Annotated in this window: 59 protein-coding genes (1 of these 59 running past the window's edge); 22 read left to right on the forward strand and 37 right to left on the reverse strand. The window is 72.7% G+C overall.

Going from position 1 to position 55061, the window contains the following annotated elements:
• Positions 1-146: 146 nt before the first annotated feature.
• Positions 147-1682: a UxaA family hydrolase gene (locus Aut01nite_RS21970; RefSeq protein WP_043529418.1), complete on the reverse strand. Its 1536-nt coding sequence runs from the start codon at positions 1680-1682 to the stop codon at positions 147-149.
• Positions 1683-1853: 171 nt separating this feature from the next.
• Between Aut01nite_RS21970 and Aut01nite_RS21975 the strand changes: the two genes are divergently transcribed.
• The 6 genes from Aut01nite_RS21975 to Aut01nite_RS22000 all read left to right on the forward strand — a co-directional run bounded on the left by Aut01nite_RS21975 (position 1854) and on the right by Aut01nite_RS22000 (position 7473).
• Positions 1854-2936 carry a Gfo/Idh/MocA family protein gene (locus tag Aut01nite_RS21975; RefSeq protein ID WP_043529420.1) on the forward strand — a complete coding sequence of 361 codons (1083 nt, stop codon included), beginning with the start codon at positions 1854-1856 and terminating at the stop codon, positions 2934-2936.
• A complete protein-coding gene (locus Aut01nite_RS21980; protein WP_043529422.1) occupies positions 2921-3826 on the forward strand; it encodes a DUF6807 domain-containing protein in 906 nt (301 codons plus the stop codon). The genes Aut01nite_RS21975 and Aut01nite_RS21980 overlap by 16 nt, the downstream gene beginning before the upstream one ends.
• A complete protein-coding gene (locus Aut01nite_RS21985) occupies positions 3823-4485 on the forward strand; it encodes a cupin domain-containing protein (RefSeq protein ID WP_043529500.1) in 663 nt (220 codons plus the stop codon). The genes Aut01nite_RS21980 and Aut01nite_RS21985 overlap by 4 nt, the downstream gene beginning before the upstream one ends.
• The gene (locus Aut01nite_RS21990) at positions 4485-5723 is read left to right on the forward strand and encodes a Gfo/Idh/MocA family protein (protein WP_043529424.1); all 1239 of its coding nucleotides are present in this window, start codon (positions 4485-4487) and stop codon (positions 5721-5723) included. The genes Aut01nite_RS21985 and Aut01nite_RS21990 overlap by 1 nt, the downstream gene beginning before the upstream one ends.
• A 62-nt stretch (positions 5724-5785) precedes the next feature.
• Positions 5786-6742 (forward strand): nucleotide-binding protein, encoded by a 957-nt coding sequence (locus Aut01nite_RS21995; RefSeq protein ID WP_043529426.1) that lies wholly within the window; start codon positions 5786-5788, stop codon positions 6740-6742.
• 44 nt (positions 6743-6786) lie between these two features.
• Positions 6787-7473, forward strand: a complete 687-nt coding sequence (locus Aut01nite_RS22000) for a hypothetical protein (protein ID WP_043529428.1) — start codon at positions 6787-6789, stop codon at positions 7471-7473.
• Between the two features lie 8 nt (positions 7474-7481).
• On the opposite strand, the gene Aut01nite_RS22005 is transcribed toward Aut01nite_RS22000, so the two are convergent.
• Positions 7482-8372: an NAD(+)/NADH kinase gene (locus Aut01nite_RS22005; protein WP_043529429.1), complete on the reverse strand. Its 891-nt coding sequence runs from the start codon at positions 8370-8372 to the stop codon at positions 7482-7484.
• Positions 8369-9427 carry an SPFH domain-containing protein gene (locus tag Aut01nite_RS22010; protein ID WP_043529431.1) on the reverse strand — a complete coding sequence of 353 codons (1059 nt, stop codon included), beginning with the start codon at positions 9425-9427 and terminating at the stop codon, positions 8369-8371. The genes Aut01nite_RS22005 and Aut01nite_RS22010 overlap by 4 nt, the downstream gene beginning before the upstream one ends.
• A 62-nt stretch (positions 9428-9489) precedes the next feature.
• On the opposite strand from Aut01nite_RS22010, the gene Aut01nite_RS22015 reads away from it, so the two are divergent.
• Positions 9490-10182, forward strand: a complete 693-nt coding sequence (locus tag Aut01nite_RS22015) for an NUDIX hydrolase (RefSeq protein ID WP_043529433.1) — start codon at positions 9490-9492, stop codon at positions 10180-10182.
• Between the two features lie 24 nt (positions 10183-10206).
• Here the strand turns inward: Aut01nite_RS22015 and Aut01nite_RS22020 are convergent, their stop codons facing one another.
• Positions 10207-11145 carry an LLM class F420-dependent oxidoreductase gene (locus tag Aut01nite_RS22020; RefSeq protein WP_043529435.1) on the reverse strand — a complete coding sequence of 313 codons (939 nt, stop codon included), beginning with the start codon at positions 11143-11145 and terminating at the stop codon, positions 10207-10209.
• A gap of 65 nt (positions 11146-11210) precedes the next feature.
• Between Aut01nite_RS22020 and Aut01nite_RS22025 the strand changes: the two genes are divergently transcribed.
• The 3 genes from Aut01nite_RS22025 (at position 11211) to Aut01nite_RS22035 (ending at position 12533) form a co-directional block, all read left to right on the forward strand.
• Positions 11211-11813 carry a TetR/AcrR family transcriptional regulator gene (locus Aut01nite_RS22025; RefSeq protein WP_043529437.1) on the forward strand — a complete coding sequence of 201 codons (603 nt, stop codon included), beginning with the start codon at positions 11211-11213 and terminating at the stop codon, positions 11811-11813.
• 63 nt (positions 11814-11876) lie between these two features.
• Positions 11877-12059, forward strand: coding sequence for a hypothetical protein (locus tag Aut01nite_RS22030; RefSeq protein ID WP_043529439.1), 183 nt, complete (start codon positions 11877-11879; stop codon positions 12057-12059).
• Between the two features lie 27 nt (positions 12060-12086).
• Positions 12087-12533 carry a hypothetical protein gene (locus Aut01nite_RS22035; protein ID WP_052164244.1) on the forward strand — a complete coding sequence of 149 codons (447 nt, stop codon included), beginning with the start codon at positions 12087-12089 and terminating at the stop codon, positions 12531-12533.
• Positions 12534-12557: 24 nt separating this feature from the next.
• Here Aut01nite_RS22035 and Aut01nite_RS22040 read toward each other — a convergent pair whose 3' ends face one another.
• The 5 genes from Aut01nite_RS22040 to Aut01nite_RS22060 form a co-directional block, all read right to left on the reverse strand.
• A complete protein-coding gene (locus Aut01nite_RS22040; RefSeq protein ID WP_236642986.1) occupies positions 12558-13295 on the reverse strand; it encodes a class I SAM-dependent methyltransferase in 738 nt (245 codons plus the stop codon).
• Between the two features lie 109 nt (positions 13296-13404).
• On the reverse strand, positions 13405-13908 hold the full coding sequence (locus Aut01nite_RS22045; RefSeq protein ID WP_043529443.1) for a flavin reductase family protein: 504 nt from the start codon (positions 13906-13908) through the stop codon (positions 13405-13407).
• The gene (locus tag Aut01nite_RS22050; RefSeq protein WP_043529445.1) at positions 13905-15074 is read right to left on the reverse strand and encodes an LLM class flavin-dependent oxidoreductase; all 1170 of its coding nucleotides are present in this window, start codon (positions 15072-15074) and stop codon (positions 13905-13907) included. Before Aut01nite_RS22050 ends, Aut01nite_RS22045 begins: the two co-directional genes overlap by 4 nt.
• A 96-nt stretch (positions 15075-15170) precedes the next feature.
• Complete coding sequence (locus tag Aut01nite_RS22055; RefSeq protein WP_043529447.1) at positions 15171-16661, reverse strand: IMP dehydrogenase; 1491 nt, start codon at positions 16659-16661, stop codon at positions 15171-15173.
• A 48-nt stretch (positions 16662-16709) separates the two neighbouring features.
• Positions 16710-17567: a hypothetical protein gene (locus Aut01nite_RS22060; protein WP_052164245.1), complete on the reverse strand. Its 858-nt coding sequence runs from the start codon at positions 17565-17567 to the stop codon at positions 16710-16712.
• A 69-nt stretch (positions 17568-17636) separates the two neighbouring features.
• Here Aut01nite_RS22060 and Aut01nite_RS22065 point away from each other — a divergent pair, with 69 nt between their 5' ends.
• Positions 17637-18362: a helix-turn-helix domain-containing protein gene (locus tag Aut01nite_RS22065; RefSeq protein WP_043529504.1), complete on the forward strand. Its 726-nt coding sequence runs from the start codon at positions 17637-17639 to the stop codon at positions 18360-18362.
• On the opposite strand, the gene Aut01nite_RS22070 is transcribed toward Aut01nite_RS22065, so the two are convergent.
• Both Aut01nite_RS22070 and Aut01nite_RS22075 read right to left on the reverse strand, forming a co-directional pair.
• A complete protein-coding gene (locus Aut01nite_RS22070) occupies positions 18353-19159 on the reverse strand; it encodes a tyrosinase family protein (protein WP_204037629.1) in 807 nt (268 codons plus the stop codon). The genes Aut01nite_RS22065 and Aut01nite_RS22070 overlap by 10 nt on opposite strands.
• 27 nt (positions 19160-19186) lie before the next feature.
• Entirely contained in the window at positions 19187-19624 is a 438-nt protein-coding gene (locus tag Aut01nite_RS22075) for a tyrosinase family oxidase copper chaperone (protein ID WP_043529452.1), read from the reverse strand.
• A 146-nt stretch (positions 19625-19770) separates the two neighbouring features.
• On the opposite strand from Aut01nite_RS22075, the gene Aut01nite_RS22080 reads away from it, so the two are divergent.
• Entirely contained in the window at positions 19771-20124 is a 354-nt protein-coding gene (locus Aut01nite_RS22080; RefSeq protein WP_043529454.1) for a tyrosinase family oxidase copper chaperone, read from the forward strand.
• Between the two features lie 42 nt (positions 20125-20166).
• On the opposite strand, the gene Aut01nite_RS22085 is transcribed toward Aut01nite_RS22080, so the two are convergent.
• The 7 genes from Aut01nite_RS22085 to Aut01nite_RS22115 all read right to left on the reverse strand — a co-directional run bounded on the left by Aut01nite_RS22085 (position 20167) and on the right by Aut01nite_RS22115 (position 27837).
• On the reverse strand, positions 20167-21501 hold the full coding sequence (locus Aut01nite_RS22085) for an LLM class flavin-dependent oxidoreductase (protein ID WP_043529456.1): 1335 nt from the start codon (positions 21499-21501) through the stop codon (positions 20167-20169).
• Positions 21498-22235 carry an ABC transporter ATP-binding protein gene (locus Aut01nite_RS22090; protein WP_043529459.1) on the reverse strand — a complete coding sequence of 246 codons (738 nt, stop codon included), beginning with the start codon at positions 22233-22235 and terminating at the stop codon, positions 21498-21500. Before Aut01nite_RS22090 ends, Aut01nite_RS22085 begins: the two co-directional genes overlap by 4 nt.
• Positions 22211-23053, reverse strand: a complete 843-nt coding sequence (locus Aut01nite_RS22095; protein WP_043529461.1) for an ABC transporter permease — start codon at positions 23051-23053, stop codon at positions 22211-22213. Before Aut01nite_RS22095 ends, Aut01nite_RS22090 begins: the two co-directional genes overlap by 25 nt.
• Positions 23050-24114, reverse strand: coding sequence for an ABC transporter substrate-binding protein (locus tag Aut01nite_RS22100; RefSeq protein ID WP_043529463.1), 1065 nt, complete (start codon positions 24112-24114; stop codon positions 23050-23052). The genes Aut01nite_RS22095 and Aut01nite_RS22100 overlap by 4 nt, the downstream gene beginning before the upstream one ends.
• Before the next feature lie 18 nt (positions 24115-24132).
• Positions 24133-24630 (reverse strand): flavin reductase family protein, encoded by a 498-nt coding sequence (locus Aut01nite_RS22105; protein ID WP_043529506.1) that lies wholly within the window; start codon positions 24628-24630, stop codon positions 24133-24135.
• A 170-nt stretch (positions 24631-24800) separates the two neighbouring features.
• Positions 24801-26006: an ROK family transcriptional regulator gene (locus Aut01nite_RS22110; RefSeq protein ID WP_052164246.1), complete on the reverse strand. Its 1206-nt coding sequence runs from the start codon at positions 26004-26006 to the stop codon at positions 24801-24803.
• Between the two features lie 244 nt (positions 26007-26250).
• Complete coding sequence (locus Aut01nite_RS22115) at positions 26251-27837, reverse strand: methyl-accepting chemotaxis protein (RefSeq protein WP_236642988.1); 1587 nt, start codon at positions 27835-27837, stop codon at positions 26251-26253.
• A 221-nt stretch (positions 27838-28058) separates the two neighbouring features.
• On the opposite strand from Aut01nite_RS22115, the gene Aut01nite_RS22120 reads away from it, so the two are divergent.
• Positions 28059-28694, forward strand: a complete 636-nt coding sequence (locus tag Aut01nite_RS22120) for a YitT family protein (RefSeq protein ID WP_043529467.1) — start codon at positions 28059-28061, stop codon at positions 28692-28694.
• On the opposite strand, the gene Aut01nite_RS22125 is transcribed toward Aut01nite_RS22120, so the two are convergent.
• Together Aut01nite_RS22125 and Aut01nite_RS22130 are read right to left on the reverse strand one after the other, a co-directional pair.
• A complete protein-coding gene (locus tag Aut01nite_RS22125; protein WP_043529469.1) occupies positions 28695-29051 on the reverse strand; it encodes a transcriptional regulator in 357 nt (118 codons plus the stop codon).
• Complete coding sequence (locus Aut01nite_RS22130) at positions 29048-29734, reverse strand: hypothetical protein (RefSeq protein WP_043529471.1); 687 nt, start codon at positions 29732-29734, stop codon at positions 29048-29050. Before Aut01nite_RS22130 ends, Aut01nite_RS22125 begins: the two co-directional genes overlap by 4 nt.
• A gap of 161 nt (positions 29735-29895) precedes the next feature.
• On the opposite strand from Aut01nite_RS22130, the gene Aut01nite_RS22135 reads away from it, so the two are divergent.
• Both Aut01nite_RS22135 and Aut01nite_RS22140 read left to right on the forward strand, forming a co-directional pair.
• Entirely contained in the window at positions 29896-30162 is a 267-nt protein-coding gene (locus Aut01nite_RS22135) for a hypothetical protein (protein WP_043529473.1), read from the forward strand.
• 10 nt (positions 30163-30172) lie between these two features.
• Positions 30173-30667 (forward strand): GAF domain-containing protein, encoded by a 495-nt coding sequence (locus tag Aut01nite_RS22140; RefSeq protein WP_043529510.1) that lies wholly within the window; start codon positions 30173-30175, stop codon positions 30665-30667.
• Between the two features lie 8 nt (positions 30668-30675).
• On the opposite strand, the gene Aut01nite_RS22145 is transcribed toward Aut01nite_RS22140, so the two are convergent.
• Positions 30676-31440: an IclR family transcriptional regulator gene (locus Aut01nite_RS22145; RefSeq protein WP_043529475.1), complete on the reverse strand. Its 765-nt coding sequence runs from the start codon at positions 31438-31440 to the stop codon at positions 30676-30678.
• An 89-nt stretch (positions 31441-31529) separates the two neighbouring features.
• Between Aut01nite_RS22145 and Aut01nite_RS22150 the strand changes: the two genes are divergently transcribed.
• The 3 genes from Aut01nite_RS22150 to Aut01nite_RS22160 are packed head-to-tail and all read left to right on the forward strand — an operon-like array spanning position 31530 to position 34058.
• Positions 31530-32234 carry a CoA transferase subunit A gene (locus Aut01nite_RS22150; protein WP_043529477.1) on the forward strand — a complete coding sequence of 235 codons (705 nt, stop codon included), beginning with the start codon at positions 31530-31532 and terminating at the stop codon, positions 32232-32234.
• The gene (locus Aut01nite_RS22155; protein ID WP_236642990.1) at positions 32221-32919 is read left to right on the forward strand and encodes a CoA transferase subunit B; all 699 of its coding nucleotides are present in this window, start codon (positions 32221-32223) and stop codon (positions 32917-32919) included. The genes Aut01nite_RS22150 and Aut01nite_RS22155 overlap by 14 nt, the downstream gene beginning before the upstream one ends.
• Positions 32916-34058, forward strand: coding sequence for an acetyl-CoA C-acyltransferase (locus Aut01nite_RS22160; protein WP_043529479.1), 1143 nt, complete (start codon positions 32916-32918; stop codon positions 34056-34058). Before Aut01nite_RS22155 ends, Aut01nite_RS22160 begins: the two co-directional genes overlap by 4 nt.
• A gap of 90 nt (positions 34059-34148) precedes the next feature.
• On the opposite strand, the gene Aut01nite_RS22165 is transcribed toward Aut01nite_RS22160, so the two are convergent.
• On the reverse strand, positions 34149-34868 hold the full coding sequence (locus Aut01nite_RS22165; RefSeq protein WP_043529481.1) for a hypothetical protein: 720 nt from the start codon (positions 34866-34868) through the stop codon (positions 34149-34151).
• 75 nt (positions 34869-34943) lie between these two features.
• On the reverse strand, positions 34944-36035 hold the full coding sequence (locus tag Aut01nite_RS22170) for a flavin-containing monooxygenase (protein ID WP_043529483.1): 1092 nt from the start codon (positions 36033-36035) through the stop codon (positions 34944-34946).
• 104 nt (positions 36036-36139) lie between these two features.
• On the opposite strand from Aut01nite_RS22170, the gene rph reads away from it, so the two are divergent.
• Positions 36140-38614: a rifamycin-inactivating phosphotransferase gene (rph, locus tag Aut01nite_RS22175; RefSeq protein WP_043529514.1), complete on the forward strand. Its 2475-nt coding sequence runs from the start codon at positions 36140-36142 to the stop codon at positions 38612-38614.
• A gap of 91 nt (positions 38615-38705) precedes the next feature.
• Entirely contained in the window at positions 38706-40268 is a 1563-nt protein-coding gene (murJ, locus tag Aut01nite_RS22180; RefSeq protein WP_043529516.1) for a murein biosynthesis integral membrane protein MurJ, read from the forward strand.
• A 103-nt stretch (positions 40269-40371) separates the two neighbouring features.
• On the opposite strand, the gene Aut01nite_RS22185 is transcribed toward murJ, so the two are convergent.
• Positions 40372-41697, reverse strand: a complete 1326-nt coding sequence (locus Aut01nite_RS22185; RefSeq protein ID WP_201775589.1) for a dicarboxylate/amino acid:cation symporter — start codon at positions 41695-41697, stop codon at positions 40372-40374.
• A 219-nt stretch (positions 41698-41916) separates the two neighbouring features.
• On the opposite strand from Aut01nite_RS22185, the gene def reads away from it, so the two are divergent.
• Positions 41917-42423, forward strand: a complete 507-nt coding sequence (def, locus tag Aut01nite_RS22190) for a peptide deformylase (protein WP_052164252.1) — start codon at positions 41917-41919, stop codon at positions 42421-42423.
• A 183-nt stretch (positions 42424-42606) separates the two neighbouring features.
• Here the strand turns inward: def and Aut01nite_RS22195 are convergent, their stop codons facing one another.
• The 13 genes from Aut01nite_RS22195 to Aut01nite_RS22250 all read right to left on the reverse strand — a co-directional run bounded on the left by Aut01nite_RS22195 (position 42607) and on the right by Aut01nite_RS22250 (position 54704).
• A complete protein-coding gene (locus Aut01nite_RS22195) occupies positions 42607-42969 on the reverse strand; it encodes a hypothetical protein (protein WP_236642992.1) in 363 nt (120 codons plus the stop codon).
• Positions 42970-42994: 25 nt separating this feature from the next.
• The gene (locus tag Aut01nite_RS22200; RefSeq protein WP_052164249.1) at positions 42995-43582 is read right to left on the reverse strand and encodes a DsbA family protein; all 588 of its coding nucleotides are present in this window, start codon (positions 43580-43582) and stop codon (positions 42995-42997) included.
• Between the two features lie 72 nt (positions 43583-43654).
• Positions 43655-44758, reverse strand: coding sequence for an FUSC family protein (locus Aut01nite_RS22205; RefSeq protein ID WP_152628949.1), 1104 nt, complete (start codon positions 44756-44758; stop codon positions 43655-43657).
• Between the two features lie 60 nt (positions 44759-44818).
• A complete protein-coding gene (locus Aut01nite_RS22210) occupies positions 44819-46873 on the reverse strand; it encodes a xanthine dehydrogenase family protein molybdopterin-binding subunit (protein ID WP_043529489.1) in 2055 nt (684 codons plus the stop codon).
• On the reverse strand, positions 46870-47850 hold the full coding sequence (locus Aut01nite_RS22215) for an FAD binding domain-containing protein (protein WP_043529491.1): 981 nt from the start codon (positions 47848-47850) through the stop codon (positions 46870-46872). Before Aut01nite_RS22215 ends, Aut01nite_RS22210 begins: the two co-directional genes overlap by 4 nt.
• Complete coding sequence (locus Aut01nite_RS22220; protein WP_043529494.1) at positions 47847-48317, reverse strand: 2Fe-2S iron-sulfur cluster-binding protein; 471 nt, start codon at positions 48315-48317, stop codon at positions 47847-47849. Before Aut01nite_RS22220 ends, Aut01nite_RS22215 begins: the two co-directional genes overlap by 4 nt.
• Before the next feature lie 178 nt (positions 48318-48495).
• Positions 48496-48621 (reverse strand): hypothetical protein, encoded by a 126-nt coding sequence (locus Aut01nite_RS44365; RefSeq protein WP_268871726.1) that lies wholly within the window; start codon positions 48619-48621, stop codon positions 48496-48498.
• A 365-nt stretch (positions 48622-48986) separates the two neighbouring features.
• Positions 48987-49856, reverse strand: coding sequence for a sulfotransferase domain-containing protein (locus Aut01nite_RS22225; protein WP_043529496.1), 870 nt, complete (start codon positions 49854-49856; stop codon positions 48987-48989).
• Positions 49857-50139: 283 nt separating this feature from the next.
• Positions 50140-51411, reverse strand: a complete 1272-nt coding sequence (locus tag Aut01nite_RS22230; RefSeq protein ID WP_161790711.1) for an outer membrane protein assembly factor BamB family protein — start codon at positions 51409-51411, stop codon at positions 50140-50142.
• Between the two features lie 75 nt (positions 51412-51486).
• Complete coding sequence (locus tag Aut01nite_RS22235) at positions 51487-51576, reverse strand: LPXTG cell wall anchor domain-containing protein (protein ID WP_204037631.1); 90 nt, start codon at positions 51574-51576, stop codon at positions 51487-51489.
• Positions 51577-51659: 83 nt separating this feature from the next.
• On the reverse strand, positions 51660-52121 hold the full coding sequence (locus Aut01nite_RS22240; protein WP_236643064.1) for a MarR family winged helix-turn-helix transcriptional regulator: 462 nt from the start codon (positions 52119-52121) through the stop codon (positions 51660-51662).
• A gap of 4 nt (positions 52122-52125) precedes the next feature.
• A complete protein-coding gene (locus Aut01nite_RS22245; RefSeq protein ID WP_052164359.1) occupies positions 52126-54207 on the reverse strand; it encodes a xanthine dehydrogenase family protein molybdopterin-binding subunit in 2082 nt (693 codons plus the stop codon).
• The gene (locus tag Aut01nite_RS22250; protein WP_052164360.1) at positions 54204-54704 is read right to left on the reverse strand and encodes a (2Fe-2S)-binding protein; all 501 of its coding nucleotides are present in this window, start codon (positions 54702-54704) and stop codon (positions 54204-54206) included. Before Aut01nite_RS22250 ends, Aut01nite_RS22245 begins: the two co-directional genes overlap by 4 nt.
• A 35-nt stretch (positions 54705-54739) precedes the next feature.
• On the opposite strand from Aut01nite_RS22250, the gene Aut01nite_RS22255 reads away from it, so the two are divergent.
• Positions 54740-55061: the beginning of a hypothetical protein gene (locus Aut01nite_RS22255; protein ID WP_043530595.1), read on the forward strand. Its footprint extends 707 nt past the window's final position; 322 of the gene's 1029 nt are visible here — the first part of the coding sequence; it begins with the start codon at positions 54740-54742; its stop codon lies beyond the right edge, outside the window.

A 55061-nucleotide genomic window follows, 5' to 3' on the forward strand; every position in this document is an offset into this window, starting at 1 on the left:
AACCTCGTCCCGTGGGTGAGAAAGCCGGCACGCCTTCTCTCGCGGGTGAGAAGGTCGGATACCTCGTCCCCTGAGTAACAGAGTCGACGACCTCGTCCCGTGGGTGAGAGAACCGGCTCTCCTCCCCAGTCGGGTGGGGGAGCGGGTCAGGTGACCGCGCCGAGCTGCCATGGGATGAACTCGTCGCGGCCGAGGTCGAGGTCTTCGCTGACGGTGGGGCGGCCGGAGGCTACGGCGAGGATCGCTTCGAAGATCTGTTCGCCGGTGGCGGTGATGGTGGTGGTTCCGGTGACGATTCCGCCGGTGTCGAGGTCCATGTCTTCGCGCATCCGGTTGTAGGTTTCCGAGTTGGTGGCGACCTTGAGCACGGGGGCGGGTTTGCCGCCGAGGACGGAGCCGCGGCCGGTGGTGAACACGACGATGGTGGCGCCGCCGGCGACCAGGCCGGTCACGGACACCGGGTCGTAGCCGGGGGTGTCCATGAAGGTGAATCCGGGGTCGGTGATCGGTTCGGCGTATTCGTAGACGGCGGTCAGTGGGGCGGTGCCGCCTTTCGCGACGGCGCCGAGGGATTTCTCCAGGATGGTGGTGAGGCCGCCGGCTTTGTTGCCGGGGGACGGGTTGTTGTCGAGGGTGCCGCCGCCGGCTTGGACGTACCGGTGCCACCAGGCGATGCGGTCGAGGAGGCGCCGGCCGACTTTCTCGGTGACGGCGCGGCGGGTGAGGAGGTGTTCGGCGCCGAACACTTCGGGTGTCTCGGCGAGGACGGTGGTGGCGCCTTGGGCGACCAGCAGGTCGGAGGCGTGGCCGAGGGCCGGGTTGGCGGTGATGCCGGAGTAGCCGTCGGAGCCGCCGCAGTTGAGGCCGACGACGAGGGCGGAGGCGGGTACGGTTTCGCGGCGGCGTTCGTTGAGGCGGTCGAGGAGGGTGCGTACGGCGGCGGTTCCGGCGCGGACGGTGGCCCGTACGCCGCCGGTGTCCTGGATGGTCAGTTTCTCGACGATCGTGTCGGAGTTCTCGGGCAGGCCGGCGAGCAGCGTGTCGATGCCGATCATCTCGCAGCCGAGGCCGAGGACGAGGATGCCGCCGATGTTGGGGTGGTTGGCGTAGCCGCGCAGGGTGCGCAGCAGGATCTGCCCGCCTTCGCTGGCGGGGACCATGCCGCAGCCGGAGTCGTGGGCGAGGGCGACGACGCCGTCGACGTTCTCGTAGGTGTCCATGATCGGGCCGCGGAACTGGTCGGCGATCATGCGGGCGGTCGATGCGGAGCAGTTGACGGAGGTGACGATGCCGACGAAGTTGCGGGTGCCGACCCGGCCGTCGGCCCGCCGGTAGCCTTCGAACGTGCGGGTCTGCGGGGCGGCGGGGATCGGTGTGATGCCGGTGCCGAACTCGTAGTCGTGGTCGACGGCGGCCATGCCGAGGTTGTGGGCGTGCACGTGGTCGCCGGCCTGGACGTCGGTGGTGGTGCTGCCGATGACCTGCCCGTACTTGTGGACCGGTGTGCCGGCGGCCAGGTCCCGCAGCGCGATCTTGTGCCCGCGCGGGACGGTGGCGCGAACGGGGATCTCGTGGCCGTCGTGGCGCAGCACGTCGCCGGCGGGCAGTTCCCGGGTGGCCACGGCGACGTCGTCGTGTTCGCGCAGCAGCAGCGCCACTTCGCGCAGGTCCAAGTGCGGCATGGGCAATCCTTGACGTGTTGCGGGAACGTTTGCAGTCCCATCCTGACACGTCCGGGGGTGACGGTCGAGAGCCGAGAACCCTTGACCTGGGCGGCGCTCCGGGGCAAGGATGGGAATGCGCTTTCCCCCAGCTAGCGCAATTTTTGGAGACTGCTATGAAACGATCCAAGAATGGCTGATCGCTACCGCGCCGCGATCGTCGGGACCGGCGCCATCGCGGGCGCCCACGCCGAGGCCCTGCGCGCTCACGGCAGCCGGATCGAGGCGGTCGCCGTGCACGACCTCGACCCGACGCGGGCCCGCGACTTCGCCGGCCGGTGGGACATCCCGGACGTGCCCGGCACGCTCGACGGCCTTATCGACGACGGCGTCGACATCGTGCACCTGTGCACCCCGCCCGGCACCCACGTCCCGATCGCCCGGCGCCTGCTGGCCGCCGGTGTGCACGTGCTGGTCGAGAAGCCGCCGACGCTCTCGCTGGCCGAACTGGACGTCCTGGCCGAGGCGTCGGCCGCGTCCGGGGCGCATCTGGCGACGGTCTTCCAGCACCGGTTCGGCGCCGGGGCGAAACGGCTGCGCGGGCTCGTCGCCGCCGGCGACCTCGGCCGGTCGCTGCTCGCCACCTGCCACACGCTGTGGTTCCGCGACGACGAGTACTACGGCGTGCCGTGGCGCGGCAGGTGGGCGACCGAGGGCGGCGGGCCGACCATGGGACACGGCATCCACCAGTTCGACCTGCTGCTGTCGATCCTCGGGCCGTGGGAGCGGGTCAGCGCGGTCGCGGCCCGCCGCAGCCGCCCGGTGGAGACCGAGGACGTGTCGATGGCCCTCGCCGAGTTCGCCGACGGGACCGTGGGGTCGGTGGTCAACTCGGTGGTGTCGCCGCGGCAGACCTCGTCGCTGCGGTTCGACTTCGAGCACGCGACCGTCGAGCTGGACCATCTCTACGGCTACCGCGACGCCGACTGGACCGTCACCGCGGCGCCCGGGCACGAGGACCTCCTGGAGACCTGGCGGGCGGCAGCCGGCGAGACGGCGCGCAGCGGGCACGCCGACCAGGTCGCCGACGTCCTGGACGCCCTCGACGCGGGCGCGGAACCCCCGGTCACGGTCGCGGAGACCCGCCGGACCATGGAGTTCATCGCCGCGATCTACGCCTCGGCGGCCGGGGGACGGCCGGTGCGGCGCGGCGAGATCGGGCCCGGCCACCCCTTCCACAGCGCCATGAACGGGGACTCATGGAACTTCGGGTAGATCATCGGATCGGCCGGTCGGTCACGGTCAGCGCGGGGGAGACCGGCCTCGCCACGTACGTCTACCGGCCGGACACCGTCACGCTGGAGTCGCCGAAGCCGTACCTGCATCCGCTGCGCACCCTGGCCGGGGACGAGGTGTCGCTGTTCCGGCCGCACGACCACGTCTGGCACAAGGGGATCGCCTGGTCGCTGCCGCACGTGGGGGAGCACAACTTCTGGGGCGGGCCGACCTATGTGCACGGCAGCTCCTACGTGCAGAGACCCGACAACGGAAGTGCTTCCCACCGTACGATCGACGGTCTCGAGGTCACCGCGAGCACCGCATCGCTGAGCCATCGCCTGGACTGGACCTCGCAGGGCGGCGCGGCCGTCCTCAGCGAGCGGCGGTCCCTCGGGTTCGCCCTGGTCGACGACGTGAGCTGGGTGCTGACGTTCGAGACGGCGATGACCAACGTGTCGGGGGAGACCCTGGCCTTCGGCTCGCCGACCACCAAGGGCCGGGAGAACGCGGGGTACGGCGGACTGTTCTGGCGGGGGCCGCGGTCGTTCACCGGCGGGGTGCTGCAGTCGCCCGGCGGGATCGGCGGGGACGAGCTGCGGGGTACGCGTGCCGAGTGGTTCGCGTTCCGCGGGCGGCACGACGGCGTGGACCGGTCGTCGACGGTGCTGATCGCCGACCACACCGCGAACCCGCGCCATCCGCCGCAGTGGTTCGCCCGCACCGAGGAGTTCGCCTGCCTCAATCCGGCGCCGTTCTTCAGCGAGGAGCTGGACCTTCCCGACGGGCGGACCGTCACGTTCCGCTACGCGGTGGTCATCGCGTCGGGTGACCACGGGGACGCCGGAACGGCGGCGCTCGCGGCCCATGCATGGGCCGCGCCGGCATGAGCGACTTCCCGGGCGGCACCGCGGTCACCCGACTTCAGGTGTACGGCGACGGCGGCGGGACCCCGCACATGCACACCGTCTCGTCCGAGGCGTACGTGGTGATCGGCGGCACGGGCACCCTGCAGACCCTCGACATGTCCGGCTACCGGGAGACCCCGCTGACGCCGGGCAGCACGGTGTGGTTCACCCCCGGCGTCATCCACCGCGCGATCAACGACGGTGACCTGCAGGTCGTGGTGGTGATGTCGAACGCGGGACTGCCCGAGGCCGGCGATGCGGTCATGACGTTCCCGCCGGAGATCCTCGCCGACCCCGCGCGTTACCGCGTTGCGGCAGGCCTCGGGCCGGATCCCGGCCATGCGGTACGGGTACGCCGTGACCTGGCCGTCGAGGGGTTCCATCGGCTCGTCGAGTCCCCGGCCGCGCTCGCCGGGTTCTACCGGGACGCCGCCGCGCTGGTCCGGCCCCGGGTCGAGGAGTGGCGGCGGATCTGGTCGCACACCGTCGAGGCGCAGACCCGCCGTACCGCCGCCATGCTCGACACCCTCGCCGGCGGCGACTTCCAGCACCTGCACGACGCCGCTGTGCAGTCGTCCGCACCCTCGCCGGCGACGGCCTGGGGGATGTGCGGGCACTTGAGAAGAATGGAAGGACAGTGATGACTCGTCGTTACGGTCTCATCGGGACCGGTCACCGGGCGCAGCTCTACATCGACGCGCTGGCCGGAGAGTGGAGCGACGCGGGACGGCTCGTGGCGCTGTGCGACACGAACGCGACGCGGATGGCGTACTACAACACGTTCGATGCCGCGGTCCACCGGCCGGACCGGTTCGCGGAGATGCTGACCGGGATCGACGCGCTGATCGTCACCACCGTCGACGCCACCCATGCCGGATACGTTCGCGCCGCCCTGGACGCCGGCGTCGACGTGGTCGTGGAGAAGCCGCTGACCGTCGACGAGGACGGCTGCGCCCGGATCGCCGCGGCGGCCGCCCGCAGCGACGCCCGGCTGATCGTCACGTTCAACTACCGGTACTCGCCGCGCAACTCGGCCGTCCGGGAACTGCTGGCCTCCGGCCGGATCGGCGAGGTCACCGCGGTCCACTTCGAATGGCTGCTGGACACCATCCACGGCGCCGACTACTTCCGGCGCTGGCACCGCGAGCACGACAAGTCCGGCGGGCTGCTCGTGCACAAGTCCACCCACCACTTCGATCTGGTCAACTGGTGGCTGGGCAGCAGCCCGGCGACCGTGTTCGCACAGGCCGGGCTGCGGTTCTACGGACCGGACGGCGCCGGGGCCGGGCGCGCCGACGGCGACCTGTTCCGGCCGGACCTGTTCGCGGACCCGCGGTTGAAGGCGCTGTACGCGGATGCCGCGCACGAGGACGGCTATGTGCGGGACCAGGACGTCTTCAGCGCGGGTGTGACCATCGACGACACCATGTCGGTGCTGGTCCGGTACGCGAACCGGGCGGTGCTGACGTACGCGCTGAACGCGTACTCGCCGCGGGAGGGCTACCGGGTGGCGTTCACCGGCACGCGCGGCCGTATCGAGCTGGAGGTCTCCGAGCGGGCGTGGGCGTCACCGGACGCCGCCCTCGATCCGACGGCGGGCAAGAGCGAGGAGGAGACGTACGAGCGCCTCACCGTCCAGGAACACTGGAAGCCCGCCGAGGAGATCGAGATCATGCGGGGCGCCGGTGGCCACGGCGGCGGGGACGCACTGCTGCTCGACGACGTCTTCCGCGGCCCGTCGCGGGACCCGCTGGCCCGTCAGGCCGGCTGGCGCGACGGTATCCGCAGCGTCCTGACCGGGGTCGCCGCCGACCGGTCGGCCCGCACCGGCCGCCCGGTCCACCTCACCGCCGACGGGCTCGGTCTCCAGGACGGGTGAATCGGGAATCGCGGGAGTGGCGGTGCTTGCGCCCGGGCCGTGCCATCCTTAGGTTCGTGCAAATGAAAATCGCTTTCACTGGCAAGGGTGGCAGTGGCAAGAGCACGATGGCCGCGCTGTTCGTGCAGTACCTGCGGACCGCCGGCCACCGTGTCCTCGCCGTCGACGCCGACGTCAACGTGCACCTCGCGCCGCTGCTCGGGGTCACCGCGAGGGCGGCCGGCGCGCTGTCGCACCCGGACAACGTGCGGGACGTGCGCACGCATCTGCTCGGCGGCAACACCCGGATCGCCGGCGTCGAGCACTTCGTCGCGACCACCCCGCCCGGGCCCGGGTCGCGGCTGGTCGGCCTCGACGCGCGCGATCCGCTGGTGGCCCGGCACGCGACGGCGCTGGACGAGCGGACCCACGTCATGCACGTCGGGACCTACGAGGCGAAGGACATCGGGTCCGGCTGCTACCACGGGCACCTGGCGATCCTGGAGAACCTGCTGTCCCATCTGGACCCGGCCGACGACGGCTGGGTGGTCTGCGACATGGTCGCCGGGACGGACGCGTTCGCGAACACGCTGCACGCCCAGTTCGACGTGATCGTGGTGGTGGCCGAGCCGACGCCGGAGTCCGTGTCGGTCGCGCGGCGGTACCGGGAACTGGCCGGGGCGGCCGGCGTCGCGGACGCGGTGGTGATCGTCGGGAACAAGGTGGCCGACCAGATGGACCTGGACTATCTGCGGAGCGCTCTGGGCGTACCCCCGATGGCGTTCCTGGGTCTGCAAGCCGGTCTGCGGCGGGCCCGTCAGGCGGGCGCGCCACCGCGACCGGAGGATCTCGACGACGCCTCCGCGCTGGCGCGCATCGCCGAACACGCGGCGGGCCGGTCACCGTCGGCCGGGCACCGGGAGGAGCTGCTGCGCACGCTCCACCTGCGCATGGCCGGAAAGGGCTGGGTGCGGGCCGCGCACGGCGACGTCACCGCGCAACTCGGCCCCGTTCCTGCCGGAGCCGCGCCCGGCCACTAACATATGCCGCGATCTCTGTAGCGGCATACTTGGGGCGAGGCGACATGCGGTGGTTCCGGTTCGGGTCGGGTAAACGGCGAGCCGAGCAGGATCCCGGGCGGCAGCAGGAGATCTACCGCCAGGTGCGGGACGGGTTCGGCGCGCACGTGCCGGGCCGGTTCGCCGACCAGGCCGCCGGGACGCTCGCGCTGCTCGACGGCGACGACGGGATCGTCGTGGCGGCCGCGATCCTGCGGGACTACGCCGACGCGGTCGCCGGGGCGATGCGGGCGCAGGGCTTCCCGGCCGAGCGGCGCGACTACCGGTGGGCCTGGCGGAGTGCGGGGCCGCGGCTGCGGTCACCGCTGGTCACCGGCCAGGGCGGGCCCTTCCATCCGTACGTCCAGGTGGCCGCGGCCGTGACCGTCGTCGCCACCCGGTCCAAGCAGCTCGTCCGGGTGACCGCCCCGGAGCCGGTCCTCACCCACCTCCTGGAGATCCTCGACGTGATCACCTCCAGCTGGGAGTACGGCGGGGTGGCGGCCGACGTCGACACCGCCACCCTGGCCGGCGGCCTGATCGCGGCGGTCCGTGACCTGCGCGCCGCGATGGCGGAGGAGCCACCCCTGCCCTCCCCGATCCGCGAGCAGATGCGCCGCAACAACACCGTCGACGTGTGGGACCCCGCCACCCACCGGGTCGTCGGCGGCTTCAACCCGGGCCGCTCGATGCGCGAGGCCTTCCTCGCCTGACGGCCGGACTACACACACCGGAGCCCGCGGCCGGCGACCGTGATCCGGACGCGCTGACCCCAGGAGAGCGCCAGCGCGTCGGACTCCAGGCCGTCGGCGAACACCACCAGGCGCTCCGACTCGCAGGTCAATTCCAGCTCGGCGCCCACGGTGAGCAGGCCGGACGTGCGGGTCACGCCGGTGGCGGGAGAGGGCCACGCCTCCCGGACGAACCAGCACAGCGCCGGAGCGTCCGGGGCGGGCAGCGGCGGGCCGCCGGCGCGTTCCCGGGCGATCGAGGCGCACCAGCCGGTCGCCCCGGTGCCGGTGCCGACGATCAGGCCGGACGACGACTGCCGTTCCCGCGCGCCGTCCGGGGTGGTCAGCACGTAACGGGCGGACTGGTGGCCGGCGTGACCCAGGTAGACCTCGTTCAGCCCGGACAGCTCCTGGCCGTCGTCGAGGCGCGCGACCACCATGGTCCGCCGCTCGCCCGCCTCCCCGCCGGCCGCCGCCCGCAGCAGGCCGGGCAGATCGGCGGCCCGGTGCCGGGACAGCACGCCCGGGTTGCGGCCCGGCTCCGGGTCGATGCCGATCACCGGCTGGCCGTCCAGGTACTTCGCCACGTTCGCGACCAGGCCGTCCTGGCCGACGGCGACCACGACGTCCTCCGGCGCGAACAGGAACCGGGGCAGGTCGGCGCGTTCCACGTGACCGCGCCGCCAGTCGGCCGGGACGGCCGCGCCCACCTCGGTCAGCGCGGCCTGCAACGCCTCGTGCCGGGCGGTCACGCCGGCCAGGTCCCCGCCGCGCTGGCGCAGGAAGTAGGCGGCGGCGCCGAGCGTGCCGTGCCGGGCGAGCAGCTCGTCGAGCTCGCTGCGCCGCGACACGACCACGATCCGCGGGGTGAGGGTGCTCACTTGCCGAGCCGCCCGGCCAGGCTGGTCAGCACGTCGGGGGTGATGGTCAGCTCGTTGATCTGCGGCAGCTGACCGGCGATCTCGCGCAGCGCGAGCGCCTGCAGCACCTCCGGCGGCAGATCCCGGTAGGCGGCCATCCGGGCGGCCTCGGCCTCCGCCTCGGCCAGGCCGACCAGGCGGGCGCCGGCCGCGCGGGCCTCGTCACGGACCCGGGTGCCCTCGGCCTCGCCGGCGGCGGTGCGCCGCGCCCGCTCGGCGGCGGCGATGCTCGCCACCTCCTTGCGGTCGGCGTCCGCCTTCGCGGCGACCAGCTGGGTCTCGGCGTCCAGCTCGGCCTCGCGGCGGGTGTTCGCGCCGTGCTGCTCGACCAGCTCCTGCTGGCGGCGGGCCAGCTCGATCCTGCTCTGCAGCTCGTTCTCGGCGATCTGCCGTTCCTGCTGGACGGCGTGGGCGCGGCGGGCGTACGTCGCCTTGTCCGCGTCCTGCTGCACCTGCTCGCGGGTCGGGGTCTGCAGGGCCCGCTCCAGGTCGGGCTCCGGGCGGATCGCGACCACCCGGGCGCTGACCACCGCGACAGCGGTCTCGGTGAGCCGGGGATCGGAGGCGAGCGCGTCCGCGACCGACTGACGGACCGGCGCGATCCCACTGGTCAGCGCCTCGGCCAGGGGGAGCCGGGCGAGCAGGTCGAGGGCCGGCTGCTGAGCCAGCTCGGCGAGCAGCGTGGCCACCTGGTCGAGGGGCTGACCCCGCCACCTGCCCCGGTACGGGTCGATGGAGAAGTCCAGCCGGCTCGCGGCGGACGCCGGGTCGCTGAACCGGTACGTCACGGTGGCCTGCACGGTCACGTCGGCGAAGTCCTCGGTGCGGGCGTGGAACAGCAGCGGCAGCTCCCGGTCGTCCACCGGGACCTCGCTGAGCACGGCGGTCAGTGGCCGATACCAGAACGAGAGCCCGGTGCCGGACCGCTTCACCCGGCCCTTGACGGTGTGGCTGACCCAGCTCGTCGCTGCGCCGCGCAGGTGCCGCAGGTGGAGGCGTCGCGTCACGTCAGCCATGTCGGGGGTCCCTTCGTTTGTCGTCATGGTGACGATAAAGGGTTGCCGCTATTATCGTCAACATGACGCTTAACGTGGTGGCGCTCACCGTCGACCTGGTGCTGCTGACCATCCGGCGGGAGGCGCTCCAGGTGCTGCTGATCCGCCGCGGCATCCCGCCCTATCAGGACCGCTGGGCCCTGCCCGGCGGATTCGTGCTGGACGACGAGGATCTGGATGCCGCCGCCGCCCGTGAGCTGCGCGAGGAGACCGGCCTCGACCCGGAGCGCGGCCATCTCGAGCAGCTGGCGACGTACGGCGGACCCGGCCGTGACCCGCGCGGCCGGGTCGTCACCGTCGCCTACCTGGCGCTGCTGCCCGACCTGCCGGCGCCGGTGCCCGGCAGTGACGCGGCCGTCGCGGCCTGGCGCCCGGTCGGCGAGACCGGTGAGCTGGCCTTCGACCATGACCGGATCCTGGCCGACGGCCTCGAACGGGCGCGGTCCAGACTGGAGTACACGCCGCTGGCGACGAGGTTCTGCGCACCCGAGTTCACCGTCGCCGACCTGCGCACCGTCTACGAGACCGTCTGGCGGACCCGCCTCGACCCCCGCAACTTCCACCGCAAGGTCACCGGCGCCGACGGTTTCATCGAGCCCACCGGCGGCACCGTCATCCGCGACCGGGGACGCCCGGCCCAGCTCTACCGGCGCGGCCCCGCGACCCACCTGCACCCACCCCTGTTACGGCAATCGCCCGGCTCACCATCGCGGTGAGCCGGGCGATCGGCGGGGCTGCCGTCAGGCGGCGACCAGGGGCTTCAGGGCGGCACCGACGGCGGAGACGACGCCGGGGCGGTGACCGTTACGGATCAGGTTGATGGTGAGGCCGTCGATGCCGGCGCCCAGCACCTTCTCGTGCAGCTGCTCGGCCACCTGGCCGGCGGTGCCCAGGAAGGCACGGTTGCGGCGGTCCTCCGGGATCGACTCGCCCAACTCCTTGGCCTCCTGCTCGGTCTCGCCGACCATGCCCATCACCAGGTAGCTGGTGGCCAGGGTGGCCGGGTCGCGGCCGATCTCCTCGCACCTCTGACGCAGCACGGCGACCTTGCGGGCCAGATCGTCGACGTCGCAGATGATGTTCATGTGCTGGGCGAACCGGGCCGCCAGCCGGAACGTCTTCTGCTCGCCGGAACCGCCCAGCATGATCGGAAGGTCGTCCCGGAACCGCGGGTTGTTCATCGCGCCACGGGTCGTGTACCACTTGCCCTCGAAGGCCGACGGCTCGCCCTTGAGCATCGGCGTGATGATGGTGAGCGCCTCCTCGAGCCGCTCGAACCGCTCGGTGAACGTGCCGAACTCGAAGCCCAGGTCGTGATGCTCCCGCTCGAACCAGCCGGCGCCGATGCCCAGGACCGCCCGGCCGTGCGACACCACGTCGAGCGTGGTCACCGTCTTGGCCAGCAGGGCGGGATTGCGGTACGTGTTACCGGTGACCAGCGTGGACAGCTGGATCGTCGAGGTGGCGGTGGCCAGCGCGCCGAGCGTGGTGTACGCCTCGAGCATCGCGTTCTCGGGCGCGCCGATGCCGGGCAGTTGGTAGAAGTGGTCCATGACGAGGACGGTGTCGAAGCCGGACGCCTCGGCCTCGCGCGCCTGCGCGACGACGGTGTCGAAAGTCTGCTCCACCGGGCCGGGATAGGTGAAGTTGGGGATCTGGTAGCCGAGCCGGATCGTCACGATGCCTCCGAAGGCGGAGAGATATGTAAGAGCGCTATCACTTGCTAATGTAAGAGCCTACTCACATGGAGGCAAGGGTGTCGGCGCAACGGGCGTATCACCACGGTGACCTGCGCGCCGCGCTGATCGCTGCCAGCTTCGACCTGCTCGCCGAAGCGGGACTGCAACGGTTCTCGGTCGCGGCGGTGGCCCGGCGGCTCCAGGTGAGCTCCGCCGCGCCGTACCGGCACTTCCCCGGTCGCGGCCACCTGCTCAGCGCGGTGTCGGCCGTCGCCGCCCGGGAACTCGGCGCCGCGATCACCGCCGCCGCCGAAGCTGCCGGCCCGGACCCGTCCGACCGGCTGCCCGCCGCCGCGGGCGCCTACGTGCGGTACGTCGCCCGCACCGGCGCCGGCCTGCCGGTCATCTACGCCGCCGAGCTCTACCAGGTCGAGGACGACGCGCGCCGGGAGCACACCCGCGCCCTGATGACGACCATGCTGGACTTGGCCACCGCCGGCGGCGCCCGCTCCCACCGGGAGGCCGTCCTGCTGGTCGAGGCGACGATCGCGGTCGCCCACGGTTACACGTCCCTGCTGGCCGACGGCTTCTTCGCCCGCAACGCCGGCACCGCCGACGACATCGCCGCCCGCGCCGTCGAGGCCGCCCGCGCCCTGATCCCCGGCTAGGGCCGGACCGTGCGACCGCGTCCCTCTGGTGTGCCACCGGAGGTTTACGGTTACCGTAGTCACATGGATAGCCACACCGAGGCCACCAGCCAGGCGCAGCCCGCGCCGCGGGAGCGCGTCGAGTTGGCCGGTCTGAACCCGCCGGAGCCGACCGACGAGGAACGCGCGTGGTTCGCCCAGTGGTACGCCGACGGCAACGCCCGGCACGCCGAGTGGGCGGCCACACGGACCCCGCACGCCGCCTGACCGTCGGGCATCGGCCATCATCACCGGATGACCGGTTACGGCCCGCCCCGGGTTCTCGACGCTTCCGCGCTCGTCGAACTGTTCCAGGGCCACCCACTGCTGATGCAGTTGCTCGAGCTCGCCGCCGCCGGCAAAGTCGTCATCGCGTTTCCCGACGTCGCGATCGAAGAGGCCGCCGCGGTTCTCGACATCGAACCGGCCCTGTGGGACCACTTCCTGCGGTTCCCCGGGGTGACGGTGCTGTCGATGGGCGCGCACGGCGCGATCGCCGCCGGCAGGTACGCCCGGCCGCGTGTCACGAACCCGATCGTGCACCGCGAACTCGCGAACCCCTTGCAGATCGGTCACGTCGTGCAGGAGGCGATCCACATGTCCGCGATCGTGGTCACGGCCATCCCCGAGGCGTATGCCGGGCACGACCTGGTCGTGCACGAACTCAACCTCCCGCCGGGCGGTCCGGTCTCGAACGGGTGAGACCGCGGGCGCCGGCCGGATATGTCACGGGGTGGGGCGGCGGCGGGCGAGGTGGGTGATGACGTCGGCGCTGATCTCGACGGTCGGGGGGAGGGTCCGCTCGATCCGGGTGAGGGCCTCGGTGCGGGTCGCCGGTGGGAGCTGGAGGTAGGCCGACAGGGTGGAGAGGTGGCCGGTGTAGTCGGCGGCGGTCAGTGTCAGGCGCTGAGGGAACACGAGCTGCCGGACGTCGGTGAACCACTCGGAGACCTGGAGCTCGGTGCCCGGCCACTGCATGTCGTTCTCCGGGGGCGTCCCGTCCGGTGACGGGACGTCGTCACGGTCCAGGAACGGGGCCCGGGCGGCGTGCACGGCCTTCTCCACGGCCGGGTCGGTGAGCTGCACCGGGCCGCCGAACGACGCGAACACTCCGCCGGGCTCGATCAGGGCGGCCATCCGGGGCCATCGGCCGTCGGGGGCGGTCCAGTGCAGCGCCGCGGCCGCGTACACCAGATCGAATCTCTCGTCGAGCGCCAGGTCCTCGAAGGCCGCCCGGATCGTGCGGACCGACGGGGGAACGTGTCTGCGCAGTTCGGCGAGCATCGACGGGTCGGGTTCGGTGGCGGTGACGGTCGGCCCGGCGCGGGCGAACAGGCGGGTCGCCTTGCCGGTCCCCGAGCCGATCTCCAGGGCGGTTCGCACCGGCCGGCCGGCGAACGCCAGAACGGTTCCGGCGAGTTCGGCGGGATAGCCGGGCCGGAACCGTTCGTAGATTTCCGCCACCGCTCCGAAGCTCAACGCGCGCACAGACACGTACGAATCCTGACACGGCGCCGAGGCGGACGGCGACCAGGTCAGGGGGAGGGGCGACGAGAACAGGGGAGAGGCGAGGTCAGGCGGAGAGACGGCCGAAGGTGGAACGGTGGAAGACGAGGGGCCCGCCGTCCTGGTCCGGACTGTGCTCGACGGCGTGCAGGCGCAGCAGCACGATCGTGTGGTCGCCGGCCTCCACCTCGCGGTAGATCGAGCAGTCGAACATGGCCAGCCCGTCGTCCAGGGTGACCGCGCCGGTCTCGGTGACCGACGTCGGTATGCCGTCGAAGCGGTGCGCGACCGGCCCGGCCAGCTGGCGGCACACCTGGCCCTGGTGGGCGGCCAGGACGGTGACCCCGACGTGCGCGGAGCGGCGCAGGTCGGGCCAGGTCTTGGAGGTGTTGGCGATGGAGACCGACACCAGCGGCGGGTCCAGGCTGACCGAGGTGAACGAGCTGGCGGCCAGGCCGACCAGGGCCCCGTCGACTTCGGCGGCGACGGCGACGACCCCGCTGGGGAAGACCCCGAACGCTTGACGGAGGCGTACGGCGTCGAGGTCCTGATTGGTGGTGAAGACGGTCATCGGACGGGTCTTCCGACGGCGGCGAACGGGACGACGGCCCGGTTACGGCGGCGAGGGCGCTCGTCCTTCCAGAGGCCGCGTTCGGCCAGGATCGGCAGGACGCCCTCGCCGAACCAGTACGCGCCTTCCAGGTGCGGGTACGCCGACAGCACGAACTCCTCGATGCCGAGGGCCGCGTATTCGGCGATCCGGTCGGCGACCTGCTCGTGGCTGCCGACCAGCGCGGTCCCGGCGCCGCCGCGGACCAGCCCGACCCCGGCCCACACGTTGGGATAGATCTCCAGCTCGTCGGTGCGGCCGCCGTGCAGGTCGAGCATCCGCCGCTGGCCCTCGGACTCGGACAGCCGCAGGCCGGCCTGCACCTTCTCGATCGTCTCCGGGGAGATCCCGGCGAGCAGGCGCCCGGCCTCGGCCCAGGCCTCCTCGGCGGTGTCGCGGGTGATGGTGTGCATCCGGATGCCGAACCGGATCGGCCGGTTCCCCGGCCCGCGGCCCTCGGCGGCGGCCAGCGAGCGGATCCAGGCGATCTTCTCGGCCACGGCCGCGGGCGGCTCGCCCCACGTCAGGTAGACGTCGGCGTGCTTGGCGGCGACGGTCCCGGCGGCCGGCGACGATCCGCCGAAGTAGATCTCCGGGATCGGGTCGGGGATCTGGCCGAGCTCGGCGGCGGCGACCGACAGGTGCTCGCCCGTGAAGTCGACGGTCTCCCCGGCCCACAGCCGGCGGACGATCTCCAGGAACTCGTCGCAGCGCTGGTAGCGGGCGTCCTTGTCGAGGAAGTCGCCGTACATCCGCTGCTCGTGGCTCTCCCCGCCGGTGACGACGTTGAGCAGCAGGCGGCCGCCGGACATGTTCTGGAAGGTGCCGGCCATCTGCGCGGCCAGGAACGGCGAGACGACGCCGGGCCGGAACGCGACGAGGAACTTGAGCCGGTCGGTGGTCTGGCTGAGCATCGCGGTGCTGAGCCAGGCGTCCTCGCACCAGGCGCCGGTGGGGGTCAGCGCGGCCGCGAAGCCGTTGTCCTCGGCGGCCCGGGCCACCTGGGTCAGGTAGGCGACGTCGGCGGGGCGGCCGGAGCCGCCGGCGGCGACGCCGTGACCGCCGCCGACGACATGCCGTCCGTCGCCGCCGTTGGTCGGCAGGAACCAGTGGAACGTGAGGGACATGCGACGGCCTTTCCGCGAAACCTGTATCGCCTATAGGTTTACCGGAATTACCGACCAGGGCAAGACCTCAGCGGCGCGGGTGTGCCGAACATCCCATCAGACGACGGTGGGCCGCTCGTTGCGCTGCACGTCCTCGGAGTTCTGCACGAACGTCTGCTGGGAGACCTGCACCAGCGTCGCGGTGTCGTGGAACCGCCGCAGGCTGGTGGACCCGCAGCTGATCATCGTGGAGCGCAGTTTGGCGAGGGTGACCTTGACGTTGTCGTAGAGGCTGCCGGCGTACGGCACGTAACCGTCGACGCCCTCCTCGAACACCAGGTCCCTGCCCTGGCCGTACCGGGCGGCGTTGCGGGCCCGGGCGCTGCCCTCGCCCCAGTACTCCTTGAGGATCTGCCCGTTGTGCTTGACCTGCGGCGCCGGGCTCTCGGAGAACCGGGCGAAGTACCGGCCGAGCATGAGGAAGTCGGCGCCGAACGCGAACGCGACGGCCATGTGCGAGTCGTGCAGGACCCCGCCGTCGGAGCACAGCGGCACGTAGATCCCGGTCTCCCGGGCGTACGCGTCACGCTCGGTGACGATCTCGGCGAGTGCGGACGCCTGGCCCCGGCCGATGCCCTTCTGATCGCGGGTGATGCAGATCGATCCGCCGCCGATCCCGACCTTGACGAAGTCGGCGCCCGCGTCGGCGAGGTAGCGGAACCCGGCGCCGTCGACGACGTTGCCGGCGCCGATCCGCACGGTGTCGCCGTACTCGCCGCGGACGAAGTCGAGGACGTGCTTCTGCCACACCGAGTAGCCGTCGGAGGAGTCCAGGCACAGCACGTCCGCCCCGGCCGCGACCAGCGCCGGGATCCGCTCCCGGTAGTCGTGGGTGTTGACGCCGGCGCCGACCCGGAACCGCTTGTCGCCGTCCACGGTCTCGTTGCTGAACTGCTGGTGCAGCTCGTAGTCGCGGCGCTGCACCAGCGCGGTGACCCGGCCGTCGCCGCCGACGATCGGCAGCACGTCCTGCCGGGAGTCCCACAGCACCGAGTTCGCCTCGGCCAGGGACATCCCGGCGGTCCCGGTGGCCAGTTCGGCGACCCGCCGCATCCGGGACTCGACGGCGTCGTCGCGGTGGTGCCGGGCGAAGTTGAAGTCCTGCACACTGATCAGCCCGAGGAACTCCCCCGTCGCGGATCCGTCGTCGGTGACCACGGCCGTCTCCCGGCCGGTGCCGGCGAGCAGGCCGGCAGCCTCGCCGAGGGTGGCCGACGGCTTGATGTTGACGTCGTTGTGCCGGAACCCGGCCTTGTGCCGTTTCACCGCGGCGACCATCGCCGCCTGCTCCTCGATCGGCTGGTTCTGGTGAATGAAGGAGAGGCCGCCCACCTGGGCCAGCGCGATCGCCAGTTGCGGCGACGAGACCGCGCCCATGATCGCGCTGACCAGCGGGGTGGCGATCCGGATCGGCGAGTCCTGCCCGACCGGGTGCCGGACCAGCGGCGCGGACAGGTCGACGTTGCCCGGGGTGCAGCTCTCGTCGGTGAGATTGGGCAGGAGCAGGTATTCACCGAAGGTGCGGGAGATCTCGGGCAGGATCCGCACTGTTGCGCTCCTAGGCGGTCGATATGCCGGGTTTGACGGCTGACGCTATCAGCCCCGGTAGGACCGCAGCGTGCGCAGCGCCTGAAGGGTGACGACGCCCCGCCATTCGAGGCGGGCCGCCTCGCTCGGCGGCTCCCAGGTGACCGGCCAGCCGCCGTCCGGCAGCCGGGCCGCGGCCAGCGCGTCCAGGTGGGCGTCGATCTGCGCCTCGTCGAAGAGCCGCCGCCAGGGCGAGTCGGCGGCCGGGGCGATGTGCAGCGGTGTCAGGCCGTACTCGCCGGGCGCCGGGGTCGCCTGGAACATCGGCGAGGCGGTCAGCCGTTCCAGGACCGCCGGGACGTGCGCGGCCGCCCGGGCCCGGTCCGGAACGTGGGCCAGGAACACGAACACCTCGGACAGCGCGTGCACCTCGTCCGGCAGCGCGCCGCTCTCGATCGCGTCCCAGCAGTACCCGGCGGCCGCCTCCCGCCACGGGTGCTCGAACCCCAGCCGGTACAGGTGACCGGCCAGTCCCGCGGTCGGGTTGAGGCCCGGCTCGTACGTCCACTCGGTCCAGTGCGCGGCCCGCGGGAACCCCTCGATCACCGGGAAGGCGAGCGGCACCGCGCCCGAGGCGGTGGCCACCCCGCTCAGGAAGTCGCAGGCCGGCCCGAGCAGCGCCGGATCGGCGACGGTGAGCGACTGCACGGCCACCTCGACGTCGACCGGCAGGCTGGCCGGGCAGCGTTTGTCCGGTTCCAGGCCGTGCCCGAAGCCGCCGTCGTCGTTGCGGTAGCCGCGCAGCACGTCCGCCACGCTGCCCGGGGCCGCGCCCTGGAAGTGGACGGCGAACAGGCGGCGTTCCAGCAGGCGTCCCTCGCGGGCGAGGAACCGGGCGCCGGCCACGAAGGGATCTTCTTCGGTCATGCCGCCGACCCTAGGGCCGCCCCGGCGGGGCTGTCTTGTCGGAAACGGTCACGCGCGATACTGGAGGACATGGGTGACTACGTCGAGTGGGCGCCACCGGTGGCGCTGCGGGACACGGTGGCGTGCCTGTGGCGGCGCAGCACCGGCGACCACGACAGCGCGGCCCTCGTCCTGCCCGACGGCTGCGCCGACCTGATCTGGGACAGCGGGCGTGGCGTGTTCGTGGCCGGCCCGGACACCGGCCCGATGCCGGGCACCATGCCGGCCGGGCGGACCCTGGTGGGCGTCCGGCTGCGGCCCGCCGCCGGCGGGCCGGTGCTGGGGCTGCCCCTGGACACGCTGCGGGACCTGCGCGTCGACCTGGCGGACCTCGATCCGGCCGCCGCCCGCGGTCTCTCCGCCGACCTGCCGCCGGCCGAGGCGCTGCGCCGGCTGGTCGGCCTGACCGCCGGGCGCGCCGTGCGCCGGCCGCCCGACCCGGCGATGCTCGCCGCCGTCCGGCTCCTGCACGATCCGGGGGTGCGGGTGCACGAGATCGGCGCCCGGGTCGGGATCGGCGACCGGCAGTTGCGGCGCCGGTTCACCGCCGCGGTCGGCTATGGGCCGAAGACCCTGCACCGGGTGCTGCGGTTCCGGCGTTTCCTGGACCTGCTGGAGCGGGAGCGGCCGCCGGGTGGCCTCGGTGAGCTGGCGCTGCGAGCCGGCTATGCCGACCAGGCTCACCTCGGCCGCGAGTCGGTCCAGCTGGCGGGCCTGCCCCCGGGGGTGCTGGCCCGCCGTCGCGGTCAGGCGTAGCTGTACCCGAGCGTGGTGATGTCCCGCAGCGCCGACGGGGTCTTCCCGGTGGCGAACGGGCGCATCCGCTCGGTGTTGTCGATGACGCCGGGCGTGGTGCCGGTACGCGGCTGGTACGTGTCGATGCCGCGGCTCTGCTGCCACAGCCACCACAGCCGGTCGATGTTGCAGTGGTGCAGCCAGAACACCGGGTCGTTGGGGGCCTCGCGGGTGCCCATGTGGCCGCCGACGTAGTTGTGCACCCGGTTGTGCAGCTCGATCTCGTTGCGGTTGCGGTAGCTGTTGGACACCGTCGAGTTCCACGGTGACTGGTCGTAGACGGAGTAGCTCTGCACGTTGTTCACCGTCGTCGCGGTGGGCCGCGAGGCGTTCTGCCCGAGCCGCCGCTGCAGGAAGCTGGTGGCGATGCTGCTGCGGTACACCGACCAGCCCCAGTTCGGGCTGAAGTTGCCGCTGGACACGCTGCCGTTGGTGATCGCGCCGCAGAAGTCGGCGGTGAACGGCGACACCGAGCCGGTCCAGTCCCAGTACGGCAGGAACAGGTTCGGGTTGCCGCTGACCGTCTGCAGGTCGAACTCCAGCAGCCGCAGATATTCGCGGTGCCACGGGAAGAACGACGGCGACTGGTGGGCGTGACTGATGTTGTCGGAGGTACGCGCGAAATAGGTGATGTGCTGGTCGATGTAGGAGTTGTAGCTGCGCCCGTTGACCGGCGTCGTCTTGAACTGCCGGAGCGCATTCGCGAATGCGGTCTTCTCGGCGCTCGTCATGTCGGCGATGCTTTTACGTACGGCCACCGGTCACTCGCCTCTCAAAAAGCGGAATCAATGGAAGTGGCCTTTTCCGGCCTCGGCGCTCAGTTCCAGGCCGTTCAGCCGGTCCACGATCCGGCGGCCCAGCCGCCGCAGCCCGTCCTGGGTCCGTGCGTCGTCGATCTCCACCGGGTCGTAGTGGTTGATCGCGCTGATGTAACCCACCGCCACGTACGGCTCGGAGCCGTCCTCCGGCACGAACAGCGTGCTGACCTCGGTGAGCGCCAGTGGCCGGTCGTTGACGTGCAGCTCGTCGCGGCCGCGGCCGAAGTGGCGCCCGCGGATCCGCTTGCCCCGGTAGTCCTCGTCGAAGTCGCGCGGGTCCCGGCGCGGTTTACCCTCGGCCGGTTCCGATCCGGTCAGCGCCTGCACCCCGTAGAGCGCGGTGGCCGTGGTGACCGCGCCGGCCGCGCTGTATCGCAGAACATCGCGACGTTTCACATCGGTCATGCGAATTCCTTTCCGGCTGACGTCCCTTTCGGCTTGTACCGGGTACAACCGGATCGGCCCGGCGCGGGGAAACGGCATGCGCATGTCCCCGAAAGGATTACCGGCGCCGAACACGGCGGTACGATCGGGGTAAGGGGTGGTACGTGATGAATGCGAAACCGTGGAGAAGAGCAGTCACCCTGCTGGTCGTCGCGGCCGGGTCGTTGAGCGGCGCCGCCGCGGCCGGGCCGCCGGAGCCGGACTTCGCCGAGACCTATCGCGGGCACCGGATCACCGGCTGGGGCAGCGGCGAGCGGGCGTGCGCGTACATCGACGGCAGACGGCTCGTCGTCTTCCCGCAGCCGGACGGCGGTTACACCAGCGCCGTGCAGGGCTTCCAGCCGGCGCCGGACCTGCTGGCCATCACCCGGGCGTCGGTGACGGCGCTCGGCGACCTCGGCCTGGCCACCACCGCCGAGCCGTCGGCGCACTGCCCGCAGACCGTGGCGGCACGGCCCTGAGGACCGTGCCGCCGGCACCGGCGCACCGGGCGCCGGAGACGGTCATCGTGCTGCTGGAGCGGTGAGAAGGCGCCCGGCGGGACGGGGCAGGCCGTAGTGCTCGCGCAGGGTGGCGCCGGTGTACTCGGTGCGGAACAGGCCGCGTTCCTGCAGGATCGGCACGACCTGGTCGACGAACGCGGTCAGTCCGGACGGCAGCACGGCCGGCATGATGTTGAAGCCGTCGGCGGCGCCCGCGCGGAACCACTCCTCGATGGTGTCGGCGACCTGCACCGGCGTGCCGGCGAAGGTGCGGTGCCCGCGGCCACCGCCGAGCCGGCCGATCAGCTGCCGCACGGTCAGGTTCTCCCGGCGGGCCAGGTCGACGATCAGGGTGAAGCGGCTCTTCGCTCCCTCGATCTGGTCCTCGGTCGGCAGGTCGTCGGGCAGCGGCTCGTCCAGCGGCAGGTCGGCCGGGTCCAACCGGAAGCGCTCGGCGAGCTGGAGGCGGGCGTACTCGGGGCTGATCAGCCGTTCCAGCTCGGCGTCCCGTTCCCGGGCCTCCTCGACGGTGTCGCCGATGACCGGCACGATCCCGGGCAGGATCTTGATGCCGTCCGGGTCACGGCCGGCCGCGGCGGTCCGCGCCTTCAGGTCGCGGTAGAAGGTCTGCGCCTCACCGAGGGTCTGCTGGGCGGTGAACACCGCCTCGGCCCACTTGGCGGCGAAGTCCTTGCCGTCCTCCGACGACCCGGCCTGCACCAGCAGCGGCCAGCCCTGCGGCGAGCGGGGCAGGTTGAGCGGCCCGTCCACCCGGAAGAACCGGCCCCGGTGGTTGATCGCCCGGACCTTCGCGGCGTCGGCGTGCACGCCCGCGTCCTTGTCGGCGATCACCGCGTCGTCGGCCCAGCTGTCCCACAGTCTCGTGGCGACCTCGAGGAACTCGTCGGCCCGCGCGTACCGCTCCCGGTGCAGCGGCACGTCGTCGAGGCCGAAGTTGCGGGCCGCGTCGGCGCCGGCGGTGGTGACCACGTTCCACCCGGCGCGGCCCGCGGACACGTGGTCGAGTGAGGCGAATCGGCGGGCCAGGTTGTACGGCTCGTTGTACGTCGTCGACGCCGTCGCGATCAGCCCGATGTGCTCGGTGACCGCCGCGAGGGCGGTGAGCAGCACGGTCGGCTCCAGTTTGCCGGTCGGCCGGCGGCCGGGGTCGCCCTGCTGGACCGGGCTGTCGGCCAGGAACAGCGAGTCGAGGCGGCCGCGTTCGGCGATCCGGGCGAGTTCCTGGTAGTGCTTGACGTCCCAGCCGGCGTACGGGTCGCTCTCCGGCAGCCGCCACGACGCCTCGTGGTGGCCGACGCTCATCAGGAACGCGTTGAGGTGCAGTCTCCGGGTCATGCCGCGGTCACTCCCAGACGGTCGAGCAGCAGGGTGCGGAGTTCGGCGAAGCCGGGGTCGGAGCGGTGCCGGTTCGCCAGCGTCACGCGTACGTCGGTGTCGACGACGCCGGCGTCGAGCAGGATCACCCGGTCGGCGAGCACGATCGCCTCGTCGACGTCGTGGGTGACCAGCAGCACCGCCGGCCGGTGGGTCTCGCACAGGCGGCGCAGCAGGGCGTGCATCCGGATCCGGGTGAGCGCGTCCAGGGCGCCGAACGGCTCGTCGGCCAGCAGCAGTCGCGGTTCGCGGACCAGCGACCGGGCCAGTGACGCCCGCTGCTGCTCGCCGCCGGACAGTTGGTAGGGCCAGGACCGCTCCCGGCCGGCCAGGCCGACCTCGGCGAGCGCCTTCGCGCCGCGTTCGGCCGCGTCGGCGCCCCGCAGGCCGAGGATCACGTTGTCCAGGATCCGTTTCCACGGCAGCAGCCGGGAGTCCTGGAACACCACCGACACCGCGTCCGGGACCTCGATCCGGCCGTGCCCGGTGACGTCCCGGTCCAGCCCCGCCAGGGCGCGCAGCAGGGTGCTCTTGCCGGTGCCGGACCGGCCGATCAGCGCCACGAACTCGCCGGGGGCGATGTCCAGGTCGAGGCCGTTGAGGACGCCGCCGTCCTTGGTGAAACTGCGGTGCAGATTGCGGACGCGTACCGCCGGCTCCGCCGTGGTCGTCAGCCTTCCAGCGTCTGTCGCCATGCCAGCACCCTCCTCGCGGTGAGACGGACGGCGCTGTCGGCGCAGTAGCCGAAGACGCCGTAGAGGACGAGGCCGACCACGATCACGTCGGTCTGGCCGTACTGCTCGGCGAGGGTGATCATGTGGCCGATGCCGGCGACCGCGTTGTACTGCTCGACGACCACCAGGCCCAGCAGCGACGACGTGACCGCGAACCGCATCCCGAGCAGGAACCCCGGCAGCGCGCCGGGCAGCACGATGTGCCGGACGAACTCGCCGCGGCTGATGCCGATGGTCTCGGCCAGCTCGGCGTACCTGCCGTCGATGCCGCGCAGCCCGTTGTGCGTGTGGATGTAGATCGGGACCAGACTGATCAGCGCGATCGTGATGATCTTCATCTCCTGGCCGATGCCGAACCAGGCGATGAACAGCGGGATGATCGCGAGCGTCGGCACCGATCGCTTGATCTGGATCGGCCCGTCGATCAGCGACTCGCCGAGCCGGGACAGACCCGAGATCACCGCCAGGACCGCGCCGGTGACCACGCCCAGGGCCAGGCCGATCACCGACCGTTCCAGCGACGACAGGACGTTGCCGAGCAGGTCGTGATGGACCCACTGGTCCTGGAAGGCGACCACCACGTCCCACGGGGCGGACAGGATCGCCGGTTTGATCACGCCGGTCGCCGAGCCGATCGACCAGACCGCCAGGGCCAGCGCCGGGCCGATCCAGAAGGCGAACCGGATGCGGCGGCCGGGACCCAATCTGCGGCGTACGACCCGTGTGTCGGTGAGATCGTCGACGGCGGCCGGGGGAGGGGTGTGCAGGGTGGCGGTCATGCGGCATCCCCGGTGACCACGTCGGAGCCGGCCGCGTCCGCCTGCACCTTCTCGAACCGGCGGTCGATGAGCGTGGTCACGTCGAGCTTGTCGTGCTTCTGCTCGGTGGACAGGAGGTCCGCGGTCGCCTGGAGCCGCTTGACGGCGTTGTCCCAGGTCGCCGGGATGCCCTTGTCGCCCTGGATCTCCACGACGGCCTTCGCGTCGGCCTCGCTGAGCCCCTGGGTGTCCTGGAAGTAGGCCTTCGCGTACTCGGCCGGGTGCTTGTTGGCCCACAGCCACGCCTTGGTGCGCACGGCCACGTAGACCTTCAGCGCCGCCGCCTTCTTCTCGTCCTCGACGGCCGACGTCAGGCAGTACAGCGTGGACGCGTCGTCGCGGACGCCGGTGCCGATGGTGCGCGCCCCCGGGTACTTCGCCTCGAAGAGTTTCTGGTACTGCGCGCTGATCGGGGCCACGTCGACGGCCTTGGCGCCGAGTGCGGTCACGTACGAGTCGCCGGTGCTGGTCAGCTCGACCAGCTGCACGTCCTTCTGGGAGAGGCCGGCCTTCTGCAGCACCCGCAGCACCAGCGCGCCCTGCGCCTGCCCGGCACTGTAGGCGATCCTCTTGCCGCGCAGGTCGGCCAGTGAGGTGACGTTCACGCCCGGCGCCACTCCCAGCTTGTAGATCGGGTGGTCGAGCGGGTCGACGGTGACCGACTGGAACACGATCTTCGTGGAGGTGCCGGTCCACGCCGCGAACAGCGACGGGATGTCGGCGACCGCGCTGCAGTCCAGCTTGTCGGCGCGGAACGCCTGGATGCTCTGCGGGCCGCCGCTGATGTTCGCCCACTCGACGGTGATGCCGGCGTCCGCCAGCTCCTTGTCCAGGCCGGACACGCCGACGATCGCCTGGATCTGCGGGTCGCCGAGGCGCAGCGTGGCGCCGCTGGGCACCTGATCGGGCAGCGCGGCGGACAGCTCCAGTCGCGCGCCGGCCTCCTCGGTGCCGCAGGCCGTCGCGGTGGCCAGCACCAGGGCCAGCGTGGCGGCCAGGGTTCTATCGGGGTATCTGCTCATGGTTGTTCGGGTCTCCCGTCAGAGGGCGTGGTAGTGGCCGGCGTGGTAGAGCAGCGGAGCGCCGTCCTCGGCGAGCTCCGCCTGCTCGACCCGGCCGATGATCAGGTGCGAGCCGCCCGCCGGATGCCGGTGCTCGATCGAGATCCGCAGCCAGGCGGCCGCGTCCTCGAGCAGGGGCTCGCCGGTGGGCAGGCGGCGCCAGCGGGTCGGCGCGGCGAACCGGTCGATGCCGCTGGTGGCGAAGGTCCGCGCCAGCTCGGTGTGGCCGGCGCCGAGCAGGTGGACGACGGCGGTCTCGGCGTCGCGCAGGTGCGGCCAGGTGGACGCGGTCGCGGTCAGGCTGAACGCCAGCAGGGCCGGCGCGGCGGAGAGCGACGCCAGCGACGTGACGGTGACGCCGGCCGCGCCCCGGCCCGCGTCGGTGGTGACCACGGCCACACCCGCGGCGTGACGCCGGAACGCCTGACGGAACAGCGCGGCGTCGACGGACGCCGGGCGGGAATCGATGACGGTCATGGCGGGGTCTCCGTTCGCCTCACGGCGCGTCAGGCCCGCGCCGTCGCGGGCCCACGTGCGGATGTCGAGGGGAGTCGCCGTGACGGCGGTCCACCGCCCGGCTCGCAATTCATACTATGCCGCTAGGTTTAGGAGGCAAGTATGCGCCGCGATGAATTAAGTCCCCGCAGCTAGATCAGGGGTGAGGCGTACACCTGGTCGAGTGCGACGGCGCCGCCGGCGATCGCCAGGACGTTCGCCGGGAAACTCGACGCATGGATCGTCGTCGTCACGTCGGCGCCCGCCGACGACGCCGCGGCGACCTCGGCGCGCAGTGTCGCCAGGCAGGCCGGCACCCGGTTCGCCCCGGCCTCGGCGACCACCAGGACCTCCGGGTCGAACAGGTCCAGCAGCAGCGCGGCTGCCCGGCCCACCCGGCGGGCCCGCTCCCGCAGCAGGTCCAGGGCCTCGGCCCGGCCGTCCAGGGCGGCGCCGACCAGGGCGTGGATGTCCAGCCGGTCGATCACCCCGGCCGCCAGCGCCCGGCGCACCAGCGCACGCTCGCCGACCGCCGCCTGCAGACAGCCCACCCGGCCGCAGGCACACCGCTCGGCGCAGCCCTCGACCGGCAGGTGCGCGACCGCGCCGGCGGCCGACCGCGGTCCCTGATGGACCACCCCGCCGGTGGAGAACGCGACGTCGACGACGTTCCCCACGAAGATCAGCACGGCGCTCTGCCGGGCCCGGCCGGCGACGTCTCCGAGCAGCTGCTCGGCCCGTAGCAGCGCCCGGGAGTTGTTGTCCACCCAGACCGGCAGGCCGGTGGCCCGGGCCAGGGCGTCCCCGGCGCGGACCTCGCGCCAGCCGAGGACGGGATGCTCGACGACCGTACCGTGGAGGGAGTCGACCCAGCCGCCGGTGGCCAGGCCCAGCCCGAGGATCCGGCGCCGCCTGCCGTGGTCGCGGCGCACGCCCGCGATCCGCTCCGCGACCGCCGCCAGGACGCTCTCCGGGTCCCGGCTGCCGTGCGGGTCCTGGAACCGGGCGATCTCCCGGCCGCGCAGGTCCAGCAGGGCCACCGTGGCGCGGGGGACCGCGATGTGCACGCCGATCACCCCGACCGTGTCCGGATCCACGTCGACGGGCACGTGCGGGCGGCCGATCCCGGGCGGGCCGACCGCCCCCGGAACCTCCCGGACCAGGCCCCGCTCCATCAGGGACGCCGCGACGCCGCTGACCGTCGCCGCGGACAGTCGGGTCACCCGGGCGATCGAGCTGCGGGCGACCGGCCCGTGGTCCAGCACGGCCCGCAGCACCGCCGCCGCCGAATCCGGCGCTCGGCGTGCCGCGGGCAGCGGCAGATCGCTGCGCCGCGTCGTCCGCTGCACGCCGATCACGTGCCACCCTCGGCAGAGTGGATCATCTGACGAGGCTATCCCGGCCGTCGCGGTGAAGTCGCGTCCCGTTACCGGACGTTTCACGGTCAGTAACACCCGGCCGGGGTGGGAACTGCTCCTCGCACCCGGCCGCCCGGCCCGGCTGTGCTGCCGTGATCGGCTTCGATATTCGGCCCGTCGCCGCCACTCACCGCCGTCGGCTGCGGGCAGGCGGGGGCCTCGCCGGCCGGTGACGGTGGGCTGGTCAGTGACGGAAGCCGCTGACCAGCTGGGACAGGTCGCCGGCCATGGCGGTCAGGCCGGCGGCGGCGCGCTGGGTGGCCTGGGCGCTGGCGGCGGTGGCCGAGGCGATCCCGGCGACCGAGGAGACGGTACGGGCGACGTCGCCGCTGTTCGTGGCGGCCTCGGCGACGGAACGGCTCATCTCGGCGGTGGTCGCGGTCTGCTCCTCCACGGCCGAGGCGATCGTGGTGGTGTAGTCGCCGATCCGCGCGATCACCCCGGTGATCTCGGCGATCGCCGTGGCCGCCGCGTCGCTGGAGGTCTGGATGGCGGTGATCCGGGCGGTGATGTCCTCGGTGGCCCGGGCGGTCTGCTGGGCCAGCTCCTTCACCTCGCCGGCCACCACCGCGAAACCCTTGCCCAGCTCACCGGCGCGGGCGGCCTCGATGGTCGCGTTGAGGGCGAGCAGGTTGGTCTGCTCGGCGATGCTGGTGATCAACCGGACCACCTCGCCGATCTCCGCGCTCACCACGCCGAGCTCGGCGACCCGGGCGGTGGTCTGCTGCGCCACCAGCATGCCCTGTTGGGCCACCTCGGCGGCCTGGCCGGCGTTCGAGGCGATCTCGGTGATCGATGCGCTCATCTCCTCGGCGCCGGCGGCGACGCTCTGCACCCCGGCGCTGACCTCGTCGCTGGCCTGTGACGCCGAGCCGACGCGGTCGGACGCCTCGGCGGCGCTGGCCTGGAGCTGCCCGCTGACCCCGGACAGCTGCTCGGCGGCCGCGGACAGGGTGATCGCGACCTGGGCCATCCGGTCGACGCTGGCGGCGATCTCGGTGGTGCCGGCGTCGAGTTCGCCGGCCATCCGGCCCAGCTCGTCGCGGCCGGACACGCCGGCCCGGACCGTCAGGTCGCGGGCGGCCAGTGCCCGGGTGACCCGTCCCACCGACGCCAGGGTCCGCATGATCCCGCGGACCACCAGCGCCGCCATGCCCAGGGCCACGGCCAGCCCGGCCACCAGGAGAACGATCATGAGGGTGCGGGCGGACCGGTACGCTGCCGCCGTCTCCGCCCGTTTGTCCGCGGCGACACCGGTCTCGATCGCGGCGAGCTTCTCGAGGGCGCTCACCGCCGTGGTCAGCGCCGGCCGTCCGGCGTCGTCGCGCACTTTCGCGAAGCCGGTGAGGTCGTCGGCCCGGGCGAGGGGGACGAGGCGCTCGTCGCGGACCGTGCGCAGCTGTTGCAGCGCGGCCCGGAAGTCCGCCACGGCGTCCTCCCGGCCGGTCATGTCGGTCGCGGTGTACTCGGCGAACACCCGGTCCACCCGCTCGTCGGAGGTGGCGCCCGCGTCGGTGTCGGCGGTCTTGCCGGCCGGCTGCCGGCTGATCAGCGTGTCCAGGGCCGCCACCCAGGACCGCTGCACCTCCTGCTGGACCGTGCCGAGCTGCGCCACCGGGACGAGGTTGTCGCGGTACAGGTACTCCGCGGCGTCGGCCATCTGCGACATCTTCTGCAGGCCGACCATGCCGACCGCGGCCGCCGCCGCACCGGCGACCGCGACCGCTGTGTAGATCTTCAGGCGGATCGACAGGTCGGCCAACCAGCTCACGGCGAACCTCCGCGACAACGGTTCCGATGGGATCGAACACCTCACTATGGGCGGGCCGGAGCCCGGGGGTGCGGCGATTCGCCGGATTCGGGGCGGCGCGGGCTCAGAAAGGGGGCACCGGTACCGAACAGGAGGGTTCCGGCCGGGCGGGGACTGTGCAATCTGCCCAGCCGAACGACCGCGTGTTGCGCATGCCGTCCGGCCTTTGGGAGGCTCGCCCCATGATCAACAGTGCCGTCCTGTCGAAGCCCGCGCCGCCGCCGGTGATCCGGCACAGCCGCGCGGAGGACGCCGTCGGTATCGTCACCGGCGCGTTCCTGGCGTCGCTCGGCCTGTTCCTGCTGTCCTCCGCCGGGATCGCCACCGGCGGCACCGCGGGCCTCGGCCTGGTCGTCGAACGAGCCGTCGGCTGGCCGCTGCCGCTGGTGTTCGCACTGGTCAACGTGCCGTTCGTGGTGCTCGCGATCCGCCGCCGCGGATGGGTTTTCACGCTCCGCTCGGCGGTCGCGATCGGCCTGGTGTCGGCGTTCTCCCTGCTGCACCCGGCGATGATGTCGCTGGGCACGCTCACCCCGGTCTACGCCACCGTGGCCGGCAACCTGGCGGCCGGGATCGGCGTTCTGATCATCTTCCGGCACGGCGCCAGCCTCGGCGGTTTCGGGGTGATCGCGCTGATCTGCCAGGACCGGTTCGGCTGGCGGGCGGGATACGTGCAGATGGCCCTGGACGCGGTCGTCATCCTCCTGTCGTTGCTGGTCCTGCCCCCGGCCGCCGCGCTGCTGTCGGCGGGCGGGGCGGTCGTGCTCAACATGGTCCTGGCGATGAACCACCGCCCCGGCCGGTACGCCGCGGCCTAGCTAGCCCGTGTCTCCCGGGGCGGTCTCGACGCGGGCGATGAGCAGTTTCAGCCGGCCGATCTCCGCGGCGAGCGCGGCGCTGCCGGCGTCGGTGAGGGTGATCCAGGTCCGGCCGCGCTTGCCCGCGTACCCCTTCTCCACCGCGACCAGCCCCGCCGTCTCCAGCACGCCGAGATGCTGGGACAGGTTCCCGGCGGTGAGCTGGAGCTGGGTGCGCAGGTAACCGAATTCGACCCGGCGCGCCTCGTGCGCGATGGTGAGGATGCCGAGCCGGACCCGCTGGTGCACCACGTCGTCCAGGCCGGTGACCGGATGGGCCTCGTCCTCGGCCGGCGCGGCGCCGGGCTCGCCGGTCACGGCTGCCGCCGGCGGGCCAGGGCGAAGGCGGCCGCGCCGAGCAGCAGCACGGTCGCGTTGACGACCTGCTGGGGCAGGAAGGTGGTCTCCAGGCCCCAGCCGCGCCCCCAGCCGAAGTCGATCGGGACGACGACCACGGCCAGGTAGGCGAGGGTGAACGCGAGCAGGGCGAGATTGCGTTCCAGCCGGGCCAGGACCAGCAGCGCGACACCGATCGTGCCGGCCGGTGAGACCAGCAGGTCGAGCTTCAGCACCCAGGTGGGGAACGGCTCGGCGGGCGGGTTGTCGTACAGGTAGAGACGGGCGGCCAGCCAGGAGGCGGTGAACACGGCGGTCAGGGTGGCGCCGGTGAGCGCGTACGCCCGGATCCGGGTGCCGAGGCCGCGTTCCCGGGCGGCGCGGGCGTACCCGTACGCGATCGCCGCGTAGGCCAGCAGCAGCGCCGGCGGCCAGTAGAACATCGCACCGCGCCGCCAGTAGCGGCAGGCGGCGGCGTCGCCGGTGCCGCTGCACCGGATCTCCAGGCCCCACCAGTCGAACGGGATCGCCACCAGGGTCACCACGGCCAGGACCAGCAGCGCGAACCAGGTGACCCGCTGGTCCACCCGCACCCGGCGGGCCAGGGCGGTGGTGTCGGACAGCAGCCGGCGCGGATCGCCGGCGGGTACCGAGTCAGTTGTCATGCCAATAGGTTTCCATTACAAACCAATTGGCGCCAGTGCCGAACGGCGATCGGTTCCGGAACGGTGGCGCCGATCGATGTCGCATCGGGGAAATCCCGCCCGCGTTCAGGTGACCGCCGGTTCGTGCCGAACTCTGGTAGTAGGCGGAGCGGGGAGGGCATGTGGCGGGCGTAGCGGGACTGGACGAGCCGACCGAGGCGTCGGTGATCGCCGAACTGGCCGGCACCGTCGGGGCGGAGAACGCCGAGATGCTGTGGGTGATCGTCTGCCGTCGGCTCAAGGTCTCCCGGCCGGTGACCGACCCGCAGCACCTGATCAAGGCGACCGAGACGCTGATGGAGCTGGGTGACGTGCTGCGCGTCTCCGGCCGGTCGGCGAAGGTCCGCCTGATCACCTATCGGGCGCTCGAGGCCGCCCTCCCGGGCTGAGGTGCGGCTCGTGCGCGGCTCGCTCACCGACTGGAACCGCCTCGCCGTGATCGGCGGGATCGACTTCGAGCATCCGGAGGCCGTCCGCGCCCTCGACGCGATCGCCGAGGACACCGCCCGGCGCACCGGGGTGCCGCTCAGCCTGGCCACGCTGGTGCTGAACTCCGCGCAGCTGGTCGCCGGGGCCAGCCGGGCCGTCCGGGAGTGCGTCCCGGTCGACGGCACCCCGAACGAGTGGTCGCTCTGCGCCCGGATCGTGATCAGCGGCGAGCCGTTCGTGGTCACCGACGCGGCCGCCGACCCGCGGACCGCGGACAGTCCCGCCGTCACGATGGCCGGCCTGGGCAGTTACGCCGGTGTCCCGGTCGTCCTGCACGGCGCGACCGTCGGCGCGCACTGCCTGGTCGCCACGGCCCCGCAGGTCTTCACCGACGGCCAGCTGGCGGTGCTGCACCGCGGCGCGGCCGAGATCGCCGTCGTCTTCAGGCGGCACGCCGCCGCCTGACGACCGTCTCACCGCCGGGCGATCCGCTGGGACAGGGTGTGCGCGGCCTCCAGGAGCAGGGCGCCGAGCCGGGCCGTCCGGTCGCCGTCGAACCGCGACTCCACGCCGGTCAGGCTGAGCGCCCAGGCGGCCGAGCCGGCCCGGTCGAACACCACCGCCCCGACGCCCCAGCTGCCGGGGACGAGCATGCCGGGGTTGACCGCGTACCCCCGCCGCCGTGTCGAGGCCACCCGCCGCAACAGCGCCGCCGTGTCGTGCTGCTCGCCGTAGGCGGCCGCCAGGTCGGCGCCGCGCCGCCGGGCATAGGCGGTGGCGTCGTCGGGCGGCAGCAGCGCCAGGATCGCCAGTCCCGCCGACGCGACGCCGAGCGGCAGCCGGATGCCCTCGTGGAGCACGTGCGAGCGGAGCGGGAAGCTGCCCTCCTCGCCGGCCAGGCACACCGTCTCCTCCCCGCGCCGGGCCGAGAAGAAGGCGCTCTCCCCGCTCCGGTCCGCCAGGGTCCGCAGGACGTCCCGGGCGATCGAGGTCACGTCGTAACGCTCCGCCGCGACCGAGCCGAGCAGGAACAACTCCGGGCCGAGGAACCAGCGGCCGCGGCGCGCGTCCCGGTCGACGAACCCCTCCTCGGCCAGCGCGGCGAGGACCCGCTGCGCGGTCGAGCGGGGCAGTCCGGTCGCCGCGGCGACGTCGGCGGTGGTGGCGCCGTCGGAGGCGCTCGAGGAGACCCGGCGCAGCACCGCGCCGACCCGGCTGACCAACTGGGAGCCCTGCATGCTCACATTATGAGCATCGGGCGCCCATGGCGGTCACGGGGTGATCAGCGCGGGCGTCCGCCGCCGGGCTGTGGTTAGCGTGCCCGGCCATGAGCAAACTCGTGGACAGCGCGGCGCGAGCCGTCGCGGCCGTCGCCCGCGACGGCATGACCGTGGCGGTCGGCGGCTTCGGCCTGTCCGGCATCCCGGCGTCACTGATCACGGCGCTGCGGGACACCGGCGTCCGGGATCTCACGATCGTCAGCAACAACATGGGCGTCGACGGCAAGGGCCTCGGCCTGCTGCTGGAGAACAAGCAGGTCCGCAAGGTCCTGGCCTCCTACGTCGGCGAGAACCGGCTGTTCGCCCGGCAGTACCTGGACGGCGACCTGGACGTGGAGTTCGTCCCGCAGGGCACGCTCGCCGAGCGCCTGCGCGCCGGCGGCGCCGGCATCCCGGCCTTCTACACCCCCACCGGCGCCGGCACGCCGGTCGGTGACGGCAAACCCGAGAAGGTCTTCGACGGCGTCCGTACGATCCTCGAGCACGGCATCGTCGCCGACCTGGCCCTGGTCCGCGCCGACCGCGCCGACCCGGCGGGCAACCTGCGGTACCGGCTGACCGCCCGCAACTTCAACCCGCTCGTCGCGACGGCCGGCCGGGTCACCGTCGCCGAGGCCACGACGATCGAGGACGGCTTCCTGCACCCGGACGACGTGCACACCCCCGGCATCCACGTGCACCACCTGATCCGGGCCGAGATCCGCGACAAGGACATCGAGCAGAGGACGGTGCGGCCCCGTGTGGACGCGTGACGACATGGCGCGGATCGCCGCGTCCGAGCTGACCGACGGCCAGTACGTGAACCTGGGCATCGGCATACCCACCCTGGTCGCCAACCACCTGCCGGCCGGTGTCCGGGTGACGTTGCAGAGCGAGAACGGCATCCTCGGGATGGGCCCGTTCCCGTACGAGGGCGAGGAGGACGCCGACCTGATCAACGCGGGCAAGCAGACCGTCACGCTGCTGCCCGGCGCGTCGGTGTTCGACTCGGCGACCTCGTTCGGCATGATCCGCGGCGGCCACGTGCAGACCGCGATCCTCGGCGCGCTCCAGGTCGCGGCGAACGGCGACCTGGCCAACTGGACCATCCCCGGCAAGCTGGTCAAGGGCATGGGCGGCGCGATGGACCTGGTCGCCGGCACCCCGCGGGTCGTGGTGGTGACCGAGCACGTGGCCAAGGACGGCAGCCCGAAGATCGTCGAGAGGTGCACGCTGCCGCTGACCGGCGCCGGCGTCGTCGACCGGATCATCTCGGACCGGGCGGTGTTCGACGTGGTGGACGGCGCCCTGGTGCTGCGGCGTCTCGCCGGCGGCGTGACCGTCGCCGGGCTGCGCGAGCTGACCGGCGCGGACTTCACCGTGAACCTGGTGGACGGCGACATCGCTCCGGGGGCCGACGGTGTGGTGACGGCCGGGGCCGTGGAGGGGGCGGCATGACCGCGGTGATCGCCGGTTACGCACGGACCCCGTTCGCCCGCTACACCGGGGCCCTCGCCCGGATCCCGGCGGCGGAGCTGGGCGCACACGCCGCCCGGGCCGCGCTGGCCCGCGCCGGAGTGCCCGCCGACGCCGTCCAGCGGGTGTTCGCCGGTCAGGTGTTGCAGGCGCTGGCCGGGCAGAACCCGGCCCGGCAGGCCGCCGCCGGCGCCGGCATCCCGCTGACCGCGCCCGCGACCACCCTGAACGCCGTGTGCCTGTCCGGCATCGAAGCCGTCGCCTCCGCCGCCGCGCTGATCGAGTCCGGGCGCGCCGACATCGTCGTCGCGATCGGCATGGAGTCCATGTCCCGCGCCCCGCACGCCGTGCCGGGCTCCCGCGCCGGCACCCGGTACGGCGCGATCGAGCTCTTGGACACCCTCGAGAACGACGGCCTCACCGACGCGTTCGAGAAGACCTCGATGGGCGCGTCCACCGAGGCCGGCAACGCCGCGCTGGGCCTGGACCGGCACCGCCAGGACGCATGGGCGGCCCGCTCCCATCAGCGGGCCGCCGCCTTCGTCGACTTCCTGGCCAGCGAGATCGAGCCGTTCGGGGACGCCACCGCCGACGACGGGGTCCGCCCCGGCACCACACCCGAGGTGCTGGCCGGTCTGCGGCCCGCGTTCGCCCGCGACGGCGGGATCACCGCGGGCAACTCGTCCCCGCTCACCGACGGGGCCGCCGCCCTCGTGCTGATGAGCGCCACGGCGGCGGCCGTGCACAGGGTCACCCCGTTGGCCCGGGTGCTCGCGTCGGCGATGGTCGCCGGCCCGGACGTACGCCTGCACCGGCAGCCCGCCGACGCCGTCCGCGCCGCCCTCGCCCGCCTCGGCACGGCACCCGCCGACCTCACCCGGATCGAGATCAACGAGGCGTTCGCCGCCGTCGCCGTGGCGTCCGCCGACGACCTCGGCGTGGACCCCGGCATCGTCAACGCCCACGGCGGCGCCATCGCCCTCGGCCACCCGATCGGCGCCTCCGGCGCCCGCGTCGTCGGCACCCTGGCCCGCCAGCTCCGGGAGACCGGCGGCCGCGGTGCCGCCGCCGTCTGCGGAGGTGGCGGCCAGGGCTCGGCGGTCATCCTGGAAGCACTCTGACGGATCGGGGCGGCCCACGACGGCCGCCCCGCCCCACAGCGGGTCGTGCCGCCGGCATACGGCCACCGGCGCTCTCGGCGGCGTGCCGGGTCAGGGGCTGATCCGCCGGGCGTGCGTGTTGACCGGCACGACCGCGCGGTGCGCGTCGATGAGGAACAGGCTGACGCCGATCTTGTCCGCGGTGGCCACGGTGATCTTCGTGTATCCGGCCGTCGAGTAGAACAGGTGGGACGCCAGATCGGGAAGGGTGTCGCGCAGTCGCCGTACCATCGGCACGCTGACCTGCTGTTCCTGCGTGGTGACCCGCGCGACTGCCGTTTCGGCGACGATGTCGACGCCCTCGTCGAACCGGGGTTCGGTCAGCCGGGCGTCCGGGAAGCCGTGGGCTCGCATGTGCTGCTCGGCCGCCATTTCCCCGGGTGTCCAGTCGGCCGGCGGATCGTCCGGCCCGGACACGATGGAGAGCAGGCCGATCCCGTCGCCGGTCGAGGCCGCGAGGATGGCGGGGAGCACGCCACCGGCCCGCCGGACGGACCCGAACCGGGGAGACCTGATCTTCCAGCGGGGACGGGGAACCGCGGCCAGCGCCCTCCGCAGCGGCGGCGCGATCACGCCGACGACCTTGCCGGCGAGCCAGGACACCGGCGTGGGCAGAGCGAACGCGACGACCGCCGCAATGCCGAAGAAGACCGCGGCGGTGGCACCGCTGTCGTCGCCCTGGACGGCGGTGACGACGGCATACACGCTGAGGAGCGCGAAGAAGGTGCCCATCGCGCCCAGAACGAGCCGCAGAAACTGCTTCAGGTACATCGCTCTCCCCGGACCGAGTAGATCTCGAAGGCGAGAGTAGGCCGGGTGTCGCCCCGGCCCGGCCCCGGGCCTGCGTCAGTGGGTCAGGGCGCCGGCGGTGGTGAGGTGGCGGGTGATGGCGTGGACGGCGGCGCGGCCGGCCCGGTTGGCGCCGACTGTGGACTGGGAGGGGCCGAAACCGATCAGGTGCACGCGTGGCTCGCCGGCGACCTGGGTGCCGGTGAGGCGGATGCCGCCCCGAGAGTTGCGGAGGTGCAGCGGGGCCAGGTGGTCGATGGCGGCCTGGAAGCCGGTGGCCCAGAGGATCGCGTCGACGGTGGTGCGGGAGCCGTCGGCTTCGCGGACGCCACAGGGTTCGACGGCGGTGAACATGGGGCGGCGTTCGAGGGCGCCGCGCCGCCTGGCGGCGAGAGCGTACGGGGTCCAGATCAGGCCGGTGTAGGACACGACGCTGCCGGTGGGGCGGCCCGCCTCGACGTCGGCGGTCACGGTGGCGATGGTGTCCCGGCCGGCCGTCTCCGGCTCGAAGCCGTCGTCACGGAAGACCGGTTCCCGCCGGGTGTACCAGTACGTCTTGGCGACCCGGGAGATCTCGTCGAGGAGCTGGACCGCGGAGATGCCGCCGCCGACGACCGCGACCCGCATTCCGGCGAACTGCTGCGCCGACACGTAGTCGCGGGTGTGCGCCTGCACGCCGGTGAAGGTGTCTTGACCGGGATAGATCGGCCGTACCGGATTGGTCCAGGTGCCCGTCGCGTTGATGATCGCCGAGGTGGCCCAGTCGCCCCGGTCGGACTCGACGGTCAGACCGCCGCCCGTGCCCTCCCGGACGGCGGTGACCCGGACCGGGCGCAGGATCGGCAGGCCGGTCGCGTCCTCGAACGACGAGAAATAGCGGGGCACCGCCGTCCGGCTCGGCTCGGCCGGATCCTGCGGGGGCTGCGGGAAGCCGGGCAGGTCGAAGATGCCGTTGACGGTCGCCATCCGCAGGGACTCCCAGCGTTCCCGCCAGGCGCCGCCGGGTGCGGGGGAGGCGTCCAGCACGACGAACGTACGCTCACCGGAAGGGTCGTCGACGGCGCTGGCGAAGCCGCGCCGTTTCAGGTGATATCCCGCGGAGAGGCCGGACTGGCCGCCGCCGATGACCACCACTGTCGCCGCGTTCACGCGTCAGGGAACCGCGGTGGCGTGGCGGATATTTCCGCCGCCTTCACCGTATGCCACGACCGGGGGCTTGTGGCAAGGCCCCGGTGGCGGCGCAGAATCTACCGGTGATCAAGCGATATGTGCTGGAATTCCCGGAGATCGACGAGACCCTGGTGGCGCTGGCCGGTGGCAAGGGCGCCAACCTGGGGGCGCTGGCGCGCCTCGGCGACGTGCGGGTCCCGGACGGCTTCTGCGTGACCACCGCCGCCTTCCGGCGCGTCGCGGCAGAGGCGAGGATCGAGGATCTTCTGGTACGCCTGGACGCCGACGTCGCCACGATCAGCGCGGAGATCCGCCGGGCGATCGAGGCGGTCCCGGTGCCGGCCGAGGTCGCGGCGCAGATCACCGGCGCGCTGCGGGACACCGGCGGCGCCTACGCGGTCCGGTCCAGCGCCACCGCCGAGGACCTGCCGTCCGCCTCGTTCGCCGGCCAGCAGGACTCCTATCTGAACGTGACCGGGCCGGCCGAGATCCTGCGGCACGTCAGCAGGTGCTGGGCGTCGCTGTTCACCGAGCGGGCCGTGATCTACCGGCGGCGCCACGGCATCGACCACCGCACCGTCCAGATGGCCGTCGTCGTGCAGCGGATGGCCGCCGCCGAGTCCAGCGGCGTCCTGTTCACCGCCGACCCGGTCACCGGTGACCGCCGGATCGCGTCCGTCGACGCCGTCCACGGGCTCGGCGAGGACCTCGTCTCCGGCCTGGTCACCCCGGACGTGTTCAAGGTCCGCGACGGCGCGGTCGTCGACCGGGCCGTCGCGGCGGAGAAGCCCGCCCTGACCGACGCGCAGGCGATCCGGCTCGCCGCGCTGGGCCGCCGGATCGAGGCGCACTTCGGCCGCCCCCAGGACATCGAGTGGTGCCTGGCCGGCGACGAGATCGCGATCGTGCAGAGCCGCCCGATCACCACCCTGTTCCCGGTTCCCGAGGCGCCCGACGGCGAGAACCGCGTCTACCTCTCGGTCGGCCACCAGCAGATGATGACCGACGCGATGCGGCCCCTCGGGCACTCGATGTGGGCGCTGACCGCGATGGTGCCGATGGTGGAGGCCGGTGGGCGGCTGTGGGTCGACGTCACCCGGCGGCTGGCGGAGCCGCGGGGCCGGACGGCGCTGCTGGACATGATGGGCAAGTCCGATCCGCTGTTCCGCAACGGCCTGGAGGAACTGCTGGAACGCGGGGACTTCCCGCCCGCGTACGCCGCAGGCCCGGAGATGCCGCCGGCAGGCGGAGCACCCCCGCCCATCGCGAGTGACCCGGCGATCGTGACCGGCCTGATCGAGCGCAGCGAGGCCTCCCTCGCCGCGCTGCGCCGGGACATCGCCGGCCGGACCGGCCCGGCGCTGTTCGACTTCCTCCGGGAGGCGTTCGCCGAGCACAGACGCGTCCTCAGCGACCCGCTCAGCATCAGTGCGATCATGGCCGGGATGAACGCCACCTGGTGGCTCAACGAGCACCTCGAGGAGTGGCTCGGCGAGACGAACGCGGCCGACACGCTCGCCCTGTCCGTGCCCGGCAACATCACCGCCGAGATGGGCCTGGACCTGCTCGACGTCGCCGACGTGATCCGCGCGAACCCGGAGGCGGTGGCGGCCCTGCGGGACGGCGGCACGCTCGGCGACCTGCGCGGCACCGAGGCCGGCGACGCCGTCGCGGCCTACCTCGACCGGTACGGGATGCGCTGCGCCGGGGAGATCGACATCACCCGGCCACGGTGGAGCGAACAGCCCGAGACCCTGGTCCCGGCGATCCTCGACAACGTCCGCAACTTCACGCCGGGCGCCGCGCGACATCGTTTCGACCAGGGCCGGCAGCGGGCGGAGGAGAAGGCTCGGGAGATCCTCGAACGGCTGCGGGCACTGCCGGACGGCGACCGCAGGGCCGCCGAGACCGAGGAGACGATCGAGCGGGTCCGGATCTTCACCGGCTACCGCGAATACCCCAAGTACGACATCGTGAACCGCTACTGGATCTACAAGCAGGCGCTGCTGGCCGAAGCCGGGCGGCTCGTGCGGGCGGGCGTCCTCGCCGAACCGGACGACGCCTTCTACCTGACCTTCGACGAGTTCCACGACGCCGTCCGCACGCACACCGTCGACCGGGCGCTCATCCGCCGGCGCAAGGACGACTTCCGCGTGTACCAGGGCCTCACCGTGCCGCGGGTGCTCACCTCCGACGGCGAGGCGATCATGGGCGCGTTCCGGCGCGACGGCCTGCCGGACGGCGCGCTGCCCGGCGTGGCCGTCTCCGCCGGAACCGCCGAGGGCCGGGCCCGAGTCCTCCACGACCTGGCCGACGCCGACCTGGAACCCGGCGACATCCTCGTCACCGCCTACACCGACCCCAGCTGGACGCCCCTGTTCGTCACGGTCGCCGGCCTGGTCACCGAGGTCGGCGGGCAGATGAGCCACGGCGCGGTGATCGCCCGCGAATACGGCCTGCCCGCCGTCGTCAGCGTCCCCGGCGCCACCCGCCGCATCGACGACGGCCGGCGGATCCGCGTCCACGGCACCACCGGTTACGTCGAGCTCCTCGACTGAAGCGGGGTGCGGGCCGGGCACCCGGCCCGCGACATGTAGTAGACAGACTGCCGTGACAGATGGATCTTCGATCAGGCAGGCCGGGCGCAGCCTGGCCATCGCCACGCTCGCGTCGCGGGTCGCGGGGTTCGTGCGCATCCTGGTGCTCGCCGCCGCGCTGGGGCTGGGCACCAGGCTGCTGGACACCTACAACATCGCGAACACCCTGCCGAACCAGGTGTACGAGCTGATCGTCGGCGGCACCATGGCCAGCATCGTGGTGCCGCTGCTGACCCGGGCGACGCTGAGCGAGCCCGACGGCGGGGTGCTGTACGCCCAGCGCCTGCTGTCGCTGATCATCTACGTGCTCAGTGCCGTCACGCTGCTGGCGGTCGCCGGCGCACCGCTGCTGATCGACCTGTACGCCCCCGGCTTCACCGCCGAACAGCGGGACCTGGCGACCGTGTTCAGCCGCTACTTCCTGCCGCAGATCCTGTTCTACGGGATCAGCGCCACCGCCGCCGCCATCCTGCAGATCCGGGGCCGGTTCGGGACGCCGGCGTGGGCGCCGCTGGCCAACAGCCTGATCGTGATCGCGGTCGGGCTGACCTACGCGGCCGTCGGCGGCAGCACCTCGACCACCCTGGAGACCGGCCACCTGCTGCTGCTGTCGCTGGGCACCACCGCCGGGGTGCTCGCCCAGATGGCCCTGATCGTGGCGGCGCTGCGCCGGACCGGCTTCCCGCTGCGGCTGCGCCTGGACCCGCGCGGTATCGGCATCCGGCGGATCGGCAGGCTCGGCGCGTGGGTGCTGCTGGCGGTCGTCACCTCGCAGATCCTGTTCGCGGCGGCGACCCGGGCGGCGTCCTGGGGCGGGCCGGGCGGCATCACCGCGTACCAGAACGCCAACATGATCTTCTACGTCCCGTACGCCGTCTTCGCCGTCTCCATCATGACCGCGATGCTGCCCCGGCTGAGTCAGCACGCGGCCCGCGGCGAGCACAACCGGGTCGTCACCGGGCTGTCCCGCGCGGTCCGCACCGCCCTGGTGGTGACGGCCCCGATCGCTACCGCGTTCCTGCTGCTCGGCCCGCAGATCGCCACGGTGCTGTTCGCCCACGGCAACAGCAGCACGGCGACCGTGCGGGTGCTGGGCCTGGTGCTGGCCGCGTTCGGGCTGACGTTGGTGCCGTTCACCAGCTACATGATCCTGCAGCGCGGCCTGTACGCCCTCCAGGAGACCCGGACCGCGGCGCTGATCACGGTGGCCGTCGCCGCGGTCGGGGTGACCGGCTGCGCGGCGGCCGGGTCCCTGCTGGAACCGGAGGACATCGTGCTCGGCATCCCGGTCGCGTACGCCGCCGCCTACACCACCGGCCTGAGCCTGACCGCGGTCGTGTTGCGCCGGCGCCTCGGCTACATCGACGGGAGACGCCTGCTGCGCACCCATGCCAGGGTGCTGACCGCCGCGGTCGCCGGTGCCGTCTGCGCGGGCCTGGCGCTGTGGGCGGCACGGTCCGCCACCGACCTGTCCGCCTGGACGGACGCGCTGGTCACCGGCCTGATCGCGACCCTCGCCGGGGCGGCCGGCTATCTCGCGGCGGGACGGCTGCTGCGCCTGGCCGAGCTGCGGCACCTGCTGAACGCGGCACTGCCGGGCATCCGCACCTGGTGAGGGTCAGGCACCGGCCGCCACAGCGCCGATTCCGGTGACGGGAATGCCGGCGACCTTCCGGTCGCCGGCATCCACGATCGACTGCGCGCGGGGTACGCCGTCCCTAAGCCGTCGTGGTCTCCTTCTCCTTCTCCACCACCGGCTCCACCGGCTCCTCCGTCCGCTCGGCTGCCTGGCCGAGGATGCCCTCCCGTTTCGCCACGATCGTCGGGACCAGCACCTGACCGGCCACGTTCGTCGCCGTCCGGCCCATGTCGAGGATCGGGTCGACGGCCAGCAGCAGCCCGACACCCTCGAGCGGCAGCCCGAGCGTCGACAGGGTCAGCGTCAGCATCACCGTCGCCCCGGTCGTGCCCGCCGTCGCCGCCGAACCCAGCACCGACACCAGCACGATCAGGAGATGGTCGGAGACGGTCAGCGGAATGTCGTAGAACTGCGCCACGAAGATCGCCGACAGGGCCGGGTAGATCGCCGCGCAGCCGTCCATCTTGGTGGTCGCGCCGAGCGGAACCGCGAAACTCGCGTACGACCGGGGCACCCCGACCCGCTCGGTGACCTGCTCGGTGACCGGCAGCGTGCCCAGCGAGCTCCGCGACACGAACGCCAGCTGGAGCGCCGGCCACACGGTCGCGAACCAGCGCAGGACCGGAATGCCGTGCACCCGCAGCAGCACCGGATAGACCACCCCGACGACCAGGGCCAGACCGAGATAGACCGCGCCGGTGTACGCCCCGAGCGAACCGATCGCATCCCAGCCGTAGTCGGCGACCGCGTACCCGATCAGCCCGATCGTGCCGATCGGGGCGAGCCGGATCACCCAGCCCAGAACGCGCAGCACGATGTCCAGCGCGGACCGGTTGAAGTTCAGGAACGGCTCCGCCTTCTCGCCGATCTTCAGCGCCGCGATGCCGACCGCGATGGCGATCACCACGAGCTGCAGCACGTTGAACGACAGGCTGGTGGTCGCCCCGGTCTCCTTGATCGAGGTGCTGGCCTGCAGGCCGAGGAAGTTGCTGGGGATCAGCCCGGTCAGGAAAGCCCACCAGTCGCCGACCTTGGTGGGCGCCGCGGCGGCGTCCCGGCTGACCGTGGTGTTCTCACCCGGCTGGAAGATCAGGCCGAGCGCGATGCCGATCACGACCGCGATCAGCGCGGTGATCGCGAACCAGAACAGGGTCCGCCCGGCGAGACGCGCGGCGCCGGCGACACCGCGCAGGTTGGCGATGCTGGCGATGATCGCCAGGACCACCAGGGGTACGACGAGAGCGCGCAGCAGCGCGACGAAGGAACTGCCGACGGTGTCCAGGGTGCTGGTCAGCCAGTTGGGGCTGCCGTCACCGACCGGCCCGATCTCACGGGCGACGAGCCCGAGGACGATGCCGAGGATCAGCCCGGCGAGCACCTGTGCGGCGAAGGGGATTCGTTGCAGGCGTTGTGGCACAGCAAGACTCCAGAGAGGTCGAGGGGTATTCATACTTGCCCGATCGGCGGAGTGTACTAATGCCCATCGCGCCCCCTCGATCCGGCTCCACCCGCTCTCCCGTCTGTTCCCTTCCTGCTGCGCGCCCGGTCTGCGGATGCGGCTTCAGCCCAGCCTCCTAGGATGCGCTACGGGTGGTGACGGCCCTCGGCGTATATCGTGCTCCGCATGCCCGCGCGCCCGATCACGTACTACGGCAATCCGGTCCTGCACCGCCGCTGCGCCGACGTCACCACCTTCGACCAGGCTCTCGCCGACCTCGTCGCCGACATGTTCGACTCGATGTACGAGGCGAGGGGAGTCGGCCTCGCCGCCAACCAGATCGGTGTCGACCTGCAGGTGTTCGTCTACGACTGCCCCGACGACGAGGGTGTGCGGCACAAGGGCCACATCGTCGACCCGGTTCTTGCGGCGGCATCCGGCCCGGCCGGTGAGCTGACCGTCTCGGAGGGCTGCCTGTCCGTCCCGGGCCCGCGTGCCGAGCTTCCCCGGGCGGCCCTGGCCACCGTCACCGGCTTCGACGTCGGCGGATCACCGATCACCGTCTCCGGGAGCGGCTATTTCGCCCGCTGTCTCCAGCACGAGACCGACCACCTGAACGGCACCCTCTACGTCGACCGTCTCCCCGCGGACCAGCGTGCGGCCCTGCTCCGCGAGGCCGGCCTGGGTTCCTGAGCCCGCCGTTCGAGCGGCTCGGCCCATCCGCCCGACCGCGCCGAGCGTTCTCCGGCCGGCTTTCCGCATCAGCTCACCGCCGACGATCCTCCGGCTGCTATGTGCGGGCCGGCTGGGTCGAGCGCGGGCAGACCGGTAGCCCGACGAGGTCAGGAACCGGTCGCCGGCGCGGCGCTCCCACCGTCAGGCGGTGGGCGGCTGGATGACGGAGAGTTCCAGGACGGCGGGCAGGGGGTGGCGTCCGGGGCCGCCGGCGACGACCCAGGCGACCAGGTCGTCGACGACGGCGTCGTCGAGCATCAGGCCGAACCAGACGGGGCGGGCGCCGGCCCGGCGCGCGGGTGGCGCCGGGTGCACCACGATCACGTTGGATTGCGAGCAGGCGTCCAGGCAGAGGCTGGTGCGTATCCGGTGGGCCGGTTCCAGGGCGGCTCGCAGGTTGTCGAGTTGTCCGTCGTGGTCGACGCCGGGATGTTTGCGGAGGCTGCCGCAGCAGCAGTCCCGGCAGACCGTGAGGGTGCAGCCCGGCAGGTTCGTGGTGCTCACCCGGCGACCCTACGCAACGCGTCGATCAGGAGTCGTTGCGGCCTCGCTTCAGTTCGCTGAACTGCGGCACCGTCGACAGGAGACGGAGTGCTTCGAGGAGCCGGTCGGCGTCGGCGCCTTCCGGGGCGGGGATGACGACGGGGCCGAAGAAGGCGGGGCCGTCGTCGAGGGCGGTGACCGGGCTGCCGGCTTCGGTGCCGACCCGGGCCTGGGCTTCTTCGTGGCTGGCGCGTACCACCGTGTCCAGTGATTCGTCGCCGGCGGCGTCGATCAGGTCGGCGGGCAGGTCGGCGTCGGCGAGAGCGGCGGCGAGGGTGTCGCCGTCGGGCCGGCCGTCCTGTTCGTGCAGGCGCCGGCCGAGGGTGGTGTACAGCGTGTCGACGGCTTCCTGTCCGTGTTTGCGGTCGGCGGCGGCGAGGACCCGGTGGGCGCGGAGGCCGAACGAGTGGTACGCCCGGTACTGCTCGGGGGTGTCGTTGCCCTCGTTGAGGACGGCCAGGCTGAGGAACTTCCAGGTGATCGGTTCGCCGGTCCGGGAGGCGGCGTCCTTGACCCAGCGTGACGTCTTCCACGTGAACGGGCAGATCGGGTCGAAGTAGAACGTGATGGCCATGACAGGGATCCTGCCGCATCCCGGCGTTCACCGCTGGGTGCCGGGTGGGCCGGCGCCTGCCGGGGCGGGCGGTCAGCTCCAGCCGATCGCCTCGTCGACCCGGGTCAGCGGGTCGTCGCCGCCGACACCGCGCAGCAGGTCGACCGCGGTCGTGCGGATCTGACCGACCATCATGGTGACCGGTGGGGGTGTCTCGTCCTCCAGGAGTTTCGCGGCGATCCGGACGGCCTCCAGGGCGTCGGTGTCGGCCTGGGAGGCGTGCCGGCCGGCGTCGTCGCCGCCGGTCAGATCGGTGGCCAGGGAGTCGCCGGCGGACCGGACGGCGCCGGCCAGGGCCTTGACGGCCCGGCCGAGGTCGTCGGGGGTGCAGGTGTGCAGGCGGGTCAGGGTGGCCGCGTACCGGGCGAGCACCTCGATGTTGCCGGCCACATGGTCCAGTTGGTGGGCGGTGGCTTCGACGTTGCGGACCTGCTTCAGGCGGCGGCGCCGGCGTACGTGCAGCTGGAGGGTCTCGCCGGCGGCCAGGGCGGCGTCGTTGAGGCGTTCCACCTGTTCGTCGAGCAGGTGCGCCCGGTCCAGCACGGCGTGGGCGGCGTCCTCGTCGCAGTCGTGCAGCGCCCCGTGCAGGTCGTCGAGGAGGTCGGCGAGGTCGGCGTACGTCTGCCGGGCCTCGGTCACCAGCGGGGCGAGGGGCCGGCGGGCGGCGGCGAGCTGGCTGGCCACGATCGCGACGGCGCCGCCGATCAGCGCGTCGGCGAACCGGTACGGGATCAGGTTGCCCTGCGGCGCCGCCACCACGACCAGGTACAGCGCGGACACGGCCGCCTGCACGATGAGGGTGCTGCCGGCGCCGGCCGCCAGCATCGGCGCGATGGTCAGCAGCAGCACCGTGAACAGGCTGACCGCGCCGGTGCCGAGCGCCTGCACCACGAGTTCGGCGACGAGGACGCCGGCGGCCACCCCGATCACCAGCTCGGTGGTCTGCCGCAGCCGCCGTCCCCGCGCTTCGCCGAGCACGATCAGCGCCGCCGACGGTGCGAACACCGGATCCGGATGTCCGATGAGGTCGGCCGCGATCAGCCAGGCGCCGGTCGCCGCGGTCGCTGCCCCGAGCGCGGGCAGCGCCGCCCGCCGCAGCCGGTCGCCCGCGTCTCGCACGTTCTTGATCGACACCATGGGGCGTGGCCCTACCCACGGCGGCGGGCGCGGCAAACCGGCGGGTCACGGACGTCACCGTCAGGTCGGCAGGTGCGGCAGGATCTTGTCGAGGCGGGCCGGGAGGTCGCGGACGCGTACGCCGGTGGCGTGCCAGACGGCGTTGAGGATGGCGGCGGGGGAGCCGACGATGCCGATCTCGCCGATGCCCTTGCTGCCCATCGGGTTGAGCTGGTCGTCGTGTTCGTCGAGCCAGGCGGCGTCGATCGACTCCACGTCGGCGTGTGCGGGGATGTGGTATTCGGCCAGATCGTGGTTGATCCATTCGCCGAGGGCGGGGTCGAGGACGCCCTCCTCGTGCAGGGCCATTCCCATTCCCATGATCATGCCGCCGAGGAACTGGCTGCGGGCGGTGCGGGCGTTGAGGATGCGGCCGGCGGCGTACATGCCGAACAGCCGGGACACCCGGATCTCGCCGGTGACGGCGTCGACGCGTACCTCCGCGAAGTGGGCGCCGAAGGCGTGCCGTCCCTCCTTCTCCTGCTTCGCGATCAGGTCGGTGGTGTCGAAGACGGCTTCGGCGCCGCCGGTGCGCCGCAACTCGCGGCAGGCTTCGGTGACCGCCCAGCCCCAGGAGGCGCTGCCGGACGAGCCGCCGGCCACCGACGCCTGCGGCAGGGTGCTGTCGCCGATGCGGATCCGGATCCGCCCGGTCGGCACGCCGAGAGCGTCGGCGGCGATCTGGGAGAGGATCGTGCGGGCGCCGGTGCCCAGGTCGGTGGCGCCGATCGCCACCTCGAAACCGCCGTCGGCGAGGTCCCGGACCCGGGCGGTGGACGGCTGCGCCATCGCCGGATAGGTGGCCCCGGCCATCCCGGTGCCGATCCACCAGTCGCCGTCACGCTGCTGCCGGGGCCGCGGGTCGCGGCCCCACCAGCCGAACCGGTCGGCGCCGGCGCGCAGGCAGTCCACGTAGTGGCGGCTGGTGAACGGTGTCCCGGTCTCCGGTTCGGTGTGCGGCTCGTTGCGGATGCGCAGTTCCACCGGGTCGAGGCTGAGCTGTTCGGCGAGTTCGTCGAGCGCGCATTCCAGGCCGACCATGCCGGGCGCCTCGCCGGGCGCGCGCATCCACCGGGGTGTCGGCATGTCCAGGCGCAGCAGCCGGTGGCCGGTCCGGCGGTGCGGGGCCGCGTACATGTGCCGGGTCGTCACCGCCGTCTGTTCGGCGAACTCGTACAGCCGGCTGGTCTGCGACCACGCCTGATGTTCGATCGCGGTGAGGACGCCGTCGGTGTCGGCGCCGAGCCGGATCCGCTGGATCGTCGGGGTGCGGTGCCCGACCAGGCTGAACATCGCCTGTCGTGGCAGCGCCACCTGCACCGGGCGGCCGGTGACCCGGGCGGCGAGCGCGGCCAGCACCGCGTTGGGCCGGGCGGTGCCCTTGGACCCGAACCCGCCGCCGACGTGCTCGGTGACCACGTGCACCCGGTCGACGCCGAAGACGGTGGCCAGGGTCGCGGCGACCCCGGACGGGTGCTGGTTGGAGTCGTACACGGTCAGGTCGTCGCCGTCCCAGCGGGCGATCGTGGCGTGCGGCTCCATCGGATTGTTGTGCAGCGCCGGGGTGGTGTAGGTGACGTCGACGGTGACCGGCGCCTCGGCCAGGGCCCGGTCGACGTCGCCGGCCGACGACTCCGCCGGGAATCCCGGGTTGACGGTGTCCGGGGTGTACACCTCGGGGTGGTCGGTGCGCAGCACGGCCTCGTGCGGCAGCGTCTCGATGTCCAGTTGCAGCACCTGCGCGGCGCGGCGGGCCGCCTCCAGGGTGCCGGCGACGACCAGCGCGACCGGCTGGCCGCGGTAGCTGATCCGGTCCGACTGCAGGACCGCCAGCTCCGGGTCGTCGGCGGCGGCCAGTTCGGGGGCGTTGCCGTGCCACAGCACGGCGATCGCGTCGGCTGACGGGTCGGCGAGCACCGCCCGCAACCGGCCGTGGGGCACCGGCGACGGCACCACCCACCCGTACGCCATGTTCTCCTGCCGGTACTCGGCCGCGTACTTCGCCGTGCCGGACACCTTCTCCGGGCCTTCCAGACGCGCCAGCGGCGCGCCGATCGCCCGTGTGGCCGCGGTCATCGTCCCTCCCGGTCGGCGAGCCGCTCCAGCAGTGCCGTGGTCATTCTGGGCAGAAGCTCCATCTTGTACGCGTTGTCGCGTCCCGGTTCGGCCGCGGCCAGTTCCGCGTCGGCGGCGGCCCGGAACTCGGCCGCGGTCGCCGGCCGGCCCCGCAGCCGTTCCTCGGCCCGCCAGGCCCGCCACGGCCGGGGCGCGACCGCACCCCACGCCAGCCGTACCTCGCTGACCAGGCCGTCGTCGGTCACCGCCAGGGCGGCCGCCACGGAACCGACCGCGAACGCGTACGACGCCCGGTCCCGCGCCTTGCGATAGGCCGACCGGGTCGCGGACGGGAGAGCCGGCACGTCCACCGCTGTGATCAGCTCGCCGTGTTCGAGGACGGTGTCGCGGTCCGGCCGGTCCCCGGGCAGCCGGTGCAGGCCGGTCACCGGGATGGTGCGCGGCCCGGCCGGGCCGTCGACGTGGACGATCGCGTCCAGGGCGGCCAGCGCGACCGCCATGTCCGACGGGTGCGTGGCGATGCACGCCTCCGAGCCGCCGAGGATCGCCAGGTTGCGGTGGTCGCCGTCGCGGGCCGGGCAGCCGGAGCCCGGCGTGTGTTTGTTGCACGGTTTCGTGGCGTCCATGAAATAGCGGCAGCGGGTGCGTTGCAGCAGGTTCCCGCCGGTCGTGGCCATGTTGCGCAGCTGCCCTGACGCGCCGGCCAGCAGCGCCTGGCTGAGCAGGGGAAACGCCTGGCGGGCCCGGGGATCGGCGGCGAGGTCGCTGTTGCGTACGGCCGCGCCGATCCGCAGCCCGCCACCGGGCAGGTCGGTGATCTCGCCGAGCGGCAGCCGGGTGACGTCCACCAGCGCGTCGGGGGTGGCGACTCCCAGTTTCATCAGGTCGACCAGGTTGGTGCCGCCGGCCAGGAACACGGCGCCCGGTTCCAGGCCGTCGGCGGGGCCGGTGGCCGTACGGTAGGAGAAGGTCTTCACCGGCCCGCCGCCTCCCGGATCGCCGGAACCATGTTCGGGTAGGCGCCGCACCGGCACAGGTTGCCGCTCATCCGTTCCCGGATCTCGGCGTCGCTGAGCGGATCGTCGTCACCGGTGGCGCTCGGCCAGCCCCGCTCCACCTCGCCGAGCATCCCCACCGCCGAGCAGATCTGCCCCGGCGTGCAGTACCCGCACTGGAACCCGTCGTGTTCGAGGAACCCGCGCTGCACCGGATGCCCGCCGAGTCCTTCGATCGTGGTGACCCGCGCGTCCTGCTGGGCGATCGCGAGGATCAGGCAGCTGTTGACCCGCCGCCCGTCCAGCAGCACCGTGCAGGCGCCGCACTGGCCGTGGTCGCAGCCCTTCTTGGCGCCGGTCAGCCCGAGATGCTCACGCAGCGCGTCCAGCAGGGTGGTGCGGGGGTCGAGGTCGAGTTCGTGCTCGCTGCCGTTGACGGTGAGACGCATCCGCCTCCGGTACCCGCGACCTCGCCGATCAATCGCGCGCATGCGGCCACACCGAGATCGATCACATGCGGGTCACCGACGGTGGTCCAGGCCACCGAACAGCGCGCCCACGCCCTGGTCGGCGGCCCGCCCGCCGTCACCCACCTCGTCGGCGCCGGCTAGACGCCCGAGGCGGTCGCTACTTCTTCTTCGCCTTCTTGTCCTTCTTCTTGTTCTTGGCCTTCTTCCCGGCCTTCGCCTTCTCGCCCTTCTTGACCTTGTCGCTCTTCTTCGAGCCCTTGTCCTTCTTGGACTTGTCGCCCATGTTCGTCTCCTCGGCGGATCTCCGTCTCCGGATCTCGATCCTAGGGCGCTGACCAGGAACAAGACGCGCTTTGGCTACTTGGCGTGACGGGTGGGGCCACCGTGCGCTCCCGGTCCGGTCAGTGTCGGTGTGCCCCGTACCGAACGAAGGAGGGTGACCGATGCGCCCCACCACGCGCTGGTGGGAGTTGCTGGAGGACCGGGTGGCCGAGGCGGTCGGCTTCCCGGGGCGGGCGCCCGGGGTGCACGGGTTCCTGATCGGCGGCAGTGTCGGCCGGGGCGAGCCGTGGCCGATCATCGGCACGGCGATGGCCGGCGGTCGCCCGGGCGGTGCGCCTGGCCGAGTTGCGGCAGATCGCCGGGGGTCTATAACGAGGCGCTCTCCGGGCTGGAGTACCCGAGCCGGTCGAGCAGGTCGCCGGTGGCCCGACGGAACGCCTCGGCGATGTCGTCGTCGAAGTGGTTCTGCCAGTCGCCGGACTTGCCCTTGCGGTAGTGCGACACGTTGCCGGCACGTTTGCGGTCGTTCATCTTCGCGAAGCTGTACCGGTCGAGCAGCGTCGCCAGCTCGTCCTGCGGGACGGTCAGGCCGCAGTGCCGCAGCAGCGCGTCCATCTCGCGCATCTGGTTCTCGCCGAACAGGTCCTCGTAGCGCACCAGGCGCACCTGCTCCGACGGCGGCGCCTGCACCCAGGACCGGACGGCGTTGAACATGCCCTTGCGGTTCAGGTCGTCGATCAGGAACAGCATCCCGTCCTTCCGCGACTTCTCCCGCAGCACCGCCCGGACCTCGAGCACGTCGCCCATCGGCGTGTGCGAGTCACGGGTGGAGAAATAGCTGGAGACCAGCAGATCGCGCGGGTCGCGGTAGATGAAGAAGGTGCGGTGCGCCGCGGGCTTGGGCATCTTCAGATAGCGGGCGTACGGGAAGTACAGCGACAGCCCGATCCGGTTCTCCGGCACCACCTTCGGATCACGCCAGCCGTAGTAGCGGGGGTCGTAGGTGACCAGCCCGGTGTGGCGGTAGACGATCGGGTCGCTGAACACCGACTTGATCCACTGGCTGGCGGTCTTGCGGACCGCGCAGTGGTAGATGTTGGTGAACTCGCTGCGCTCGGTGACCGTGACTGTCGCGCGGAGCCGGGCGTTGTGCGCCTCGAGGAGGGCCCGGCGGGCGAGCACGCGCACGGAATCGGGGGAGTGCTGCTTGGCGTACATCATCGCGCGATTCAACATCGTCAAAGCCCCAATTCCTTGCCTGGCGTGACGGCGCGCAAGGCGGCGCGCACGCCGTCGTGCGTTGATGCACTTTACAAGAACGTCGACATCATGACGACGGTGTCTCGTCTTGTTGAGTGGCTCCAGGCTGTGAAAAGGCTTGGATGCGGCTCGGGCCGCCTTCTCGCTGGAACCCGTGTAACGGCGTCTACCAGCGAGAACGATCGTGGGGCGTAAGCGTGACGGGCGTACCGAAGCTGAAAGAATTCACAGCTTCACCGCCGTCACATGCGTTGCGGCATCATCTCAGGACTGTCAACGACGGCAATTCCTCGTCGTCCTCCCACTGGCGCGGAGTGACGACGAGACTGCCGCGGTACTCCAGAAAGCGGCACCGGCCCGGATCCTTCCAGCCGGCGGTCAGCGCGCCGCTGCGCCGCACCTCGGCACGGCCGGACTCCGCGTCGACGCGGACCAGATGCCCGACACCGTCGCCGGTCTCCACCGCCCACGCGCCGTCCGGGCCGGCCCGCAGGATGACCGCGTCACCGGAGCCGCCGGTCTCCTTCCACCGCAGCCGCCCGGTGGCCAGGTCGATGGCGACCACCCGCCGCTGACGGTCCGTCTTGTCCACCGCGTACAGCACGCCGCCGTGCACCGTCATCCCGGCGCCGTCGATGCCGGCCGTCCCCTGCCCGGTGCCCACCCCGTCCAGGTCGAGGTTCCAGGCCGGGGTCCGCCACGGGATCTCGCCGCGCAGGCCGCGTTCCTCGTCCCAGGTGAGCACGTACGGATCGCCCGGGCCGTACACGACGGCGGTCAGCGGCTCCGCCGACGGCACGTTCTGCACGTCGGCGTGCTGATGCAACGGCACCTCGAACAGCTTCCTGCCGGACCCCGGATGCAACGCCGCCAGCGACTGCCTCCTGCCGTTGTCGCACCGGCGCAGCATCACGACCCGGGTCCCGGTCATCGCGAACGCCTTGTCGACGCAGTCGCCGTCGGCCAGCCGCCACCGCACCCGCCCGTCGGCGGCGCCGATCGCCGTCGTATGGCCCTCGTGCGTGACCACCGCCGTGCCACCGGCCGCGACGAGGCGGATGCTGCGCGGCAGCTCGTCATGGTTGCGCGGCAGGGCCAGCTGCACCGTGCGCGCCAGCGTGCCGGACCGCAGATCGACGACACCGAGCCGGTCGCACACCTTCGCCCCGAACGCGACCACGCCGAAATCGCCGGCCGCCTCCGCCGCCGCCGTGCACACCGCCGTACCCGACGGCACCGGGGCGGCCCACACCCGCGACCCGTCGCCGAGCCGGTACGCCGCGACCCCGCCGGTGGTGGCCCGGACGATCAGATCACCGTACGGCCAGGTCGCGTGCGCCACCGCCGGCCCGGAACCGACCTCCGGCAGCAGCTCCTGCCCGATCGACTTGGTCCAGCCCAGCCGCAGAGCGTCGTCGTTCTTCGTCCGGACCAGCCAGTACCCGGTCCCCGCCCCGGCCAGCAACGCGACGGTCACCACCGCGGCGACCACCCAGCCGATCCTGCCCGCCCCGCCCGGCCGCTCCTGCATCGAACCCCCCGAATAGACTCACGGAGGACTGATTGTCACGGTTCACCGTCCGGGCGCCGCGCCGAGGGTCGCCCGTCAGCGCCGGTTGCGGCGGCGCAGGGTGATGACTCCGGCGATGACCAGCAGCACCGGCAGGATGAGACCCCACATCAGCCAGCCGTTCATGACCACTCCCTCCGGCGAGACACCCGATCCGGTCATGCTCGCGGCGTGACCCGGGACGCGGCTCATCCCGGCCGGATGAGCGGTCAGCTCTCCGCGTGCGTGATCAGGGTGATCAGCTGCCGGCGGAAGTGGTGGTAATCGTCGACGGCGCCGAACAGGTGCTCGGAGTGCTGCTCCTCGGCACGGGCGGCGGCCAGCGCCTCGGCGCCGCGGCCGGTGGCGGTGACGACCATGCGGCGGCGGTCGTGCGGGTCCGAGGTGCGTTCGGCGTGGCCGGTCCGGGTCAGGCGGTCGACGGTGCGGCTCATCGTCTGGTCGGTGACCCGGCACAACCGGGCCAGCTCCCGCTGCGACAGCGGGCCCGCCGCCAGATGGTGCAGGGCGATCAGCCCGGCGTGGGAGAGCCCGAGACCGGCCAGGAAACCCTCGAACCGGCCCTCCACCACGCGGGCCGCCATCGCCAGCAGCCGCCCGGTCGGCCAGGACCCGACGTCGGCGCGTACCCGCTCGGGGTCCGCCGTGATCGCCCGTTCGTCGCCGCGCACGCGCTCACCCTACCGGCACCCCGTACGGCATCCCGGTGACCGGTTCCGGCCCGGCCAGCGCCGAGGCGATCGCGGCGGCCGCCGGCGGGTAGGCGAGTTCGCCGAGCCCGCCGATCGGCGCCTGCGACCCCACGATGATCACGTCGATGTCGGGGCAGTCGCCGATCCGCGCCCACGCGTAGTCCCGGAACGACGACTGCACCACCGCCCCGTCACGAACGGTGATCTGGGCGCCGAGCACGGTCGACACCGCGTCCAGGATCGCCCCTTCGACCTGGGCGATCACCCCGGACGGGTGGATCGGGACACCGACGTCCACGGCGGCGGTGACGCGCCGTACCCGCCGGGTGGCCGGATCCGCGTCGGCGATCACCGCGATCGCCGACCCGTACTCCAGATGGCACGCCACCCCGGCCGGCGCCGGCCCGGCCTTCGCGGCGGCGGCGTCCAGGACCGCGTGCAGCCGGGAGCCGGCCGGCAGCAGCCGCCGCCGGAACGCCACCTGGTCGTGGCCGCCGTGCCGGGCTATCTCGCTGAGGAAGCACTCCTCGGCGTAGCCGAACTGCCCGGCGTAGACGGCCCGCCAGAATCCGGTGCGGATCGGCGCCGGCCGCAGCGCCACCGACACGTCGCCGGGCACGGTGTAGGGGAAGTGGTCGCCGCTGGCGCGGACGACGGCCGGGTTGGCGAACGCCGGCAGGACGGTCAACGGCCAGGTCACCACCTCGTGGGTACGCGTCAGCGGCAGACCGGACGCGTCCAGGGCGGCGGTGAGCCGGTGCACCGACATCGGCCGGTACGAGTCGTGCCGGGTGTCGTCGTCGCGGGTCCACCGGACACTCACCGGCTTCCCGGCCGCCCGCGAACAGGCGATCGCCTCCAGAACGGCGTCCGGCTCGATGCGCCGCCCGAACGCGCCGCCGGCCAGCGTCGGCGTCACCGCGATCCGCGCCTCCGGCAGCGCGAGACTCCGCGCCAGCTGGGTCCGCAGGCCGCCCGGGTCCTGCACCGGCGCCCACACCCGAACCGCATCGGCGGTGACGTGCGCGGTGGCGTTCATCGGCTCCATCGGCGCGTGCGCCAGCAACGGCATCCGATAGACGCGCCGCAGGTACGGATCGGCGCCACCGTCGGCTGCGGCGCCCGGGAACGCCGTGCCGGGGCCGCCGGGCCGCACCGGACTGCCCGCGGGGGGCAGGGCCGCCTCCAGTTCGTCGAGCCAGGCCCGGCTGTCGGCGGCGGGGGTGCCGCCGGTCCAGGTGACCGTCAGAGCCTCCCGCCCGCGCAGCGCCGCCGCCGTCGACGAGGCGACGACGGCGACTCCGCCCTGGCCGGCTGCCGGCGCGGCCAGCCGTACCACCGCGACGACGCCGTCGACGGCGCGAGCGGCGCCGTCGTCCACGGCCGCCACCTGCGCGCCGATCCACGGGGGCCGCGCGACCACGGCGATCAGGCTGCCCCGGGGCGCGGACTCGGCGCCGTACCGGGCCCGCCCGGTGACGATGTCGCGGGCGTCGGAGCGGCCCGCCCGGGTACGCCCGATCAGCCGCCACCGCTCCGGCGGGGTGAGCGTCACCGGCACCGTCGCCGGGTCGAGGGCGGCCGCGTCGGCGACCAGGTCGCGGTAGGCCAGCGGACGGCGGCCGGGATGATGCACCCGGCCGCCGCGGGCCGTGCACGCGGCGGCCGGCACGCCCCAGCGGGCGGCGGCCGCGGCGATCAGCAGGCAGCGGGCGGTGGCGGCGGCCGTGCGCAGGGGAGTGGCCAGCTGCCGACTGGACGTCGAGTTCGCCACCGCCTGCGAGCCGTAGGTGGCGGTGTCCCCGGGTGCCTGCTCCAGGGTCACGTCCTCGACCTCGACGGCGAGTTCCTCGGCGACCAGGACGGCGGCCATCGTGCGGACCCCCTGGCCGGTGTCCGGGCGCGGCACCGTGGCCACCACACGACCCCGGCCGTCCACGCGGACGAAGACGTTCGGCGTCAGCCCCGCGGCGGGGCCGGCGCCCGCGGCGGGGCCGGCGAGGGCCGGCACCGGCACGGCCACGACCAGCGCCGCACCCAGGAACGTGCGGCGGGAGACGGTCACGACGCACCCCGTACCAGAGAAGCGGCCCGGCGCACCGCGGACCGGATCCGCGGATAGGTGCCGCACCGGCAGACGTTGTCGCGCAACGCCTCGTCGATCTGTGCGTCGCTGGGGTCCGGAACCCGCGCGAGCAGCGCCACCACGGTCATGATCTGTCCCGGCTGGCAGTACCCGCACTGCGCCACGTCGAGATCCACCCAGGCCCGCTGCACCGGATGATCACCATGTTCGGACAGTCCCTCGATGGTGGTGACCCGTGCCCCGTCGGCGTCCTCGACGGTCCGCACGCAGGGCCGGCCCGCCGCCCCGTCGATCAGTGACACGCACGCTCCGCAGGCGCCGACCCCGCACCCGTACCGCGGCCCGGTCAGCCCGAGCTCCTCGCGCAGCACCCACAGCAGCGGGGTGTCGCCGGGCACGTCCACGACCTGCCGCCGCCCGTTGACCTGTAACCGGAACCGGCCCACGCTGACCTCCAGACATCGACGTACACCCATTGTTCAGTCTGCTGAATATCCGCCATACTGCCTCCGTGGTCAATGACACGAAGGGGCGCAGCGAACGCGTCCTGCTCTGGTCGGTGCCGGCTGTCGCCCTGCTCACCGGCCTGGTGTGGCTGGCCGGGCAGTCCCTGAGCGACGTCGCCCTGCTGCCCGACCGCGGCGCCGCCTGGTACGAGTGGAAGCTCCCGGAACCCACCGCCTGGACCCGGCTGTCGGCGTGGTTCGGCTACGCCGCCCACCAGATCGTGTCCTGGGCCCTGATCTACTACGCGCAGACCCGCGTGCACCGGTGGAGCCGCGGCCTGAAACGCGTCAACGTGATCGCCATCGCCGCCAACCTCGGGTTCATCG

Source organism: Actinoplanes utahensis, assembly GCF_016862455.1.
Classification (GTDB): Bacteria; Actinomycetota; Actinomycetes; order Mycobacteriales; family Micromonosporaceae; genus Actinoplanes; species Actinoplanes utahensis.

Bases quoted from the DNA above. Each gene is read 5' to 3' on its own strand.
- Aut01nite_RS21970 (WP_043529418.1), bottom strand. From the start codon at position 1,682: ATGCCGCACTTGGACCTGCGCGAAGTGGCGCTGCTGCTGCGCGAACAC.
- Aut01nite_RS21975 (WP_043529420.1), top strand. From the start codon at position 1,854: ATGGCTGATCGCTACCGCGCCGCGATCGTCGGGACCGGCGCCATCGCG.
- Aut01nite_RS21980 (WP_043529422.1), top strand. From the start codon at position 2,921: ATGGAACTTCGGGTAGATCATCGGATCGGCCGGTCGGTCACGGTCAGC.
- Aut01nite_RS21985 (WP_043529500.1), top strand. From the start codon at position 3,823: ATGAGCGACTTCCCGGGCGGCACCGCGGTCACCCGACTTCAGGTGTAC.
- Aut01nite_RS21990 (WP_043529424.1), top strand. From the start codon at position 4,485: ATGACTCGTCGTTACGGTCTCATCGGGACCGGTCACCGGGCGCAGCTC.
- Aut01nite_RS21995 (WP_043529426.1), top strand. From the start codon at position 5,786: ATGAAAATCGCTTTCACTGGCAAGGGTGGCAGTGGCAAGAGCACGATG.
- Aut01nite_RS22000 (WP_043529428.1), top strand. From the start codon at position 6,787: ATGCGGTGGTTCCGGTTCGGGTCGGGTAAACGGCGAGCCGAGCAGGAT.
- Aut01nite_RS22010 (WP_043529431.1), bottom strand. From the start codon at position 9,427: ATGGCTGACGTGACGCGACGCCTCCACCTGCGGCACCTGCGCGGCGCA.
- Aut01nite_RS22015 (WP_043529433.1), top strand. From the start codon at position 9,490: ATGACGCTTAACGTGGTGGCGCTCACCGTCGACCTGGTGCTGCTGACC.
- Aut01nite_RS22025 (WP_043529437.1), top strand. From the start codon at position 11,211: ATGGAGGCAAGGGTGTCGGCGCAACGGGCGTATCACCACGGTGACCTG.
- Aut01nite_RS22030 (WP_043529439.1), top strand. From the start codon at position 11,877: ATGGATAGCCACACCGAGGCCACCAGCCAGGCGCAGCCCGCGCCGCGG.
- Aut01nite_RS22035 (WP_052164244.1), top strand. From the start codon at position 12,087: ATGACCGGTTACGGCCCGCCCCGGGTTCTCGACGCTTCCGCGCTCGTC.
- Aut01nite_RS22045 (WP_043529443.1), bottom strand. From the start codon at position 13,908: ATGACCGTCTTCACCACCAATCAGGACCTCGACGCCGTACGCCTCCGT.
- Aut01nite_RS22050 (WP_043529445.1), bottom strand. From the start codon at position 15,074: ATGTCCCTCACGTTCCACTGGTTCCTGCCGACCAACGGCGGCGACGGA.
- Aut01nite_RS22060 (WP_052164245.1), bottom strand. From the start codon at position 17,567: ATGACCGAAGAAGATCCCTTCGTGGCCGGCGCCCGGTTCCTCGCCCGC.
- Aut01nite_RS22065 (WP_043529504.1), top strand. From the start codon at position 17,637: ATGGGTGACTACGTCGAGTGGGCGCCACCGGTGGCGCTGCGGGACACG.
- Aut01nite_RS22075 (WP_043529452.1), bottom strand. From the start codon at position 19,624: ATGACCGATGTGAAACGTCGCGATGTTCTGCGATACAGCGCGGCCGGC.
- Aut01nite_RS22080 (WP_043529454.1), top strand. From the start codon at position 19,771: ATGAATGCGAAACCGTGGAGAAGAGCAGTCACCCTGCTGGTCGTCGCG.
- Aut01nite_RS22085 (WP_043529456.1), bottom strand. From the start codon at position 21,501: ATGACCCGGAGACTGCACCTCAACGCGTTCCTGATGAGCGTCGGCCAC.
- Aut01nite_RS22090 (WP_043529459.1), bottom strand. From the start codon at position 22,235: ATGGCGACAGACGCTGGAAGGCTGACGACCACGGCGGAGCCGGCGGTA.
- Aut01nite_RS22095 (WP_043529461.1), bottom strand. From the start codon at position 23,053: ATGACCGCCACCCTGCACACCCCTCCCCCGGCCGCCGTCGACGATCTC.
- Aut01nite_RS22100 (WP_043529463.1), bottom strand. From the start codon at position 24,114: ATGAGCAGATACCCCGATAGAACCCTGGCCGCCACGCTGGCCCTGGTG.
- Aut01nite_RS22105 (WP_043529506.1), bottom strand. From the start codon at position 24,630: ATGACCGTCATCGATTCCCGCCCGGCGTCCGTCGACGCCGCGCTGTTC.
- Aut01nite_RS22120 (WP_043529467.1), top strand. From the start codon at position 28,059: ATGATCAACAGTGCCGTCCTGTCGAAGCCCGCGCCGCCGCCGGTGATC.
- Aut01nite_RS22130 (WP_043529471.1), bottom strand. From the start codon at position 29,734: ATGACAACTGACTCGGTACCCGCCGGCGATCCGCGCCGGCTGCTGTCC.
- Aut01nite_RS22145 (WP_043529475.1), bottom strand. From the start codon at position 31,440: ATGCAGGGCTCCCAGTTGGTCAGCCGGGTCGGCGCGGTGCTGCGCCGG.
- Aut01nite_RS22150 (WP_043529477.1), top strand. From the start codon at position 31,530: ATGAGCAAACTCGTGGACAGCGCGGCGCGAGCCGTCGCGGCCGTCGCC.
- Aut01nite_RS22160 (WP_043529479.1), top strand. From the start codon at position 32,916: ATGACCGCGGTGATCGCCGGTTACGCACGGACCCCGTTCGCCCGCTAC.
- Aut01nite_RS22165 (WP_043529481.1), bottom strand. From the start codon at position 34,868: ATGTACCTGAAGCAGTTTCTGCGGCTCGTTCTGGGCGCGATGGGCACC.
- def (WP_052164252.1), top strand. From the start codon at position 41,917: ATGCCCGCGCGCCCGATCACGTACTACGGCAATCCGGTCCTGCACCGC.
- Aut01nite_RS22200 (WP_052164249.1), bottom strand. From the start codon at position 43,582: ATGGCCATCACGTTCTACTTCGACCCGATCTGCCCGTTCACGTGGAAG.
- Aut01nite_RS22205 (WP_152628949.1), bottom strand. From the start codon at position 44,758: ATGGTGTCGATCAAGAACGTGCGAGACGCGGGCGACCGGCTGCGGCGG.
- Aut01nite_RS22210 (WP_043529489.1), bottom strand. From the start codon at position 46,873: ATGACCGCGGCCACACGGGCGATCGGCGCGCCGCTGGCGCGTCTGGAA.
- Aut01nite_RS22220 (WP_043529494.1), bottom strand. From the start codon at position 48,317: ATGCGTCTCACCGTCAACGGCAGCGAGCACGAACTCGACCTCGACCCC.
- Aut01nite_RS44365 (WP_268871726.1), bottom strand. From the start codon at position 48,621: ATGGGCGACAAGTCCAAGAAGGACAAGGGCTCGAAGAAGAGCGACAAG.
- Aut01nite_RS22225 (WP_043529496.1), bottom strand. From the start codon at position 49,856: ATGTTGAATCGCGCGATGATGTACGCCAAGCAGCACTCCCCCGATTCC.
- Aut01nite_RS22230 (WP_161790711.1), bottom strand. From the start codon at position 51,411: ATGCAGGAGCGGCCGGGCGGGGCGGGCAGGATCGGCTGGGTGGTCGCC.
- Aut01nite_RS22235 (WP_204037631.1), bottom strand. From the start codon at position 51,576: ATGAACGGCTGGCTGATGTGGGGTCTCATCCTGCCGGTGCTGCTGGTC.
- Aut01nite_RS22250 (WP_052164360.1), bottom strand. From the start codon at position 54,704: ATGGGTGTACGTCGATGTCTGGAGGTCAGCGTGGGCCGGTTCCGGTTA.